The following is a 57,671-nucleotide window of genomic DNA, read 5'->3' as shown; positions in this document are numbered from 1 at the left end:
ATTTGTGAAAACCATGAATATGAAGCTAACAGCAGGCCGTGATTTTTATACCAATCCAAAACTTGATAGTAATAATGTGATCATCAATGAAGCATTTGCCAGGCAAATGGGAAAAGAGGGCCACTTAGGAGGGATAATAAGAGAAGGCAATAATAAAACACTTACGATAACCGGCATCATTAAAGATTTTTTGTACAACGATATGTATGTATCGGGCGCCCCGCTGTTGTTGTATAATCATCCTGAAGGTACAAGGGTTTTAAGTATCAGGTTAAAGGCGGGTGCAAACCTTAAAGATGCGTTAGCCAAAACAGGAGATATTTTAAAAGAAAACAATCCCGGCTATCCCTTTGAATACAAATTTGTTGATGAGGATTTTAACCAGCTGTTTATAACCGAAACCCTAACCGGTAAACTGGCGGGTGTTTTTGCATCGCTTGCCATAGTTATTTCCTGTTTAGGTTTATTTGGTCTTGCCGCTTATACCGCCGAGCGCAGGATAAAGGAAATAGGGATTCGCAAGGTGCTGGGTGCATCTGTAGTTGGTTTAACGGCTTTGTTATCAAAAGACTTTTTAAAGCTGGTAGGTATTTCATGCCTGATAGCGTTTCCGGTAGCCTGGTGGGCTATTGCCAAATGGCTGCAAAATTACCAGTACCGCATAACTATGCATTGGTGGGTATTTGCCATTGCAGGAGTATTGGCCATGCTGATAGCCTTGGCAACAGTAAGTTTCCAGGCCATAAAAGCAGCGTTAAGCAACCCGGTAAAAAGTTTGAGAAGCGAGTAGACAGTTGGCAGTTTTCAGTTGGCAGAAAGCATAAAGAGAGAAGAATAAAACAAAAGCTCTAATAACGGTGAAATGAGATGATAAAGAATTATTTGAAAATAGCCTGGCGTAATATTTTAAACAATAAGGTTTATAGCGCTATCAATATTCTGGGTTTGGCAGCTGGTATGGCTGTGGCCCTTATTATAGGCCTATGGGTGATCAACGAGTTTTCATACGATAAGTTTTTGCCCAATTATAAGCAGTTATACCAGGTGCAGCTACATTTTACTACTCAGCGCGAAGAGCATACCCAAGCGGCTTTAGCTATTCCTCTTGCTGATGTGCTGCGTAAGGAAGTGCCAGGCATTAAATATGTTGCCGAAACGGATTGGGTTGGCTGGCAATATCATGATCTGCTGGTGGGCACCAAAAAACTGTACCTTGGTGGAGGGGCAGCACATCCTGATTTTTTAAAGATATTTCAGTATCCATTTGTAAAGGGAAGTGCTAAGGATGCTTTTAAAGATCCTTATTCTATTATCCTGGATGAAGCAACTGCCAAAGCGTTGTTTGGTAATGCCGACCCCATCAATAAATTTATTCGTTTGGATAATAAGCAAAACCTGAAAGTTACCGGCGTTATAAAAGATATTCCTAAAAATGCTACCCGGCAGTTTAGTTTTTTGACGCCTTTTAGTTTTAAGGAGCAAACAGAGGGCTGGATGAAGAACGCCCGAACTACCTGGACAAATAACTCGTTCAACATGTACGTAGAGTTACAGCAAGGTGTAACCGCCGAACAAATAGCTCCTAAAATAAAGAATATAGTTTACCAGCGCAGTGTGCAAATGCGACCTGCAAAGCCGGAGGTGATATTGCATGCAATGAAAGACTGGCATCTATATTCCGACTTTAAGATGGGTAAACCGGTTGGTGGTTTTATTGATTATGTACGCATGTTCTGCATTATTGGCATATTGGTATTGCTGATTGCCTGTATTAATTTCATGAACCTTTCTACAGCACGGTCAGAAAAACGGGCGCGCGAGGTAGGTGTACGTAAAGCTATCGGCTCACAACGTAAAGATCTTATTATCCAGTTCCTGGCCGAATCTATACTGATCACCTTTATCGCATTTTTATTTTCGATAGTTTTTGTGCAACTGGCTTTGCCTTCATTTAATACCGTAATAGGTAGCTCAATAGCCATACCTTTTGCAAATCCTTTATTCTGGATCGGTATGTTATTGTATGTACTGTTAACCGGTTTATTAGCGGGTAGCAGGCCGGCGTTTTACCTGTCGTCATTTAATCCTGTACAGGTTTTAAAGGGCAGTGTCAAAATAGGTAAAGCGGCATCATTACCACGCAAGGTACTGGTTGTGCTTCAGTTTAGCTGCTCAATAACTTTAATAATCAGCACTGTAATTGTGTATCAGCAAATTCAGTACGCCAAAAACCGGCCAACCGGATATAGCGCCGAACGCCTGATGATGACAGATATGAGCGGCGACCTCGAGACCAATTATGGAGCCCTTAAAAACGAATTAATGAGTAGCGGCGTGATTGAAAGTGTAGCGTCAGCATCAAGCCCTGTTACTAATATTTACAGCCACATGTCGCTTGATAAATGGCCTGGTAAGGCCGCCGATGAAGAAGCTGTTAACGTGGGGGCCATTTCTGTATCTGATAACTATTTTAAAACCCTGGGTATGACCTTAAAAGAAGGTCATGATTTTTCTGCCAAATGGAGCGATGATACAACCAGCGTTATTCTTAACGAGGCTGCCGTAAAACGAATTGGCCTTAAAAATCCTATAAACCAGCTTGTGATGTGGAATGGCAGTAAAGGCCCTGTACGCATCATCGGTGTAGTAAAAGACGCCCTTATGGAATCGCCGTTTACACCGGTTGCGCCTGCAATTTTTAATCATGGGAGGGGCGGCAATAACATCATGTACAGGTTATCGCCAAATGTAAACACCCAGGATGCCATAAAAAAGATCAATAAAATATTTGACACTTATAATCCGGCCTATCCATTTATTTACCAGTTTGTTGATGATGAATACAACCACAAATTTAACCTTGAAGTATTGGTAGGTAAACTGGCGGGCGTGTTTGCCGGCTTAGCTATATTTATATCGTGCCTGGGGCTTTTTGGTTTGGCTGCCTATGTAGCCGAGCAGCGCACCAAAGAGATTGGTATCCGCAAGGTATTGGGTGCTTCTATAGCCCAGGTTTGGCTGCTATTATCAAAAGATTTTATTCTACTTGTCATCATCAGCTGTGTAATAGCATCGCCGGTAGCGCTATATTTTTTACAAGGCTGGTTGCAGAAATATGAATATCGCATTACCATCGGTCCTGGTGTATTTATGCTTTCGGGATTGGTGGCTATTATGATCACCCTCATAACTATTAGTTTCCAGGCCATAAAGGCTGCGTTGACTAACCCGGTTAAGAGTTTGAGGAGTGAATAAGGAAGAGAAATGAGAATCAAGAGTCAAGAAATAAGAGTCAAGAAATAAAAAATACTAACAGGAGCAAAGTAAAATACCAATAAACTAATTACTAATTAAACGTCAACTATGATAAAGAACTATATAAAAATTGCCTGGAGAAATTTAAAGCGTAACAAAGCTTACGCGGCCATCAGTGTTATTGGCCTGGCGCTGGGTATTGCCTGCGGTATTTTAATTTTTACGCTGATAACCTATCACCTCAGCTTTGATACTTTCCATAAAGATCAGGACAGGGTTTTTCGCTTGTATACCGAGTGGCATGATGATGGTGTCGGCAAATCAAACGGAGTGCCGCAACCCTTAGGAAAAACCTTCAGGAGTGATTTTACACTGGGCGAAAAAACGGCAAGGGTAATTAATTTTCATAACCCTTTAATTACCATAACCAAAGGCAACGAGGTTAAAAAGTTCCAGGAAGAGGACGGCGTGGCTTTTGCTGAAACCCCGTATTTTGATATATTGAATTTTCCTTTATTAAAAGGCGACAAAAAAACGGTATTGGTAGCCCCCGGCGAAGCGATAGTTACTGAAAAAATAGCACACAAATACTTTGGGAGTGATAATGCTATAGGTAAGGTGATCCGCCTGGATAATAAAGTAAACTTTACCATTACAGGCATTTTAAAGGACCTGCCCAACAATACCGACCGCAGGCAGCAGATCTATCTATCATATGGTAACATGAATGAGTACACCGATAAGCGCCGGGAAGAAAATTGGGGTGGTGTATATAGCGGCAGCGAGGCATTTACAAAGCTAAAAAAGGGCGTATCCAAAGCGCAGGCTGAGAAAGCTTTGGCGGAAATTGTAAAAAAACATTACACAGGCCGCGACTTGAAAGTGTGGTTCTTTAAACTTCAGCCCCTTAACGATATACACTTTAATGCCGAGCTTGATGGCTATGCGGATAAAAAGTATTTATGGGCATTATTTTTTATAGGCATATTTTTGATTATTACCGCATGCGTAAACTTTGTAAACCTGGCAACAGCACAAGCGCTTAACCGCTCAAAAGAAGTTGGCATCCGCAAGGTAATGGGGAGCTTACCTTACCAGCTTTTTTGGCAATTTATTGCCGAAACTGCTTTAATAACAGTAGTAGCTGTAGTGTTGGCTGTGGGGATATCCTATGTGGCTTTACCTGCAATAAATCATCTGTTCCAGTCAGAGATGCAGTTTAATCTCGCTGATCTATCTGTTTTTATCATTTTAATAGGTATCGCAGTGGTTTTCCTTTCCGGTTCATACCCGGGTTTGGTATTGGCCAGGTTTCAACCCATAATGGCGCTTAAAAGCAAGCTATCACAAGAACATATTGGGGGCTTTTCATTACGCCGCGTTTTGGTGGTAACACAGTTCGCTATTTCGCAGGTTTTAATTATTGGTACCATCATTATTGTATCGCAACTTCACTATTCGCAAACTGCCGATCTTGGTTTCAAGAAAGACGGAATTGTTTTATTACCTGTTCCATCAAACGATAAAGTGAAATTAAGCACCATGAAAAACAGGCTGAACGAAGTTCAGGGTGTAGAAAAGGTTTCTTATTGCTTTCGTCCGCCGGCATCACAATCAAATAATACTACAGGGGTTAACTATGATCATCGTGCAGAAGATGAACACTGGGGCATAAATATCAAAACAGCTGATGAAAATTACCTGTCGACATTTGGTTTAAAATTGGTTGCAGGTCGTAATTTTTTCCCTGCAGATACAACACGGGAGTTTGTGGTAAATGAAACCTTTGTTAAAAAACTAAATTTAAAACCACAGGATGTTATTGGTAAGGTACTGGCCATAAACGGTAAATCTACCAAGGCACCTATTGTAGGAGTGGTTAAAGATTTTTATAATTATTCTTTCCACACCGAAATTTCGCCGATATGCATTATGCCCAATTTTAATAACTACTCAACTGTGGCTATCAAAATAAATATGCGTAATGCCAAAGCCTCGCTGGCATCTTTCGAAAAAATCTGGAATCAAACCTTCCCCGAAGATTTTTACTCATACCAGTTTTTGGATGATAGCATTAAGAAGTTTTATGAAATGGATAATATTTTGCTTACGCTGATTGAAGCTTTTGCGGGTATTGCCATTGTTATAGGCTGTTTGGGTTTATATGGATTAGTATCATTTATGGCCGTGCGCAAAACAAAAGAGATTGGTGTACGCAAAGTACTTGGTGCCGAAATAAAGAATATCCTTTGGTTGTTTGGAAAGGAGTTTACCTTTTTGTTATTGATCGCTTTCGTTATAGCTGCGCCGCTTGCCTGGTGGGCCATGCATAATTATTTGAAAGATTTTCAATACCGCATAACCATTGGCCCGGTTATTTTCCTTGAATCTATATTGTTAACATTTATTATCGCTAGCATAACGGTTGGTTACCGGTCTGTAATGGCATCGCTGGCTAACCCGGTTAAGAGTTTGAGGAGCGAGTAGGAAGAAGGCGAAAGGCAAAAGGTTAAAGGCGAAAGGTAGGATAGAAAGCTTAAAGCAAAAGGCCCAAAGCCTAAAGCATTGATGAAGTGAAACGAAATGATTAAATGAGATGATAAAGAATTATCTGAAAATCGCATGGCGAAACATCGTTAACAGCAAGGTTTACAGCGCAATAAATATATTGGGGTTGGCAGCCGGGATGGCTGTGGCATTGCTGATAGCATTATGGGTTAGCAACGAATACTCATACGATAAGTTTTTGCCCGGTTACGAGCAGGCCTACCAGGTGCGCCGTAACTTTAACAGCAATGGCGAAACTTTAACGTTCAGCTCAACCTCACTTAAATTGGCCGATGCCTTAAAAACCAACTATCCCGAGGTTGAATATGTTGTACCAACAGATGGCATTGGCTCGCATGGGTTATTGGTAGGTGATAAAAAACTTTTCCTGGATGGCCCTCGGGTTGGCAGCGATTTTTTAAAGGTTTTTCCTTATCGTATGCTACAGGGAAATGCGGGTTCAGCATTAAAGGATGCTTATTCCATAGTGCTTACAAAAGCTACAGCAATTGCTTTATTTGGGGATATCAACGTAATAAACAAGGTAGTAAAAGTTGACAATGCTTTTAACTTAAAAGTAACAGGTGTGGTTGATGATGTTCCGTTAAACTCATCATTGCAATTTAAATACCTTATTCCTTTTAGCTTGCTTGAACAAACTAATCCGTATATGAAAGGTGCCCATGATAGCTTTGGGAACAATGGATTTAACATATTTGTAAAGCTAAAGCCTGGTATCACCTATGCCCAACTCGCCCCTAAAATTAAAAACATGGAGAAGGGCGAAGATAACATCAACGCCAAAAACTCCGAGGTGATCATGCAGCCATTAAAAGACTGGCATTTATATGCCGATTACAAAAATGGTATTGCGAGTGGCGGCTTTATTGAATATGTACGGATTTTCAGCATTATAGGCATTTTGGTGTTGTTAATAGCCTGCGTTAACTTTATCAACCTTACAACAGCCCGCTCAGAAAAACGTGCGCGTGAAGTAGGTATCCGCAAGGCTATTGGTTCTCAGCGGAGTAACCTGATATTTCAATTTCTTACCGAGTCGGCTTTAATTACATTTATAGCATTTTTGTGCTCATTGTTGTTTGTACAATTGGCATTAGCTCCGTTTAACGCCTTAACAGGTACTACCATCGGGATTCCTTTTAAAAGTACCTCGTTTTGGCTGATCATGATGGGATTTGTTTTGCTTACTGCACTCCTGGCAGGCAGCAGACCGGCATTTTACCTTTCATCATTTAACCCGGTACAAGTGTTGAAGGGAACTATAAAGGTAGGCCGGTCGGCAACATATTCCAGGAAGATTTTGGTGGTAATGCAGTTTAGTTGTTCTATAGCCTTAATCATCAGCACGGTGGTGATTTACAAGCAGATTCAATTTGCCAAAAACAGGGAATCGGGTTATAATATAAGTCGTTTGCTTACTACTTATTCAAATGCCGACCTTGGGAAAAATTACAATGCCCTTAAAAACGACCTGCTTCAAAGCGGCGTAGTACAAAGTATTACACAATCATCAAGCCCTGCAACTGATATTTGGCTGCATAATAATATCGACTATTGGCCCGGAAAATTGGGAGCTGAAACTGTTGAAATGGGTGCCATAACCGTATCTGACGACTATTTTAAAACCCTGGGCATGCAAATACAATCAGGACGGAATTATGGTAATGTAGCTTCTGATACTCAAAACGTGGTATTTAACCAGGCAGCCATAAAACGCCTGCGCTTAAAAGATCCTATTAGTAAAGTGATAAAGTATGGTGGAAGGCAGCTAAGGATCATTGGTGTTGTAAAAGACGCACTCATGCTCTCGCCATTTGCCAAAGCCGATCCAACTATGTTTTTATATAGTTCTGTTCCACAGGATAACCTTATTTATCGCTTATCGTCAAACATCAATCCTCACCAAGCGATTGATCAGCTTAATAGGATTTTTGCTAAATATAATCCCGCTTACCCTTACACCTACAGGTTTGTTGATGACGATTATAATCGAAAATTCGGGCAGGAAGTGTTAGTAGGTAAGCTATCGGGCATTTTCGCCTTGCTGGCTATATTCATATCATGCCTCGGCCTTTTCGGGTTAGCGGCTTACATTGCAGAGCAACGTACCAAAGAGATTGGCGTGCGCAAGGTATTGGGCGCTACTGTTAGTCAGCTCTGGTTTTTACTATCGAAAGACTTTGTATTACTGGTGATCATCAGCTGTATTATAGCCTCGCCCGTTGCTTTATACTTTTTGCAGGGCTGGCTACAAAAGTATGAATACAGGATAAGTGTTGGCCCCGGCGTGTTTATAATATCGGCTATAGTAGCAATCGTGATTACATTAATAACCATAAGCTTCCAGGCTATTAAAGCGGCTATAGCAAATCCGGTGAAAAGTTTAAGGAGTGAATAGTTTTCAATCTGGCTACAAGTACTTGATGATAGATACGAACAAATGGCTATGACAGCATATCGAATTGATTAATAAAAAATAAAATGATAAAGAACTATTTCAAAATAGCATGGAGAAATATCTGGAAGAACAAGGTTTTCTCGGCTATTAACATCATCGGCCTCTCCATAGGTATGGCCGCCTGCATAGTTATTATGCTTTTTGTTCTTTATGAAAAGAGTTTTGACAGTCTGCATACTAAAAACATTTACCGATTAAACGAGGTGCAGAAATTTCCGGGAATGACCGCTTCTCAGAAAGTCGCGTTATCTATGTTCCCGATGGGGCCGTCGATTAAAAATGAATTTCCTGAAGTGAAGAATTTTACACGTGTGCGCTGGCAGCAAAAGTTTCAGATCACTTACGGGCAAAAGAAAATGTTTTCGCCGCAGGTGTTTTTTGTTGATTCTACCTTCATGGATATGTTTGAATTTAAGCTGATAAAAGGAGATAGGAAAACAGCATTATTGAAACCGCACAGCGTTTTGCTGACACAGGAAACCGCACAAAAAATATTTGGTAAGGAAGACCCCATGGGCAAAACCATTACCCATTATGGCGATGATACTACAAGCTATGCTGTAACCGGAATATTGGCCAACATTCCAAAAAATTCCCAGCTTCAATTTGATGCATTGTTTTCATTTAATACCATCATGAAACCATGGATGTTTAATGCATGGGGAGGCAATTGGTTAAACACTTATTTTGAACTTGCGCCAGGCACTAATGTAAAAGCACTCGAAAAAAAGTTTCCAGCCTATCAAAAAAAGTACATGAACAAAGATGGCTGGAAATTTTATGAATTGTTTTTACTATCACTCAAAGATGTTCATGCTAACTCCGCGGATATAGGACTGGATTATATAAATTATCAAAAGTTTGATCAAAAGCTTACCAATCTGTTTGCTATGATAGCGCTAATTGTGCTGACTATCGCCTGTGTGAATTTTATTAATTTATCTACGGCACGGTCGGCAGAACGTGCTAAAGAAGTAGGGGTGCGAAAATCAATTGGAGCCCAGCGCTTTCAATTGGCAATTCAGTTTTTGGGCGAAACCGTGCTGCTTTCATTAATAGCGCTTGTTTTTGCTACTGTATTTGTTTCTCTCGTATTGCCTTATATTAACACCTTAAGCCAGCGCGATATTAGTTTACCGTTAACAAACAATTGGGGGCTTATAGTATCTATTTTTATAGCAACTGTTTCTATTGGTTTAATTTCTGGTATTTATCCTGCATTATTTCTTTCTTCTTTTCAGCCGGTTAAAGTATTAAAAGGCAGTGTGGAAACAGGCAAAAACAAAGGATCGCTTCGCAATATCCTTGTAGTGGGGCAGTTTACCAGTGCTATTGTATTAATGATAGCTACCATATTTGTTATTAAGCAATTACGCTTTATGCAAAAAAAGGACCCAGGTTTTAGCCGCGAACAGGTAGTTAATGTTCCGCTTAACTTGGTTACACCGGCAAAATACGCACTTATTAAAGATGAGTTATTAAACAATTCATTGATACAGGGTGTTACCGGGTCACAGGATCAATTGGGTAGCCATTTAGATCAGTCGGGGATAAGATTTAAGATGAACGACTCGCCGGTGCGGGACCTTACCTCAACTCAATTAATTGTAGACCATGACTATGTCAATTTCTACAAGATGAAAATGGTAGCGGGCAGTAACTTCTCTAAACAAAAGACAACTAACGGTAGGGAATATATTATTAATGAGGCCTTAGCAAAGGAGTTGTTAAAGGATCATAAAAACATGCCAGTTAGCTCGTTGCTTGGTCAACGTTTTGGGTACGATTCTTTAGGTAGAATAACAGGTATAGCCAAAGACTTTAATTTCAATTCGCTTCATTATAAAATTGAAACAATGTTTATGTTTAGTCAGCAGGAGTGGGGTTTTAGTACCATGTCTGTCAAAATAAATGGTGGCAGAACCCAGGAAGCACTTGCCTTTATTAAATCCACATGGACAAGTACGTTTCCAGATATCCCATTCGAATACCAATTTTTAGATGATCATTTTGCCGAAGTTTACCGGGTAGATAACCAGGTTAGTAACGTGGTAAGCATCCTGGCTGGCCTCATCATTATTATATCATGCCTGGGCTTATTTGGCCTGGCATCATACTCAGCCGAAAAACGAATTAAAGAGATTGGTGTGCGTAAAGTGTTAGGAGCATCTGTTCAAAACATTGTTTTACTGCTTTCCAGCCATTTTATTAAGCTGGTGTTTATAGCCAATATAATAGCCTGGCCGATAGCTTTTTTTGCAATGAATAAATGGCTCCAGGATTTTGCTTATCGCATTAATATCGATTGGTGGGTATTTGCTCTTGCTGGAGGCGTTTCTGTTATAATCGCTTTTGCAACAGTGAGTTTTCAATCTATTAAGGCAGCGATTGCCAATCCGGTAAAAAGCCTGAGGAGCGAATAGCGAGTTGCCGGCTGGCAGTTTTCAGTTAGCAGGTAGCAATGACTAATTACAGTGTAACAACCAAACCAATGAACTAATATCATGATAAAAAACTATTTCAAGATCGCTTTGCGTAACCTGTGGAAACACAAGGCGTTTTCTATTATCAATATAACAGGCTTATCCATAGGGATAACGGCCTGTTTTTTTATTTTTATGTATGTAGGTTTTGAGTTAAGTTATGATAATATGCATAGCAAGGCCGACAGGATATACCGGTTGGTAACCGATATTAAAACGCCTACAGAAACCATTAATACAGGTGTTACAGCCTGGCCTTTTGCACCCAATATCAAGAATGATTTCCCGGCTGTTGAATCGTTTGTACGCATAAGCGGCGGTAGCTTTTTGGTGCGAAAAGGAAACGTTAAATTCCAGGAAGAGCGCTCTGCTTTTGCCGATTCCACTTTTTTTAAGGTTTTTGATTTTAAGCTAGTAAAAGGCGATCCTAAAACAGCGCTATCTGAGATAGCTACTATCGTGTTTTCAGAGTCGGCCGCAAAAAAATATTTTGGTAATACGGATCCTATGGGGCAAACCGTATTGATCACAGGTGATGCGATCCCTGCCAAAGTAACCGGCATCATGAAGGATATACCCGAAAACTCGCAGATCAAAGCTGATATGCTGATCTCGATGGTGTCGCTTACACAAAAATTCAATAAGGGCCTCGATAATCAATGGGGCAATTTCGGCGCATCAAGCTACTTGCTCTTGAAACCGGGAACAAATCCAAAAACGCTTGAAGCCCAATTACCGGCTTTCCTGGAGCGCAGGAATGGTGCGGAAGAAAAGAAACAGCAGATGTTTTTTAAATTACTGTTAGAACCATTGAAAACGGTGTATCTGTATTCCAAACGAAATGGCCAGGAGTCGGGCAGTATAACCAATGTATATGTATTTGGTATTGTGGCCATTTTTATATTGCTTATAGCCTGTGTTAACTTTGTAAACCTTACTACAGCGCGTTCTGTTGAGCGTGCAAAGGAAGTGGGTATTCGTAAAGTAGTAGGTGCCGAACGGTCGCAGCTGGCCAGCCAGTTCATAGGCGAGTCTGTAGTATTATGCCTGATTGCCTTTTTACTTACCATTGTGTTGTCGGTATTGTTTCTGCCTTTATTTAACCAATTGGCTGGCAAAACTATAAGCGCTGGTATTTTTTCAAATTGGTATTATGTAACGCTATTATTTATCACATCAGTTGGTATTGGTTTAATTGCAGGATTGTATCCGGCCTTGGTATTATCGGCTTTTTTACCGGTTTCCGTATTAAAGGGCAGGTTTAGCAGTGGTACTAAAGGCAATGCATTACGTAAAACGTTGGTTATTGCACAGTTTACCATTTCAATTGCACTCATTATAGGTACTATCATCGTATATACGCAAATGAGTTTCATGCAAAACCGCGACCTTGGTTTTACCAAAGATCAGATGCTGATCCTGGATACCAATGGCGACCCGGCAGGTAATGCATTAAAGGAGGCTATTGCAACAATACCCAGTGTAAAATCAACAGCAAACTCATCAAGTGTGCCGGGTGGTGGTAATCCGGGTGCATATTCTGAGATTGAAAATAAAAAAGGTGATCTCCAGATAGCCAACCTCGACCTGTACTTTGTTGATTGGGATTATGTGAACCAGTTTAAAATTAAAATGGTAGCCGGCAGGGCATTTTCGAGAGGATTTGGAACCGATACAGCCCAGGCTATGTTATTGAACGAGGCCGCTGTTAAGCTATTTGGTTATAGTTCGCCGCAGCAGGCAGTTGGCAGGCGCTTTAAACAATGGGGACGCGAGGGTAAGATAGTAGGGGTGATGAAGGATTTCCACTTCCGCTCGTTGCAGGAGGTTATAAAACCTTTGAGCATGCGTATCGAATTGAAAAATCTGGGTCTTATTTCGGTGAAAATATCTTCGCAAAACACTCCTGCAACGCTGGCAGCTATAGAAAGTAAATGGAAAACCTTTATCCCCAACAGGCCATTTAGCTATTACTTTTTAGATGAATTTTTTGACAGGCAATACCGCGCCGAGCAGCGTTTTGGTAAATTGTTTTTAAACTTTGCTGTACTGGCCATATTTATATCATGCCTTGGGTTGTTAGGCCTGGCATCATACAGTACGCTACAGCGTACCCGTGAAATTGGTATCCGTAAGGTACTAGGGGCTACAGTGCCGGGTATTGTTAACCTGCTATCTAAGGACTTTCTTATACTCGTCGCCATATCCTTCCTGGTGGCATCGCCTTTAGCAGGAATTTTTATGAACTATTATTGGCTCAAAGGTTTTGCCTATCGCATTGACGAAAGTTGGTGGATATTTGCCATTGCCGGCATCCTGGCGCTCGTGATAGCATTGGGCACTATCAGTTTCCAGGCCATCAGAGCAGCCACGAGCAACCCAGTTAAAAGTTTGAGGAGCGAATAGGGGAAAGAGTTAAGAAGTTAGAGTCAAGAATCAAGATAGAAGTCGGGCTGCATTATGCTCCCGACTTCTGTGTTGTTTTACTAACTTACTTATCTTGTATCTTGATTCTAACTTCTTGATTCTATTCCCCGGTGTATCATAAACGTACGCACCCTGTTACGTAAGCGAACAGTCTTTACTTATCTGTTTTTGTATAATATGTTAATAATCAACGTATTGAAAGTTTGGTATATTATTGATACTTTAATATTAAAATGATCACTATTATTGCTTTAACTAAAATGCAAATCACTAATTCACCAATCTACTAATTCACTAACTAAACATGTTATCACTTCAGCATATTTCAAAATACTACCAGGTAAGCGGACTTAAAAATTATGTGCTTAATGACTTGAGCCTCGAGGTTGATGAAGGCGAATTTATTTCGATAATGGGCCCTTCAGGTTCGGGTAAATCATCCTTACTTAATGTTATCGGTATGCTTGATGAGCCTTCAGATGGTTTTCATTACTTTGCCGGCCATGCAGTGCATCAGCTTAAGGAGAAACAACGCTCGGCTTTGTACAAGCAGTATATCGGCTTTGTTTTTCAGGCCTACCATTTAATTGATGAACTTACTGTTTATGAAAACATCGAAACACCGCTAATTTACCAGGACTACAAAAGTGCCGAACGTAAAGCCATGGTTGCTGATATACTTGATCGTTTCAACATCGTAGGTAAAAAAGATCTTTTCCCGGCGCAATTATCGGGCGGGCAACAACAGCTGGTGGGTATAGCACGTGCATTAATTACCAAACCAAAGCTTTTACTTGCCGATGAGCCAACCGGTAACCTTAACTCTAAACAAGGCGAAGACATTATGGAGTTGTTTCGGAAGCTGAACAAGGAGGATAAAGTAACTATTATCCAGGTAACACACTCCGAAAAAAATGCCGAATACGGTACCCGTATCATTAACCTGCTCGACGGGAAAATAGAATCCTCAAAACAACTCTGATCATCATATAGTAATGCGATATTTTAAATTTATATTTTTTAGTTTGATAGCTCTGCAGGCAATAAAAGCACAGGCACAAACAGATTCTATTCTTTCCATCAGGCAATGTGTTGACATCGCCATAAAAAACAATCTTGATGTAAAGAAAAGCGAGCTGCAAATGGAACGGCTTAATATTGGTTATAAACAAGCCAAAGAGTATTTGCTTCCCTCCATTAGTGGCGACGTTAATCATGGCATTAATAACGGGCGTAACCTTAACCCGTATACATACAGCTATGTCACTCAATCCCTTACTTATGGCAACTACAGTTTAAATGGTAACCTTACCTTATTTAGCGGTTTCCAAAATTTAAATAACATTAAACAAACATCGCTTTCCTTCCAGGCGGGCAAAATGGATTTTCAGCAGGCTAAAGATCAGGTAACCATCAACGTAATCACCGCTTATCTGTTGGTGCTGGACAATGCAGAATTATTGAACCAGGTATCTAACCAGCTGGATGTATCAAAAAAACAGGTTGAACGCCTGAATATATTGGAAAAAGAGGGAGCTAACAAGTTACCATCAGATTTGTATGACCTTAAAGGTACATACGGCGATAATCAACTAAACCTTGTATCGGCAAAAAACGCTTTGGAAGTTTCAAAGCTTAACCTGATGCAAATGCTTAATATCCCTTACAACAAAAACCTTAAATTGGAGCCACTAACCGTTCAGGATGTATCAAGTAAAACTGATGCATCATCAGACATGGTGTATGATGCCGCCTTACAACAACTGGCATACATTAAGGCCGCAGAGTTAAGGAGCAAAAGTGCCGAAAAAGGTGTTAAGGTTGCTCAGGGAGCCTTGTTGCCTACGCTTACTTTGGGTGGTGGTATTTTCACCAATTACTCAAGCGCGGCCCAAAAAGCAACCTTTATTGATTCAACTACTGTAAATACAGGCGCATTTGTAAATGGTGCAGGTGGTACTAAACAAGCGGTATACAGCAGGCAAGCCAATTATAATAATCAAAACATAGGTTATTATGATCAGTTTAAAAACAATTATAATACACAGGTTAGTTTAAGTTTACATATCCCAATTTTAAATTACTTTCAAAACCGCAATAAAGTTGCGTTAGCTAAGATAAACCTGCAGGAAGCCAGGTATGTAGAAAACAACACCAAAATTGTTTTAAAGCAAAATGTTGAACAGGCGTATTTAAACATGACTTCGGCTTATGAAAGATATAGCGTACTTACCGACCAGGTAAAAGCTTACGGCGAATCATTCAGGATAGCCGAGATTCGCTTTAACGCAGGTGTTTTAACATCATACGATTTTGTACTTGCCAAAAATAACCTCGACAGGTCAAAAATCAACCTTATTAACGCCCGTTATGATTGCTACATCTATAATAAAATATTGGATTATTACCAGGGTAAATTAACACTTTAAAAAAGAACTGTTAAGCTGTAGTATTTACAAAAAAGTTCTACTTTTAACGCAGATTAATTTCATGATATCCGGTTTATAAAGCCTTGTATTTAAAAGCAAGCCTTATAAACCGGATATTCCTAATTTATCAGGTATCTAAATTGTTCATCTTTAGCATCATCTAACCCGTTTTAATATATTTTACCTTAATAAACATAATCCTTTGAAAATGAAAAAAACAATCTTACTTACATTAACTATTTGCCTGGTAACTATAGGCATGGCGTCGGCACAGGTAATACCAAGCTTCTCTTTTGGTGCAAAAGGGGGATTAAACTTCTCAAGCTTTCCATCAAATGGAAGATATGATAATAGTAACAAAGCCGGATATCTTGCAGGGGTATGGGCAAGGGTAGGAGGACTTGGCCTTAATTTTCAGCCAGAGTTATATCTCACATCAAAAAATATCGACGTTAAAGATGATTTGGGAAATGTTAACAAAGCTAAATTTACCAGTGTAGATCTTCCATTGTTAGTAGGTACCAAGATTGGAGCTTTTGGTTTTGGAGGCCGTTTTTATGGAGGACCTGTTTTGTCTTTCGCTGTAAATAAAGACCAGAATTATAGCGCTGCTGCTGGAAATGCCGTAAAATTAAATTATAAAGATGCAAACTACGGTATTCAAGTAGGTGCAGGTGTAGATATTAAAGACTTTTCTGTCGATTTGAGATACGAAGGAGGGTTAAATAAAATCGGTTACGGATCACCTGAGTACTCGCACACACGTGTAAGTGTTTTCAACCTTTCCTTGGCTTACAAAATATTTTCGTTATAAATTCCGCGTTAATCCCCAATACAATATAGGAAATGACCTGCCGGTATCGGTAGGTCATTTTTTTTGCCCGTTTTTTCTGAGTCTTGATTTTAAAGTTTTATATAGGTTTAAATCGTTTTTTTACATGGCAATATGTTTTTTTTGTATTATGTTTTTAAGCTAATTAGCCATAATAGTATTATACTTATTGTAAAACGTACACCTATATTTATGCAACCATTATAATACTTGAAAAACCTATAAATGTGTTTAATACCATGCCTATAAATTTAAATAATAAGAAAATTGTGCCGGGAAAATGGCTCTTGTTTGTTTTGGCAATATTCGTTTTCCAAATGGCTTTGGCACAAACAAAAGATACGGTATCCAATCCTATAAGATTAAATCAACTTGGTTTTTATCCTAATGCAATTAAAAAGGCGATTATTTTAAATAGGAGCGGAGTCGGGAAGTTTTCTATCGTAAATTTAAATAAGCACATCGTGTTCAGCGGTACGCTTAAGGCATCTGCAACACCTTCATTTGCAGGAAAAACAACTTACATAGCCGATTTTAGTAATTTTAAAAAGCCTGGAGCATACCGCCTCTATATTGATGGTGTTGTTTCTTATTCTTTTTGGATAAAAAATGATGTTCATGCAAAAGTAGCCAATGCTGTTATCAAGGCTTATTACTTTATGCGGGCCTCAACTCCATTGACTGAGAAATTTGCGGGCAAATGGAATAGGGCCGAAGGGCACCCGGATAATAGCGTGCTCATCCATCCTTCGGCGGCAAGCGAAAAAAGACCAGCAGGTACAAATATCTCATCGCCTCGAGGTTGGTATGATGCCGGTGATTATAATAAATACATTGTCAACAGCGGCATCTCAACAAGTACCTTGCTTTCTTTGTACGAGGATTTTCCAGCCCATATGAATTCGGTAAAGTTTAATATTCCCGAAAGTGGTAACGGACTGCCCGATGTACTGAACGAGGTTTTATGGAACTTACGATGGATGCTCACCATGCAAGACCCCAACGATGGCGGTGTTTACCATAAATTAACCAATGCCGCTTTTGATAAGTTTGAGATGCCCGATAAAGGTACCGAACCCCGCTATGTGGTGCAAAAAGGTACGGCAGCAACATTGGATTTTGCCGCGGTTATGGCCCAGGCGTCCAGGATAATGAGCCGTTTCCCTAAACAGGTGCCCGGTCTGGCCGATTCATGCCTTATAGCAGCCAAAAGTGCCTGGTTATGGGCTCAGAACAATCCCAATATAGCTTACCGGCAGGATGAAATAAATAAGAAGTATACCCCGGCTATAACTACAGGCGGCTATGGCGACAATAACTTTACGGATGAGTTTATCTGGGCGGCAGCCGAGTTATTTGTTACCACAAATGATGTTAGGTATTTGAAAAATATAAACCTGCGTCCTGACGATAAGGTGCCTGTACCTTCATGGGCGCAGGTAAAATTATTGGGGTATTATGCCCTTGTAAAAAATGCAAACGGTAAAACCATTAACGATTTCCCCGAAATAAAAAAAAGATTGCTAAATACTGCGGATGATTTAATTAATGGAGTTGATGATAATGCCTATCAAACATCGATGACATTATCTCCAAAACATTTTGGCTGGGGCAGCAATTCTGACGCGGCAAATGAAGGCGTTTTACTGTTGCAGGCTTACAAATTATCGCATGATAAAAAATACCTTAATAATGCTTTGGCGGACCTTGATTACATTTTAGGCCGGAATGCTACCGGTTATTCTTATGTAACCGGTTACGGTAGTAAAACACCGATGAATCCGCATCATCGGCCATCGGCAAGTGATGGGATAATTGATCCTGTACCCGGTTTATTGGTAGGTGGCCCCAATCCCGGTATGCAGGATGGCATAAAAGTACAGTCAAAGGTGCCGGATGAAGCCTACATTGACGACACCAGGGCTTATGCGGCCAATGAGGTCACCATTAACTGGAATGCCCCAATAGCTTACCTCGCAAATGCTATAGAAGCCCTGCAAAATGAATTAAGTGTACCAATTAAATCCGGATCAACTAAATAAATATACCTAAGACGCTGTGGTTTTAGAACACAAAAACAACCACGTCATTGCAAGGTACGAAGCAATCTCTACATAGGCAGATCGGCCTTGTAGAGCCCCTCTGTTCAGTTTAGTCATTGCTTCGTTTCTCGTGACGGTATTGTTTATTTGTTCATTTATTTTTAGACAGTCTCTAACGGCGCTAATTATTTTACACATTTTGCATTATAATTTGTGCCAAAATCTAATTCGTTAAATTCGAACCAATTCGTGAGATTCGTGTCTATTATGAAGAAGATCTTAAGCCCTTTTTTTTTGATCCTGTTTTGTCTAAGTTTTTCCTGCTCAAAAAGCAAGTCAAATATTCCTGTTGTTATAATTGAACCACCAGAAACCAAAGCAAAAGGAGCAGATATCAGCTGGGTAACCGAAATGGAAGCTAAAGGGGTAAAGTTTTACGATAAGAGCGGTAAGCAACAGGATCTTTTTGTGCTATTAAAAAGTTTAGGTTTTAACTCTATTAGACTGCGCGCCTGGGTTAACCCAACAAATGGCTATTGCAATACGGACGACTTAGTGGCGAAGGCAATTCGTGCCAAAGCTCAGGGTTTTCAAATCATGATCGATTTTCATTACAGCGATTGGTGGGCCGATCCCGGTAAGCAAACCAAACCCGCCGCCTGGACTGCCCTTGATTTTACAACACTGACTGCCACTTTGCATGATTATACCAAAAGTGTAATGAACACGCTAAAAGATAATGGCATAACCCCTGTATGGGTACAGGTTGGCAACGAAACTAACGATGGTATGCTATGGGAAGATGGCCGTGCATCTAAAAATATGGCCAATTTTGCCACGCTTATCAAAAATGGCTACGCGGCGGTAAAGGAGGTTAGCCCAACAACTCAGGTGATAGTGCATATCTCCAACGGCTATGATAATAATCTTTTTAGGTGGATGTTTGACGGGTTAAAAACCAACGGTGCCAAATGGGATATCATAGGCATGTCGCTTTATCCCTCAAAAAACAACTGGCAAACGTTAAATGCACAGTGCCTTACCAATATGAATGATATGGTTTCCCGGTATTCAACGCCGGTAATGGTAGTCGAAGTAGGGATGGAGGCCGATGCGCCAACCGAGGGCAAGGCTTTCCTTGCCGATATCATCAGCAAAGTAAAATCAGTAAATAACAATGGCGGCAAAGGTGTTTTTTATTGGGAACCAGAGTCATATAATAACTGGCAGGGCTATGGTTTAGGCGCTTTTGATAATTCGGGTAAACCAACCGCTGCGCTGGATGCGTTTGCGAATTAATTCCTTACTGCTGTTTATTCAATTAATTGGGATGCTTACGAAGGGGCGAAAGATTTACGAAGTTTTAGAAACTTCGTAAATCTGGACTCTACAATTTGTCGTAGGATGAAAATTTCCTCTATTTCAGCACATCAACCCATTGCCCTTTAATTAAACTATTGATCGAATTATTATACATAGCCTCGCAATATACAGCCGGTAAATAGTACCTGCCCGCATAGGCCGCATTTAGCATTACATAGTAGGTAACCTCACGACCCTCGGGCAAACTGAAATAAGTGTTTACTCTGTCGTCCCTGATATCGCGGTAATCTGATGGCGAAGATTTAAATGCCTCATCACTATTCAACATCCGGCTGTTCAATATTTCCCATCCCGATGGGAAGATCTGGCTGAGCGCCAAATTATCATATCGGCCACGCCTGCCTGGGTTTTTAATATTAACCTGTGCCACAAAATCGGTTCCCTGTTTTAATGAGGATGGATCTATTGGCTTACCACCAAGGGTAAAGTAGCCTACACGCATCTGTAGCACCTGTGGATCAATAAACGTTTTAACATCAAGACCAGATGATGGCTGTCCTTTTTGTATCAGCCTTACATACAGTCGGTTTGCACCCATGTTCCTGATGTTTACATTACCTCCATTTGTAGCTAAGGGGCTTTGCCAAATGTATGATTGTGAGTTGATATCAGACTTGGCAGCGTCCGACTGGAAATTAAATGTCAACTTACCTGCTGCCTTATTCTGCCCGCAATATTGGGCAATAGCTATCAGCGAATAAGCCGTTGTTTGGGTACTATACCAATCATCCTGTGAAAGTTTTGCGGCAACAGTTCTGAGCTGGCTGGCAGCCTTTGCCTGCTGGCCGAGCAGGGTAAGGGTCTCTAAGATCATAGCCTGATCCCTAAGGTCGGAACCATAGGTGCCAAACAAGGTATTATAGGGTTTTATTGTAGTTGGTAAACCCGCTATCATCCCAATACCTATCTCTGGCTGCCCGGCCAGCTTATAGGCCGCAGCTAACCGCCATTTGGCTTCGATACTGAGGTATCTAAATTCGCGTAGCCGGTTCATTGCGCCTAACTCTGGTGAACGGGCTAATGCCAACAAATACAGGCGGTAGGCCTGGTTCAGGTCATCGCCATAAAAACGCTTACTATCTGGTGCCCATGTTAAAGCTTTTTGCTTTTGATATTTTTTCCATTGCTCTATAAACCCTAAAGGCATGCTGTAACCCTTTGCCTGTGCCGCCAGCATAAAGTGACCGGCATAATTAGTTCCCCATTCATCGGCATCGCCACCATCCGGCCAGTAGCTTAAACCGCCACCGGGCACCTGGAAGCCGTTCAGCCTGGCAATTGTTGCTTTGATATTTCTTTCTGATGCTGCCTTTTGCCTTGGAGAAAGATCAAGCAACTGCCCCAAATACAATTGCGGGAACGCCGCCGATGTAGTTTGTTCCACACAACCATGCGGGTAATCAATCAGATAGTCTAACCGTTTATCTAAGTTTAGCGGTGGGATGGAGGCAACCTCTATGGTGTTTTTGTTGGTACCGTTTATGCCAATTGCCTGGTAAGCTGTGCTCCATGCCTCGCCCGGTTTAAGTTCTTTCTCTATAATGCGGGTTATCGGTGGGTTAGGGTTGCGTACATTCAGTTCTACATCATAAGCAGCTGTTTCTGAACCGCTTTTGGCGATGATCTTTACTTTGCCTACACCAACAAAATCTTTAACTACGAGGTCAAAAGTAGCCAGCTGATCGCCGGTTTTAGTAAATGTTAGCGTTTGCGTGTTATTACCGGAAAGGTTGCTAAACGCATTACTTTGTACAGATAAAGTAACCGTTTTTATATTAGGTTCCATGGCAAACACCGTAACAGGTAACTGCACTTTCTCTGATGGGCCAAGTACCCGCGGCAATGTGGCCAATATCATCAGCGGCTTTTTAACTGCCACAACTTTTTCGGCCACCCCATAGCTGCCATTGTGACCTGCTACAATCATTGCCTTTACCGAGCCTACGTATTGAGGCAGTTTAAAGGGCGTGGTTTGCTTTTCGCCCGCGCCGAGGTGAAAAGGTCCCATGAATTTAACAACAGGCTTAAATCGGTTTACAGATACATTCTTGTTGGTGCCAAGATTACCATCGCCACCGATGCTTAATATCCGTTCCAGGCCACTGCCCCAGGCTCCTATTACATAATCAAACAGATCCCAGGTTTTTACGCCCAAAGCTTCACGGGCATAGAAGGTATCATGCGGATCGGGGAGTTTGTAATTGGTAATATCCAGCAAACCTTCATCTACAATGGCAATTGTATAGGTCATTTCTTTGCCCGATGCTTCGGATACCGTTATGTCTGATTGTGTTTCAGGCCTGATCTTATCGGGCATACTGATCACTGGTTTCAGGATCGTTTCGGGATTGTTTACCGTAAGCGGTATTGCACCGTACATGCGGATAGGGAGGTCATTTATTGTCTGTGAATGCCTTTGCAACAAGGTTACGTTAACAAAAACATTAGGTGCCATTTCCGGGGCGACTGTAAAGCTATATTGAGTTTGCCCTTTTTTTGTGTCTATCCAGGTTGTTTTTAAAACCTTGCTGCCATTTTCAAAACTGATTAAAGCGCGCCCATCTGCAGCAGTAGGTATGGTTAAAGTCGCCTGTTCACCAACCTTATAGGCTATTTTATCCGAAGTAAATGATAACATTGCAGCCTCGGTTGGGTTACTTTGCTGCAATCTTTCTGACCAGTTTGGCCAATCTACATAAATGATCTTGCCGGTTGAGTGACCTGTTTGCTGGTCTTTTACTTTGATAAGATAACGTCCCCAATCAGCTTTAGGAATACGCAATGTCCATTTACCACGCCCGTTTACTAATTGAATGCTTTGGGTTTTGATGAGCTTGTTATACTTATCCTGGGTAAAATTGCTCATCTCATTCCCGGTTTGATCCCACCACCAGCGCCATTGTACTTTGTATAATTCCAACTCCACATCGCGGCTACCGCTAAAAGCATTACCATTTACATCAACATCGGCAATATCAATCTGATGATCTTTATCTGTAACCAACATGCCCGAAAGTTCGCTTCCTGATGGTGTTTTTATGCCCACATAGCCTTTGTAAACATTATATGGCATAGTAACCTGCTGAATGCTGAAATTACCACCTGGCTCAAATACCTTTACTAAAAAATTGGCCCTCAGTTGTCCCGGCGCCTGTTTTTCAACATTTACATTAGCATCGATATTGGCGTTGCCATCGGCACTTAGTTTACCATCAAAAACGGTTTGAGTTTGGGTATTGAAAGCCAGGGTGGGATCATCAAAAACATAATCTTTATAGTTTTTAAAGCTGGTTGTCTGCGGTGTTAAAAAAGCATCTACTTTGGCTTTAAGGTTTTGGGCGGCACCGCCAAACAGCCATTGCGCACTTAATTTGCCATTTGCATTATTGCCTTTGGTGAGTTCGTTTGCACCGCCAAATGTAAGGCTGATCTTGAGTCGGTTTGGCATAATGGTTTCTACCTTGATCTTTTTCTCAAACGACGCACCACCGACTTTTACTTTGGCTGTCCAGTTACCTGTGGGCGATGAAGTTTCGGTTGCGGTATGGAAACTATAAAAATTATCCAGTGATCTTGTTTGCGTAATGCGCCTGTATAGTTTTCCGTTTGGATCTGTCAGTTCAAATTCAACAGGGTGATCTGCTGGCAGGGTTTTCAGCTTGTCTTCCAGCATAAAAGTCATGAATATGCTATCGCCGGGACGCCAAACACCGCGTTCGCCATAAATAAAACCTTTCAACCCACTTTGAATCTGCTCTCCGCTCACATTAAAACGGGAGAGGGGCAGCGAGTTGCCATCATCAAGCTTCAAATAACCCCGCTGCCTGCCTTTTTTTGCAACCAGTAAATAAGGTTTTCGTTTCAGGTCAAAGCTGGCCAATCCGTCAGCGCCCGAAGTTGTTTTTAAGATCACCTGCTTTTGATAGTCGAGCAATTGTAATTCTACACCATCCATCGGTTTGGCACTCATAATATCAGTAACCGCAATTAACATGTTGTTATCATTGCCGCGTTTGGCAATCAACCCAATATTCGAAGCAATTATATTGCGGGTAGCCCAACGTGTTTTAGTGTAGTAGGATGGGGTGCACGCATTATCTCTATCCCGCCAGCTGTAGCCGTCGGGATAAAAATTGTCATATCTCGACCAAAAATCATCATCCTCATCGCTTACCTTATTGGCATTATCACTGTATTCTCCTCCTCCTTCGTAGCCCTCATCATCGCTACCTTTTTTAACAGTACCGCCTAAACTGCAGTTATAAAGTGAATAATCCTGCCTGAAACCGATGATCACCCTGTAAATAGCCCCCGGTTCAGTTCGGATCATCTGGTCGAGATCCAACATAAAACGGTTCTTTTTATTCAGGTTTAGTCCTTTATCTGTATCCAGGCGGATGGTTTTTTGAATAATAGGTTTACCCACCTGCCGCAACTCCTGGCCACCGTTAAAATCGTTATTCTGAAAGTACTGGGGTACGTTGCTCTCGTATATTTTAATGATACTTACATCAACAGCTTTTAAATTCACCGCCTCAAATGGCATCATCAATTTACCGGAATCTGGTAGAATAACACCTTTACCCGGGATAGTCACGTTGGGGAGACGATTCTCGAAAAACACATTGGCGCTGTAAGTTTTGGTAATTTTTTTGTGTGAGATGTTTTCTACCCCTTCATTTACAAATACACCATAATCGCCCTGCAAGCGTTCGGGTGCATATACCTTAACTGTACTGCCATCAATGGTATAAGCTGCGTCGTTTACATTAGTAATACCAATAAGGCCATTTAATTCCTGCCCAACCATGATAGCATCTGAAAATTGTACGAGCACATATTGGTCGTTATCCTGTACAGCCCGAATATTTAATACCTTAAAATCGCCGATAGCGGGTACATCAAAATGCTGATCGCCTTTTTTATCAACGTTTAGGGCATTACCATCCCAGTTAATGGTAACAGGCGTAACCGCACCCGACTGGCGTTTTAGCCCCGTTATCTTAAATGCGTGATTTCTTGTAGTAACATTATGAGTCCAGCTGATTTTAACCGGCCATAAATAATTCACTGTGATGATTTTTTCAACCAATGCGGGATCCTCTGTATCGGCCGTTTGAATATTGCCTTCCAGCTTCATTTCATCAATAGAAGTACTGGTAGCGGTTTGCAATCCGCTAAATGCTACATTAAAATCGGGCTTAACCACCTGGAAGCCAAACTTAAACCTGTTAAATTTAGAGGGTACATCAATAAGTTTACCCAATTTAAATTCGGCACTATAGCTTTTATCAGGATCGAGCTTTTTATCAGGACGAAATTCAATAGTGCGGGCATCAATCCAATAAGCCTTTCCTTTTACTGATGGAGAAAAATCAAAGAGGTCATTATCTGCCACTTCATTTTGCTGATGGGTTATCTGAACTGTGCTTGCAAGCCGGATTCTTACAGTGCTTTCCCTGGAGATAACACCGGTTGTATAAGATTCGATGTACCTGCTAAAGGCAGGGTCGACTATAGTTTTTTTGCGGCCATTTGCAATAAGATAGGCTATAATTAATAGTACTGCGAGCGCAGTACCAATTGTGATCAAGCTTTTACGCTTGCGGAACCTGGTGTACCCGTTATCCATGAAATAGGTTTATTTATTGCATGAATGTATAAAATTTATAGCAACAAATAATTAATTGAAAAATATATTTAATACAAATCCAGACGTAAGATAGATTGAGGACGTGCGATTCAGGAGTAAGGTACAACCTGTCATTCCCGGATGATCTTTACACGCAAAAAGAGCCGGAAAATGAAATCTCCCGGCTCGTATATTATAGTTTTATCTATTAATTTGTTGTTACAATATCATCACACCAGGTTTATTGAGCACAGGTAGTTTGATAAAATTCATTTCGACAATACTTTCGGGCAGAAAAATAAATTTCTTATCGAAAATATTGGTGCCGATATAGTAACTCAGCCAATACTCATTATTCAGTCCGAAGGTTTGCTCATCAATAGGCTCAATAAGCTTATAGCCTTTGCTATCAACAACTGGGATCATGTGCCTTAAAGTAGAGGTTTTTATTTGCTCTCCATTTTTTTCCCCGTAACCTTTTGATGTGATAAGTACATTCTCAATAGGCTCATTTTTTAAGTTGATGAGATATACGTACCAGATTTTACTCTCCACGCTTTCACGCTCCAGGGCTACTGCAATGGCAATGTCTTTAACGCTGTTATCGGGGAGGTCCTTTATCATTCTTTATTTCAGATAATTACTTTTTCTTAGCTGCTACTTTTTTCTTGGCAGGGGCTTTTTTAGCAGCGGGTTTTGCAGCCGCAGCTTTACCAAACCTTCCTTTTTTTGCATCCTTAGGCATGGCATCTGCCAGGGCTTTGCATTCTTCGTAGGTTAAGGTCAATGGATCTTTATCCTTAGGGATTTTAACGTTAAGTTTGCCAAACTCTATATACGGCCCCCAACGACCGTTTAGTATTTTTACTTCTTCATCTTCGTCAAAAGCCTTTATTAATTTTTCGGCGTCTTTTTTTCGCTTTGCATTAATCAGCTCTATAGCTTGCTCTTCTGTTACATCATGCGGATCAATTTCTTTTGGTAAAGATACAAACGCACTGTTGTGGCTAATGTACGGCCCGAAGCGACCGATAGCAACCTTCATTATTTTGCCTTCATATTCACCAACAACCTTAGGTAGTTTAAACAGTTCTAAAGCTTCTTCAATGCTGATGGTTTCTATGCTTTGCCCTGCTCTTAAACTGGCATAAAGTGGTTTTTCTTCTTTGTTCTCTTCAGTAGCACTTTCTCCAACCTGTACAAACGGGCCGTAACGGCCAATACGTACAGATATTTTTTTACCGCTCTCGGGGTGAACACCTAATTCGCGTTCGCCGGTGGCTTTATCGGCAGTTTCAATTGTGCTTTGAACGCCTTTGTGAAAAGGATCATAAAACTTGCGGATCATATCTGTCCACTCTTTTAGTCCCTGTGCAATTTCATCAAATTGCTTTTCAACACTTGCAGTAAAATTAAAGTCGACTATTTCTTTAAAATATTGTACCAGGAAATCATTTACTACAGCGCCAATATCGGTAGGGAACAATTTGCCACGCTCGGCTCCGGTGTTCTCAGATTTTTGCTCTTTAGTGATCAGATCACCTTTTAAAGTCATCACCCTGAAGTTGCGTAATTTGCCTTCGCGCTCTTCCTTTACAACATAACCGCGGTTTTGTATGGTAGAAATAGTAGGGGCGTAGGTAGACGGGCGACCGATACCAAGCTCCTCCAGTTTCTTTACCAAACTTGCCTCAGTATATCGTGCCGGTGGACGGGAGAAACGTTCAGTAGCCGACATCTCCTGTAAGGCTAAGCGCTGCCCTGTGGTTAAAGGCGGAAGCATTGCATTTTCTCCGTCTTGCTGTGACTCATCCTCATCATCCTGAGATTCGAGGTAAACCTTCAGGAATCCATCAAACTTCATTACCTCACCATTGGCCGTCAACTCATCTTTACGTGTTGATATACTGATTTTTGCAACAGTTTTCTCAAATTGCGCTTCACTCATTTGAGAAGCGATGGCACGTTTCCAGATCAGTTCATATAGGCGTTTTTCATTAGATTCGCCGGCAATGGTATGGTTATTAAAATAGGTGGGCCTTATAGCTTCGTGAGCCTCCTGGGCGCTTGCGTTCTTGGTTTTATATTTTCTTAGCTGATGGTATTTTTGGCCATAAGCTGATACTATTTCCTGTTGAGCTGCATCTAATGCGGTTTCGGATAAGTTTACCGAGTCTGTACGCATATAGGTAATATAACCAGATTCATATAACCTTTGTGCAACCTGCATGGTACGTGCTACAGAATAGCCCAGTTTCCTGCTTGCTTCCTGTTGCAGGGTTGAAGTAGTAAACGGCGCAGCCGGTGAACGTTTGGCTGGTTTGGTTTCCAGCGAGCGCACATCAAAATCAGCAGCTATACAATCCTGTAAAAATTTTTCAGCATCCTCCTGTTTAGAAAAACGCTCGGCAAGCTCTGCTTTAAAAGCTTCTTTACCTTTGCCAAATATGGCCACTATTTTAAAAGCAGCTTCTGATGTAAATTTATTTACCTCGCGCTCGCGGTCAACAATTAACCTTACAGCTACTGATTGCACGCGGCCTGCAGAAAGTGATGGCTTAACCTTTTTCCACAGAACAGGGGAGAGTTCGAAACCCACAAGCCTGTCCAAAACACGGCGCGCCTGTTGGGCATTCACCAGGTTGTAGTCAATTTTACGCGGGGTGTCAATTGCTTTTAATATTGCAGGTTTGGTGATCTCATGAAAAACAATACGCTTGGTCGATTCATCTTTTAGCCCTAAGGTTTCAAATAAATGCCATGATATAGCTTCTCCTTCGCGGTCCTCATCCGATGCAAGCCAAACCATCTCTGCTTCTTTAGCCAATTTCTTCAACTCGCTAACTACCTGTTTTTTATCAGCAGGTACCTCGTATTTTTGAGCGAAGTTATTACCTATATCTATCGCATCTTCAGACTTTACCAAATCGCGGATATGACCGTAGCTCGACTTCACTACAAAGTCTTTACCAAGGTATCCCTCGATGGTTTTGGCTTTCGCCGGAGACTCAACTATTAGTAAATTTTTGGCCATTTAAGCAGTTATTTTTTGCAAATAAAACATAAAGAAAGCGAAACGCCAATTTGTTTTTGCTAAAAATGTTGGAAAGTTAGAATGTTTTAAGGTTGAAATGTTGCTTTGGCGAGCATATACTGTAATAAAATCGGAAGGTTAAACACCGGATGCCGCAATCGATAACATTGCAGCACTCCAACCTTAAAACATTCCAACAAATAAAGGATTACATTAAAAAACCACCGCCCAATAAATCATTACCTTCATAAAAAACGGCAGACTGACCGGGAGCTATACCAGAAACGTTATGGTGAAAATCAACCTTCATATGCTCGCCCATTTGCACAATGCTGCTTTGGGTACCGGCATCTTTATACCTGATTTTGGTGATGGCTTCAATAGGCTCGGTAATACTGGCATATTTAACCAGGTTAAGGTTTTTAACCCAGGCTTGTTTGCGTTCAAGCTCATCTGCAGTACCTAAAACAACTGTGTTTGTTTGAGGATCAATGCTGGTAACAAACATAGGGTGCCCTAAAGCAATGCCCAAACCTTTGCGCTGCCCTATGGTGTAGAAGGGGTAACCCTGGTGCTTGCCTACTACGGTGCCATCAGTGAGTACAAAGTTACCACCGGCAACACGTTCTTCCAGATCTTCAACTTTGTGCCTCAGGAACGATCTGTAGTCGTTATCAGGTACAAAACATATCTCATAGCTTTCGCTTTTTCCCGCCAATTCTATTTGTCCCATATCCATAGCCATTTGCCTGATCTCGGGTTTAGAAAAACTACCCAACGGAAATTTTGTACGTGCCAGGTTTTTCTGAGATACACCCCAAAGCACATATGACTGATCTTTGTTTTCGTCTTTACCTTTTGATATTACATAACGGCCGCTGTCCTGCAGGCGAATGTTGGCGTAATGGCCTGTGGCAATAAATTCACAATCCAGCTTATCAGCACGTTTTAACAACGCCTCCCATTTTATATGGGTATTACATAATACGCATGGGTTAGGAGTACGGCCCGCCAAATATTCATCAACAAAGTTATCGATGACAAAATCACCAAACTCACTACGAATATCCAGTATATAATGTGGGAAGCCATAACCTACGGCCAGGGCACGCGCATCGTTGATACTATCCAGGCTGCAGCATCCGGTTTCTTTAGAGCTGCCACCCGATGAAGCATAGTCCCAGGTTTTCATAGTGAGGCCAATTACTTCATAGCCCTGTTCATGCAGCATTACTGCCGCTACGGAACTATCCACACCACCACTCATTGCCACCAGAATTCTGCCATGCTTACTCATAATGGGTGCAAAGATACGGTATTGTGATTTATATTGATAATGGCTTGGGTCAGGAGAGGGTAAGAATTTATTAAAGAGGTTTGTAAGCCTAAAGATTTGATGACGTGAACGGTTATTTCATCATTATCAAATTTGCAAACTCGTTATAAACGCAGTTAATTTATAGTTAATTATATCTATATATCAATGTTTTATGATAAAAACATGAAGTTTTAATTGAAGTAAATTACAATATTAGCTCATTTACTTTTTTGTTTATAAAAGTATAGCCTGTTGTACAACGGGCTATACTTTTATAAACTGGATGCGTTAAGAAATCTATACGAATTAGAATCTTTAATGCAAATGACTAACTTTTTTTATTTAGCCATTGCTTAATGCGAGAGTTGATAAGTATGCCCGCCACCATAAAGGCGACTAACAGGTATACGGTCAGAATGTGGTTTGGCATTTTTAATTGGTTTATAATATTCACTAATGTAACAGCGGTGATACAATAATTCCAAATGTTTTGGAAAATATATATCTGACGTGTTTGGAATAAAAGTCAAATCCTGGTATATTTTTTATTCATAGGGCGATAATATTTTCTTATTCAGGGAAAGTAAAATTTCAATTAAAAAAAGCTTTTTAATCAATGAATAAGAAAAACGCGTTTAATGGATTTTTTATAGCTTAAAATACTTGTTTTAACGTGGTGTTACGGTAACACTATTTCAATGTTAAAACATATTTTTTGCTAATTTTTTAATGAATAAATGTAGGACTAACTATTCTAAAACTTTTATTACTATTTATTAAAATAAACGTAAAAATGATGTTGCCTATTGTAACATTGAGATTACAATATAAATTTGCTTTACCCTAATTAATTTAATAGAATGATAAGCCAGTTAACATTAGAACAGAAATTGCAAGGAGTGATCTTGATGATTATTTGCTTTATTGCTGTAGCGAATTACTTAATTAAGTAACTAAGCTCATCAGGAAACAAATAAGGTGCTTTTTTGGAAGCACCTTTTTTTATGCAATAAACTTTCGGTTGGGGCTTTGATAGGAGGCAGAATGTACTAGATTTCTGCGGTCTTTATAATGTTTATGATTGCAAACCCCTTTTTTGTTCTAATATCAAAACATGATACATTTCGTATTCCGGCTATTGGTGTGTCTTTATTATCATCTGAAAATCCAACTTCGATTAGCTTCTTTTTATCTGATTTTGAAAAGCCCTTTATTTGTTTTGTCTCTAAGTTCTCTATCCATAGGTCCATTGCCTGGTTAGTATCTTCAGCCTCTATTTGAGAAATATAGGTACCGCCTAAATAATCCATTATAAATGTATATAGATAAGGCATATCAGTATTATTAAGAATTTCTTATCTGCCCATCGCCTTTAACAATCCATTTGTAGCTGGTAAGCTCTTCCAGGCCCATAGGGCCACGTGCATGAAGTTTTTGCGTGCTGATGCCAATTTCGGCACCCAAGCCAAACTGTGCTCCGTCTGTGAACGCGGTAGATACATTGGCGTAAACTGCAGCAGCATCAACGTCATTTAAAAAGGTTGCGATGTTTTCAGCATCCTCAGATATTATAGCCTCGCTATGTTTGGAGCTGTTTATTGCAATGTATTCTAATGCTTGCTTAAAATTATCAACCGTTTTAACCGCCATCTTCATCGATAGAAATTCGGTGCCAAAATGTTCTGGCCTGGCCTTATGAAGCAGGGTTTCCGGATAATCTTTTCTTAACGCCTCGTAAGCGCGTTCATCGGCAAAAAGTTCAACTTCTTTTTCTTTAAGGATGTGGCTTAACTGCGGTAAATCATTTAATCTGCCTGCATGAATAATTAAGCAATCTAATGCATTACATACGCTAACCCGGCGTGTTTTGGCATTGGCAATAATCTCTGCACCCTTAACCAGGTCGCCAGACTCATCAAAATAGGTGTGCACAATGCCCGCACCTGTTTCAATAACTGGTACTTTACTATTATCCCTCACAAAATTTATCAGCGACTGGCTGCCGCGTGGTATCAACACATCCACAAAACCAATAGCGTTTAATAATGCGGCGGTTGCTTCACGCTCTGCCGGCAGCAAGGTAACTACGTTAGGATCTATACGGTGTTTAGCAAGTACTTTATGAATAACGGTAACAATTGCCCTGTTTGAATGATCTGCATCACTGCCGCCCTTTAAAATACTGATGTTGCCGGTTTTAAAGCACAGCGCGAACACATCGAACGTAACATTAGGCCTTGCTTCATAAATTACGCCTACCACACCCAGCGGTACCCGAATTTTAGTAATGGACAAACCATTGGGCATGTGTGTTTCAGAAAGCTGCTTTCCTAAAGGACTATCCAGGTTGGCCACATTGATCATATCACCGGCAATAGCCTCAATACGGGCTGCTGTAAGTTTCAACCTGTCGTATTTTGGATCTTCCGGATCCATCAGGTCAAGGTCTTTTTGATTTTCGGCTAATATCAAATGAGTTTGAGCGATGGCTTCAGCAGCCACATCATGTAAAATCTGGTTGATGAGGGCAGGAGCAAGCGTAGCTTTCCTGCCTGCTATTAGCGCGTTTTCGAAATATTGGTTATAATTCATGTGTTAACCCTGTAAATAAAGATAATCATAATGCACCAAAGGCTTCTGATTTTTTTGGCCGATTTGCTCGCGTGTTTTGTCCGCGCCGTACTCTGCAATGCCAAGGCCAATCAGTTTATGGTTTTCATCAACCAGTTTAATAATATCACCTTTTTTAAAATCGGTTATTACTTCTGTAATTCCTATAGGTAACAAGCTGGTAGCTTTATTTGATAAGAGGGCCTTTTTAGCACCCTCATTTACCAGTACCACACCTGTGGCCGATTTTTCTGAATGGGCAATCCATTTCTTTTTGCCGGAGGCTGTTTTATTGGGGATAAAGCGCGTATGAATCACTTTGTTCTCCAGCACATCGGTAAGGATATTGTCCCTTTTACCGTTGGCTATGTGCACAGCTATACCCAACTGAGCCGTTTTTTGCGACATGGTTGACTTGGTAATCATTCCCCCGCGACCAAATTGCGATTTACCGGAAGAAACAAATTCGGCAAAATTAACCACAGAGCCTGCAACCTCCTCAATCACCGCGGATCCGGGCGCTTTTGGATCGCCATTATAAATACCATCCACATTGGTTAAAACAATTAGCGCCTGTGCGTTCAGCATAGAAGCAATTAGTCCGGCAAGTTCATCATTATCTGTAAACATCAGCTCGGTTACTGATACCACGTCATTTTCGTTAACAACGGGAATCACCTGGTGTTGTAACAACAGGTCGAGGCAGTTTTTCATGTTAAGATAATGCATCCTGTCCCTAAAATCTTCCTTGGTAACCAATACTTGTGAACAAAGGATTCCAAAACGCTCAAAAAGCTGAGAATAAGTATTGATGAGCTTTACCTGGCCTATAGAAGCTAAAAGCTGCCTCGCGGCAATAGCATCATATTTTTCGGATATGGTGATCAGGCTTCTGCCTGATGCAACGGCTCCCGATGAAACCAGGATCACTTCTTTACCTTGTTTTTTTATCGCGGCTATCTGACCAACCAAATGCTCTATGCGTTGCAGGTCGGGCAGGCCATTTTCCTGGGTAAAAACATTGGAGCCGATTTTTATAATGATGCGTTGGTAATTAAAAGACATTGCAGTACTACAGGTTGAACCGCCAATATTACAAAATTGAGGTGAAACAGGGCCGGATTATTTTAAAATATATCCACTAAAATGGTAGATTTAATAGAATTGATAATCAAATTCGGCGTTAAAAGACGAAAAAAAGAATAAAAGTCTTGGTACAAAAGAAATAATTTATATTTTTGTCGACTAATTCCATAGACTATGTATCATATTTACTTGATTAATGACTCCAATTTGTTTAAAATGCAGCTCTCCACTATGAGTTGTTGTTGATAGTATCATCCTACATCTATTTAACATCAAATTAATCAACACATATTTTAAATTTTCGCTATTCCCTTTTCATGAAAATATTTATTAATTCATTAAAGTTCATTGTACTTTTCCTGGTTCTTGTCCCGGCCGTCGGCCACGCACAACTTAATGGCTCCTATATAATAAGTGGTATTGTAAAAGATGATCATGGCGAGCCATTAGTAGGTACAACTGTAAGCATAAAAGGAACTACAAACAAAACTTTTTCTGATAGTACCGGTAAATTTTCTTTAACTACCAGTGCTAAATTACCCTATACTTTAATTTTTACCGCAATAGGTTTTCAGCCGCAGGAGTTCTATATTAAAAATGCCAACAGTTCCGTAAATATCCAATTAGTCAGCCAATCGTTATTGATCAACGAGGTGGTGGTTACAGCCTCCCGCAAGGAAGAAAAACTACTACGCTCGCCGGTGGCTATCGAAAAATTGAGTATCAATGCCCTGAAACAATCTCCCGGCCCAAGTTTTTATGACGCATTGGAGAACGTGAAGGGAGTACAAATGACCACCACCAGTATCACGCTGAAGGTGCCTAACACACGTGGCTTCAACAGTCCGAACAACTTTAGATTCATGCAGCTGGTTGATGGTGTTGATATGCAATCGGCAACCTTAGGCGTACCGCTTGGTAATGCCATTGGCCCAACCGAGCTGGATATCGCCAGCATTGAAATTACGCCGGGTGCAGCCGCTGCCCTTTATGGCACTAACGCTATAAATGGTTTATCCAATTTATTAACCAAAGATCCTTTCAAATACCAGGGATTAAGCGTTTATCACCGCGAGGGTTTAAACCATGTTGGTAACGATCGTTTAGGGGCAAGTGCACTTAACGAAACTGCTATACGCTTTGCCAAAGCTTTTAACGATAAGTTTGCTTTTAAACTGAACGCCAGTTATCTGCAAGGCCAGGATTGGCAATCAGATACCCGCAAGGATCAGAATCCAACCAATTTAAAATCTGCAAATCCTGCTTATCCTGAATTAACCGGAACAAACAATGCAGCTTACGATGGCTGGAACAAATATGGTGATGATGCGCTTGCAGGCAGTAATACTGTTGTTGTAAAAGGTATTACCGTAGATGGCGTAGCAAGACCAGGCCTTACCGTGGCCCGTACAGGGTATAATGAAGTTGACCTGGTTAACCCTAAGGTATCCAATTTAAAACTGGATGGTACATTGGCTTATAAATTAACACCCAGCACCATATTATCATACACTTATCGCTATGGCAAGATGGATGGTGTGTTTCAGCGCGGTAACAAAATTTCGTTACAGGGAGCCACCGTGCAAAACCATAAAGTTGAGCTAAAAGGGAAGGAATTTTTAGTACGTGCTTATGAATCAATTGAGAATACAGGAAATTCATTCAACGTAAAACCTTTGGCAGATAACCTTGACCTGAATCATGCAAGCAACTCAGCGTGGGGTACAACTTATGGAAATGCCCTTAAAGCTTACAATGGCGGCGTTTTAACATCAGCAAACCTTGCTGCCGCTGAACAAGCTGCACGTGCAGCTGCCGATAAAGGCAGGGTAGAGCCTGGTACACCTGAATTTGATGCTTTAAGAAAAACAATTATTGGTATTAATAATTGGGACATATATAATGCAAAGCTATTGCCAAATGCTCCTCTTACCGGTGGTGCCGCATTGGTACAAAAAAGCCATATGTATAATGCAGAGGCGCAATGGGATTTAACAAGTCAGGTGAAAGTTGTGGACCTGTTGGTTGGCGGCGATGTGCGTGTATATTCAATTACCCCTGATGGTAACAACTTTGTTGACTTTAGTCGCCCGATTGCTGATAGAAACACGCCATTGGCTGATGGAAGCTTCGGTAAAGATGTGATCTACAAAAAATATGGCGCCTTTACCCAGGTAACTAAAACTTTTTTCGATGAAAAATTAAAATTATTTGGCTCGGTAAGGTGGGATTACAACCCTTATTTTAAACCTAAATTTACACCTCGTTTAGCTGCGGTTTATAGCGTGAATGAGAACCATAATTTCAGGTTTACCTTCCAGAACGGTTACCGGTTCCCATCATTGTTCGAGGCATTGTCTTATGTAAACAACGGTCGTGTTAAACGTGTGGGTAGCTTACCTTTTATTAATGAAGGATTAGGCTATTTGGGTAACAGCTATACACAATCATCTGTAGTTGCCTTTAACGCCGCTGTGAATGCTGCCGGAGGTAGCGATCAGGTTGCGTTAGCCAACAGGAATCTGTTGAAAGTAGCCGACCTGCCGCCATCAAGACCAGAGCAGATCACTTCGTATGAAGTAGGCTACAAAGGTATTGTGTTAGATAATAAAGTATTTATTGATATTGATGCTTACACAAACCGTTATAATGGGTTTCTTGGACAAGTACAGGTATTTGTGCCAAATGGTACACAAGTAGGTACTGATGCAGGCGTATTATCCATGCTTGATATCAACCGCGACCCAACTACTGCTACAGCAAATAACGCTGCAAGCCAGGGCCAGAGCAGGTATCGCGTTTATACCAATGCTAAAAATATTTATAATAACTATGGCTCTTCGGCCGGCATCAGCTACAATTTCTATAAAAGATATACAGTATCTGGTAACGTGAGCTTTAATAAATTGAAAGCACAATCCAAATCGGATATTTTTGTTACTGGCTTTAACACGCCGGAATGGTCTGGTAACGTATCATTTGGTAACCGCGAAGTAGCGAAAAATGTAGGCTTTAACATTGTTTACAAATGGCAAAATTCATTCCTGTGGGAAAGCCCGCTGGTAACCGGTAGTGTTCCTTCAATAGGTACATTTGATGCCCAGGTTACTTACCGCGTGCCGCAATACTATGCTACATTTAAAGCAGGAGCAAGCGATATATTTAACAAACGTTATTACCAGTATGCAGGTGGCCCAACTATTGGCGGCTTGTATTATATATCGGTTACTCTGGATGGATTGCTTGCAGGTAATAAATAGCAGCTTTTTAATACGTTTTATATAGTTTTTTTAGAAGCGGATGAGGGAAACCTTATCCGCTTTTTGTTTAAGGCACGTTATTATGGGGCATAAAATCATGATGGATGCTGAAGGGGAATTGCCGTTAAGAAAGGTTTATCGTTCTGAGTTGATAAAATTCGGAGAACTCTAAGGGTGGAAATACCAAGCTGCGAAAGACTTACGAAGTTTTAAAAACTTCGTAAGTCTGTTATTCAACAACTTGCCGTAGGTAGAAACGAAGTATCTATTCGCAGAGGGTACATAGCGAATAACAGGTGCTTCAAATCGTTCAGGATAACAAAAAGCCAACCGATTATCAGACAGGTTGGCATAAATTTATAATTAAAAAGTGTCTTTATTTACTTCGCCGTTACTTCATGCAATCCACATTCTTTTTTGGATTGATCTTCCCACCACCAGCGACCGGCTCGGAAATCCTCACCTTCGGCTATGGCACGGGTACATGGCATACAGCCAATACTCGGGAAGCCTTTGTCATGCAAAGAATTATAAGGGATGTTGTATTTTTTGATGTAGGCCTTCACGTCATCTAAAGTCCAATGAAAAATAGGGTGATACTTGGCTAATTGGTTTTGCTCATCCCATTCCACATCTTCCATATCATGGCGATTTACAGATTGATCGGCACGAATACCGGTGATCCATAGTTTATTGCCTTTTAAAGCCCGCTTCAGAGGTTCTATCTTACGGATGCCACAGCATTCTTTACGATTCTCTACCGATTCGTAAAAACTGTTTGGCCCCTTGGTACTTACCATTTGCTCCAACAACTCCTGGTTAGGGTAGTAGGCATGAATAGGTTGTTTATACCTGTCCATAGTACTGCTCCAAACAGAATAGGTTTCGCGGAAAAGCCTGCCGGTTTCTAAAGTAAAAACCTTGATAGGCAATTTGTTGGCGAAGATCATATGGCTAATTGCCTGGTCTTCCCAGCCAAAGCTTGTCGAAAACACAATTTCGCCAGGGAAAAGTTCAGCCAGTCGGGTAAGGGCCTCAACAGGATCTAAACCTGCTGTAGATGCTTGTATGTGTTTAACTACCTCGTTCATATTATATCACCTTTAAAATAAAGGAAACAATTGATTTAACACTCACCAATATTACAATGATACCTACTGATACCATGATGGTTTTGGTGGATATCTTGTTAGAAATTTTTGCTGCTATAGGCGATGCCAAAGCACTACCTAATATTAAACCGGCAACAGCCTGCCAATGATCGCTGCTTACCATGGCGATAAAGGTAATAGAACCCATCATCGCTATAAAAAACCTTGAAAGCTTTACCGTACCTAATGAAAATATAGGACTGCGACCACCCGCTATTAGTGTTGATAATACGATAGATCCCCAGCCACCGCCACCAACAGCATCAATAAAGCCACCGCCTAAACCTAATAGCGAAATCCGCTTTACTTTATCTACCGACTTTTTGCGCTTTACTTTAAACGCTTTTGATAATATTACACAACCCAATATTAAAGTATATACGGAAACCACAGGCTTGGTGTACATGCTGTAATGCTCCAGCGACGATAGCAAATAAGCACCCGTTACGGCTCCAATAATACCAGGTATCACCAGTAATTTAAACAGTTTCCAGTTGATATTGCCCATGCGGTAGTGCATCCAACCGGCAATACCGCAACTCATGATCTCTGAAAGGTGAACACCCATACTGGCCGAAGCGGGAGGGATGCCCATTGACAGGGAGAAGGTAGTAGAAGTAACACCATATGACATACCTATGGCCCCATCAATCATGGCAAATAAAAAGCCAGCTCCTAAAAAGTAATAGAATTGCGGGTTTACCCCCTCTACAAATGTTTTAAATGCTGGTTCTCTGAAATATAGGGCAGTTATAACTATGGCTATGGAAAGAATAATAGTTGACCATATCAGCCAGATAAAATTCTTAATTACCGCCGATTTGGGTTCAACCAGTACCGACGTTACACTGTTAAGCTTTTTAACCTTGTCGGCAAAATCGCCGCTGAGCGTATTTCTTAAAGCGCTCATTTGTTGCAGGGTGGCGTCTAACTCGTCGGGCAGGCTCTCGTTCAGTACTTCTTTTAAACGCTTGGCTACGGTTGGCGATTTCCCGTTGGTAGATATGGCCAGTTTAAGATCACCCTTTTGCACTATTGATCCTAAATAGAAATCACAAAGTTCGGGCTTGTCGGCTACATTGATGAGCAATTTGCGGTCATGAGCCGATTGGCGGATGTAATTATTCAGGTCGCTATCATTAGTAGCAGCAATAACTACCTCCGCGGTATTCAGATCGTCATCAGTAAATGATTTCTGGATAATGTTTAAGCCTTCATAAACAGATGCAAGGCTATGTATCTCTGGCAAAAACTCCCTGGAGATTATGGTTATCTTGGCGTAATTACTATTGTTTAAAATAGCAGTTAGCTTTTCAAGGCCCACGTTGCCGCCGCCTACCAATACTGTATGCAGGTTATTCAGCTTCAAAAATACGGGGAACAATTGGTTGCCGCCGATATCTTCGTGCTCAATCTTGGTTAAACTTTTATCCTTGGGCAACAACGTCATAAATCTCTTTGATCAACTGAAATTTTGGGTGCAACGAAACTACCTCGCCCAACACAATTATTGCTGGCGAACCAATCTTATTTTCCTTAACAGCATCAACAATGGTATCCACTGTAGCTATAGCAACTTTTTCATCAACTGTGGTGCCGCTTTGTATAACTGCCACAGGTAATTTGCTTTTACCTTCACTCTTAAATATCTCGGCAATTTCGGCCAATTTGTTAATTCCCATCAGCACAACAACAGTTGCTTTGCTGCGGGCGGCATCATACATATCGGGTGATATTTTACCGTTTGATATGGTGCCGGTAACTACCCAGAAACTTTCGCTTAAACCGCGGTGCGTAACAGGGATATTCTGCAACTCGGCAACCGCTATTGAGCTTGATATACCCGGAATAACAGATGCCGGAATATTAAACGATGCCGCGAAATCCAGTTCCTCGAAACCACGACCAAATACAAATGGGTCGCCGCCTTTAAGCCTTACCACATGACCGTAATTAATGGCATAATCAACCATTAATTTATTTACAACTTCTTGTGAGTAAGTGTGATCGCCAGAGCGTTTACCAACATATACCCGTGTAGCTGTCTCTGGGGCGTAGTCAAGTAACTCTTCATTCACTAATGCGTCGTACAAAACAACATCTGCCGTTTTTAACGCTTTTATAGCTTTAACTGTAATCAGATCGGCATCACCAGGACCCGCACCCACTAAAGTTATTTTGGGTTCTTTTGTTTTATCAGTCATTATTGTACCAATGCCTCTCTTTGAGCTTTACTTTTCCCTAAAAATTCAGTAGCCTGTGCTAAATATGCAGCTGCGAATTCGGCCGATGGCTCATTCTGGTTAATCTGCAATACCACGTCATTAAAACTTCCCTGCATAGCAAACTCGCCCGTTGCAACATACTGTGCATCAAACTCTCTGATAATGCCAATCTGTGTGCTGCTGTTTATGCCTTTATCAAGCAACAACGCTTTTGCCGAACTGATGAATACATTGTAAGAATGATAAATAGCATCAGACCATGCGCCTTCTTTAAAAGAGCCGTTAGCCCAACCCATTTTTTCTTCCGATTCAAACAAAAGGGTAGCAACTAAATCTATCACCACACCGGCACACTCGCCAACACCAATTGCGCTAACATAAGTTTCCTGGTGTCCCCAATCCACAAATTCGTCATCGGTAAGGGTGGTTAAATCGGCAAGAGGTTTTAACATCCGGTAAAAATAATCTTTACCCTGCCTGTCATAATAGGCATGGAAAGTTTCACCTTCGGGAGAAAACTCTTTATAATCATTTAGCACCATCCTTAAAACATCAGTAGCTCTTTTTGATGGCACCTTGATTACCCTTTCGGCAGCCCGGCCAACGCCATCGCCAACAGTACCACCACCTAACATCACCTGTACAGAAGGTAATACCCTTGTGCCGGCCTTAAGTGAACTACCATGGAAACCAATATGTGCCAAGCCATGCTGTCCGCATGAATTCATACATCCGCTTATTTTTATCTTAATGTCGCGGTTATAAATAAAGTCTTCGTATTCATTATAGATCAGGTCTTCCAGCACGCGGGCCATGGTCATACTATTGCTGATACCAAGGTTACATGTATCTGTACCGGGGCAGGTAGTTACATCGGCCACTGTATCAAAACCAGGCGTGGCAAGATCCAGCTTGGCCAAACCTTCATATAAAACAGGCAGTGCCTCTTTACGTACAAATTTTAATAACAAGCCCTGATTTTGGGTGATGCGAATTTCGTTGGCTACCAATGGCTCCAAAACTTTAACCAACTCGCGGGCGGTATCTGAAGAGATATCGCCAACAGGAACTTTAATATATACACCGTAAAAACCTTGTTGCTTTTGCTCAAATACGTTTGTAGCTAACCATTGCTCGTAACGAAATGGATTACTTACCTCAACCTGCTCATAGTTTGTTTCTGCAGGAAGCAGAGGCAAAGCGACAGCATCACGATTAATAGGGTAGCTTTTTACCTTAATAGCAGTTCTTTCAATTTTAGCCAGGCGTAAAACCTCATCCAATCCTAATTTTTGAATAAGATATTTCATGCGGGCTTTATTCCGGTTATTACGTTCGCCATAGCGATCAAATACACGGATAATGGCTTCTATATATGGGATCAACTGATCCTCTGGTAAAAACTCCTCAACTATACTGGCCAATATGGGCTGTGCTCCTAAGCCACCACCCAATAATATTTTGAACCCGCGCTCGCCATTGCCGTTTACTTTAGGTATTGCGCCGATATCATGAACATAGGAAAATGCAGTATCCGCATCACTTGATGAAAAGGAGATCTTGAACTTACGACCCATCTCCTGGCAAATTGGATTCCGCAAAAAATAATCAAAAGTAGCGTGAGCATAAGGCGAAACATCAAACGGTTCCAGCGGATCAATACCCGCAGTAGGAGAGGCGGTCACGTTTCTTACCGTATTTCCGCATGCTTCGCGCAGGGTAATATCATCCTGCTCCAATCTGGCCCAAAGTTCGGGAGTACGATCAAGACTTACGTAATGAATCTGAATATCCTGGCGGGTGGTAAGGTGCAGGTTACGGCTTCCGTATTCGTCAGATATATCGGCAATCTTTAGTAACTGCTTAAACGTTACTTTACCAAATGGCAGTTTTATACGTACCATCTGTACACCTGGCTGTCGTTGGCCATAAACACCACGTGCTAAACGGAGGCTCCTGAATTTTTCGTCATGAATTTTACCTTCCCGAAAAGCCCTTATCTTTTTTTCCAGATCTATAATGTCCTGTTCAACTATCGGGTTCTCCAGTTCTGTTCTGAAGCTCTGCATATCTTAATTATTTTAATCAATTATATAAAAAAGCCTCTTTGGCTTTGGCTAAAGAGGCATGTGTGGTTAATACAAATTATAGCCTTACCTCGCCAACTGCCAAATAGCAACGCAGGGGCATTTTATAACTTGTATGAATTGGGCACATGTTATTCATTTACCAAATATATACATAGTATAGGGAAATGGTAGAATTTAATTGAAAAAAGAATGGATTTGACAGTTTTATGAGATTAAACGTTGATGAGCGTTTGCTCGCGCGATATGATATCAGCTATGCTGGTTTCGCTTAATATCTTTAGGGTTGCGTCTCTTACATCAACAAAAACATCCCTGATACCACAGGTTGTTTCCTGGTGACATTCATCGCATTTATGGTAAAAATTTAAGCTGGCGCAGGGCACCATGGCAATAGGGCCGTCGGTTATACGCATAATACTAACCAAAAATATTTCTTTGGGGTCGCGATTAAGACTGTAGCCACCGCCAGCACCTTTTTTACTATACAGGAAACCCGCGTTGCGAAGATCGAGTAGTATTTGCTCAAGGAACTTTTTAGGGATACGTTCAGCCTCGGCGATTCGTGAAATTTGCATTGGTGGCTGATCCATGTTTTTGCCCAGGATTACCAATGCTTTAATAGCGTACTTAGTTTTTTTGGAAAGCATTTTCTAAAATAAAACTTACAAAGTTAAACAATATTAAATAAAAATATCGAGTAATACTATAGAGTACCACTATACTATATTATTTACCTTTTTAATGATTTAAAATTAACAAATTTTGAAAGCCAACAGCATCATTGTTCTTTCGCATTAAAAACGGAGGCGCTTAAGTTTAGTTTGTTTTTAAATTATGATAAAATGAATTATTGTAATGAAAACGGCGGCAGTTTAACAAAACGCTACTTTTTATCTGAATGGCCGAGGCTTTTTTCCGGATTAACCTTATCTCTTACCAATTGCTTTAATTCCTTTATTTCTGGGAAACGACCTTCTTTTTTTCTGTCAAACAAAACAACATCGTCAATACTTATGGTATACCTGCCGCTTACTTCGCTGGGTACAAGCGTAATACCATACACATCATCAGTAAAAGTAGTAAGTAGTTCCTGAGCCATATAGGCAGCTCGCATCATCCAGTTACATTTTGGGCAATATTCAATTATGATGGTTGGTTTCATTTTAGCAATGATTTATTTTCAACTATAAATCTCTCCTCATTGTGTTTACTTAAAACAGTAATATCATCACCTACTGTAACAGTGCCTGTGCCTTTATGGATCAAATTTTGCCCGAAAAGTATTTTATTATTCTTAAACCTATATTTGGCCAATGTTTTTAATGGTTCTTTAGCTTTTATACCGGTTTGCTGGTCTATGGTGGTCATGATACAGCGGGCACACAACTTGGCGCCATAAAAACTGATACCGGCAATGTCCATTTGGTTCATTTGATCTTCTTCAAAAGCCCCTCCGCCAATAAAAACGATGTTTGGACGAAACCTGTTCATAGGCAAAGCCTCATGAAGGCGTGAATTCAGTTCGTCCAACGAAGCCTGGCCTATAAGCAAAAAAGGGTAGGCATCAGCAAAAGAGGTAATCATGCCTGGCAGGGCATAACGCTGGTCAACCTCGCGTTCTGCATCATCGGGCATAAAAACCAGCCTGCATTTTAACCCTAAAACCCTGGTAAACCATTCATCAAACTCAACCCCAACATATACCCCTGTGCAGGTATCATCCCAGATGACAACGTTGTGTTTAGTTTGCTCCTGGTATCGAAAAGGTATTTTAACAGATCCATTTAAATGGTGACTAACCAATAAACCATCGTCTTCTATCTGCACCTTTATTAATGCCATCTGTGTATGCTCACGCTGCGTAATAAAGCGGTTTTGTTCATCAACCAGCATCCAGCGCCTGTCATACTTAAAGCCGCGCGAGGTAACCTCGGCGCTATTAACCGGAATACCGCCTAAGGATTTAATTGGGTAGATGAATAGTTGACTTACTTTGAGCATGGTGGCAAAATGGTGATCAAAGCAAAAGTAAGAAAAATGGAAACAGATTGCTTGCAGGCATTATAAAAGTAACAATCAAACCATAATGGTTTAAAATCTGCGCAACAATCGATTGTAGTTTTATTTTCAAATGATTGCTTTAGTTAATTTTAATTGATAATATTGTTTTATCCAATTGCGAAACCATTTCTTAATTTACTTATAACCAATTAGTGAAATTATGCCATTAAACAATGTAAGCGGCAAAGCTAAAGCCGATAATACCTATGATGCTATTGTTATCGGCTCGGGAATCAGCGGTGGCTGGGCGGCTAAGGAATTAACCGGAAGAGGGCTAAAAACCATAATGCTTGAGCGCGGAAGAAATTTTGAACACATTAAAGATTATAAAACCGCTGCAAAAGATCCCTGGGATTTTGAACACCGTGGAACTGTAACACAGGAGCAGCGTAAAGCAAGGCCTGTAATTTCACGTAACTGGGGCGCGCAGGAAGCTATAATGGACTATTGGGTAAATGAGCAGGAGGCACCATATCACGAAGTTAAACCTTTTAACTGGTGGCGATCATATCAAATGGGTGGTCGCTCTATTTTATGGGGCAGGCAAAGCTACCGCTGGAGTGATTTTGACTTTGAAGCAAATGCAAAGGATGGCTGGGCAATAGATTGGCCTATCAGATATAAAGACCTGGCACCATGGTATGATCATGTAGAGAAGTTTGCCGGTATCAGCGGATCATTGGAGGGGATACCACAATTACCTGATGGACACTACTTACCGCCCATGGACCTGAACTGGGTAGAAAAAGATGTTGCCGAGCGTATTAAAAAGAATTATGGGGGTAAAAGGCATATGATTATTGGCAGGGTGGCTAACCTTACGGCAGCGATACCAGGCCGCACCAAATGCGAGTTTAGGAACAGGTGCTGGGAGGGATGCCCGTTTGGGGGCTATTTTAGTACTCAATCATCAACCTTACCAGCTGCTTTGTCTACAGGAAATTTAACAGTTAGGCCTTATTCAATAGTTACTAAAATTATTTATGATAAGGATACCCAAAAAGCTACGGGTGTAGAGGTGCTTGATGCCGAGACCAATCAAACTTATGAGTTTCATGCTAAAATTGTATTCGTCAATGCTTCGGCGTTAAACAGCGCATGGGTACTCATGAACTCTGCTACTGATATCTGGCCAGATGGTTTAGGTAGCAGTAGTGGCGAATTAGGGCATAATATTATGGATCACCACTACAACCTGGGTGCTTCCGGCTCGGTAGAGGGTTTCGAAGACAAATATTACTATGGCAGACGGGCCAATGGTATTTATGTGGTACGTTTTGCCAACTTATTTGGCGATAAGCGCGATTACCTTCGTGGCTTTGGTTACCAGGGCGCAGCGAGCAGAACAGGCTGGAGCCGTGAAATTGCAGAGATGAATATTGGTGCGCAATACAAAGATGCCATAACCGAACCGGGAGACTGGCAAATAGGCATCGGTGGCTTTGGCGAACTACTGCCTTATCACGATAACAAGATCACGTTAGATAAAACCCGTAAAGACAAATGGGGCTTGCCTATTTTAGCTATGGATGCGGTGATAAGGGAGAATGAGATGAAGATGCGCATCGATATTGTTAAAGAAGCCAAAGCAATGCTTGAAAGTGCCGGGGTTAAAAACGTTCAAACACATGACAGGGGACATAACATAGGCGATGGCATCCATGAAATGGGTACAGCGCGCATGGGCCGCGACCCTAAAACTTCGGTTTTAAACGAACATAACCAAGTTTGGGATGCCAAAAATGTTTTTGTTACCGATGGTGCAGCGATGACATCTTCCGCATGTCAAAATCCATCACTAACTTATATGGCATTAACCGCGCGTGCTGCAAATTTTGCAGCAGATGAGTTGAAGAAGGGGAATTTGTAGATGGTTGATTAGATGAGTGGAAAATAAAAAACGCTAAGTAATAACAACTCATTTGGGCGACCAACATGTTAAAAATAACCTAACTATAAATATGAAAAAACTAACTATTATTTGCCTCCTAATAGGCGCTTCTATTGTTAATGCAGCGGCCAAAACCAAAGTATTAATCTTCTGCAAAACTGCCGGCTTTCACCATAATTCAATAGCGGTAGGGGTACCTGCCATTATGAAATTAGGAGCCGAGAATGGTTTTGACGTGGATAGCACAACCAATGCAGAAAAGTTCACAACCGAAAATTTAAAACAGTACGCAGCTGTAATATTTTTAAGCACTACCGGCGATGTATTAAATGATACCCAACAGGTTGCGTTTGAGCAATACATTAAAGCAGGTGGAGGCTTTGTAGGTGTACATGCTGCAACTGATACCGAATATGATTGGCCCTGGTATGGAAAATTGGTTGGCGCCTATTTTAAAAGTCACCCCAAACAGCAGGAAGCCGTGTTGCATGTAGTTGATCATAATTTTATTGCTACCAAACATTTACCGCAGGATTGGAAACGCTGGGATGAGTGGTACAACTACAAATGGATAGGTGATGACCTGCATGTACTGATCAAAATTGATGAAAAAAGCTATACCGGTGGCGAGAATGGCGACAATCACCCCATGAGCTGGTACCATAGTTTTGATGGCGGCAGGGCTTTTTATACAGAGTTGGGCCATACAGATGAATCATACGCTGACCCATTGTATTTGAAACATTTATTGGGCGGCATTCAATATGCGATAGGGAAGAAATAGGTCCCTGAATCAAAATTTGTGCATGTTCAGAATTTAATAACTTGTTAATTATTAAATTCTGAACATGCTGTTGTTATAATGATGTTAGCGCAGTAACCCCTGCCAATAAGGTAAGGCAAATAGCAAAAACCACAAAATAACTAAACGAGATCCCTATCATTTTTGTCACTGTTCTTAACGGACTCCGGCCATAAACAACCCTTAGTGATCGATACATGTACCATAGTATCGTTAATAGGGCAGCTATATCCATTATCACGATAACATCAATAAAGCGGTGGGGAATAAGCAATTGAATCACCATTATTAAGGTAATAAAAAGAAACAGGAAGCAATGAAAGTGAAATGAATATATCAGGTATTCTACGTAAAATTTTTTATTTTTAATAAAGGCGATCTTTAATATCAGTGCAAATAAAGGCAAAAATAAAAACATCATCTTGGGTAGATTATGTTTCATTCCTTCGTTTATTATTTCATTAGCCGATTTGCCATCGTGCGCCCATTGAAATTGTTTCTTCTCTAAATATTGTTCTATAAAATTATCCCGCTTATTAGCCGGCAGCTTTTGCTGAACCGCAAGATACTGCTGATAAGTTTTAATGGTGTCTTTTTTATGGGCGACAGCATTGGCATTTTTAATACTGTCCGCTTTAAAGTCAACTTTGTTATTGATAACTCTCTTTTGGGCAGGACTAAGTATCACGCTATTGTTGATGCCATTTTTGAGGGTAGTTTTTAGGCTATCGGTCGACTGCTCTGTATTAGCTTCACTATCAGTTATTTTTACAATCTCCGGCGTATTGCTTTTAAACAGCAACACAAAATAAACCAGGCTTATAAAAATGTACATTTTTACGGGGTGCAGGTATTGTACCCTATGCCCGGCCATATACTCTGTTGTAAGTTTACCCGGGTTAAAAAGCAGCGGCTTTAACGTATGAAAAAACTGATGATCAAAGTGAAAATAATCGCTGATCGCGTGGGTCATCATGTGCCCAAAACTCTCTTTTATCTGTAGGTTTTCCTGTCCGCAATTATAACAGAACTTACCCTCTAAGGTTGTTCCGCAGTTTAGGCAATCATTTTCCTCGCGGTAATGTTTTTTCATTCGTAAATGGGTAATGCTATGCGTTAAATGCTATGCGTTAGTGAATAAGATTGACTTATTGGCCAATTGATTTAAGCATGTTGTATCGCACGCTCTAATGCTATATTATGTTTATACCTGAAAACGAAGGGAAATATAATCGCGATCACCAGCGCATAGGCAGCAAAAGTTAGCCAGATGCCATGCCAGTCTTTACTTCCATCGGCATGAATAAAAAACTTATCAATAATAAAGCCGCTGGCAATACTTCCAAAAAAAGCACCGAAACCGTTTACCATCATCATAAACAAGCCCTGCGCACTGCCGCGTATTTCGGGAGTGGTTTGTGTTTCCACAAATAACGATCCTGAAATATTAAAGAAATCAAAGGCCATACCGTAAACAATGCAGGATAGGATGATCATCCATAAACCGCTGGCCGGATTGCCAAACGCAAATAAACCAAAACGTAAAACCCAGGCCAGCATACTGAACAGCATTACATTTTTGATACCAAACTTGCGTAAAAAGAAAGGTATAGCTAAAATGAAAAGCGTTTCGGATACCTGCGAAATGGAAATGATCGCGCTGGAATGTTCTACGGCAAATAAACCTTTATAGGCAGGTGTTTTTGCAAAGTCTAAAATATATGTAGTGCCGTAAGCGTTGGTCAGCTGCAAGGCTGCACCTAAAAGTAACGAGAACCCAAAAAAGATGGCAAACTTTGGTGTTTTGAATAGTTCGAACGCATTTAAACCAAGCGCATCCCTCAATGTTTTCTTACCTGCTTTACCTAATAATGGAGGGCATTTAGGTAGCGAGAACGAAAATATACCTAATGCCAATGCCACGCCGGATGCAATGTAAAATTGATTGGCACTGGTCTCGCTTTTGGTAACATCTACCACCAACAACGCTGCAATAAATCCAACTGTTCCCCATACGCGAATAGGAGGGTAAACTTTAACCACATCCTTACCTTCGCCTTTTAAAGCCGAATAAGCAACCGTTATAGATAAAGATAAGGTTGGCATATAGAATATCATATTGAGCAATATAACCCAAAAAAATACTGTGGGGCTTGTTACCATTGGCACGCAAAACAAAACTATAGCCCCTAAAATATGTAATGTACCATACAGCTTTTCGGCATTGATCCATTTATCTGATATGATACCCGCAAGGGCAGGCATAAATATGGATGAAATGCCCATGGTTGAAAAAATTGCCCCGAACTGCGCACCAGACCATCCTTTGTTTTGAAACCAATAAGCGCCTACAGTAAGCAACCATGCCCCCCACACAAAGAATTGCATAAAATTCATCAGTATTAAGCGGAACTTAATATTCATACAGTACTGGGTTTAAATAATTTTTTTTGTGTTAAATTAAAAGCGAAAAGTAGTGAAATAAATGTAAATCAGAAAGCTAAGAGGGACAGTATTTAGCGAATTGAGCCTAAATGTTACGCCTTGCTGATGAGTTTACAAGGGAGGTGTTTTATTATTCGATTTTCAATATATATGATTTGAGAATTTCGACTGCGGAACATGTATTTGATAATCCCCCCGCCAAAATTCTCAAAGCCGAAATCAGGATGCTTTACGCTTATTTAACTCGTCGCGGATTTTAGCTGCTTTTTCGTACGACTCTTCTGCAAGAGCCTCCTGTAGTTTTGTTTTTAGTTCATCAATGCTTAGGGATGCAAAGCCGCTACCAACAGATGTACCCGCTGATTTATCGTCCTGGCTTTCATTGATATTTTCAAGGTAAACGAAATCGTTGCCCTCGATCACAATACCTGCCGTTGATAGTATAAATTCATAGGTAAAAATTGGGCAATCAAACCTTACAGCTACTGCAATAGCATCCGATGTACGGGCATCAATCTCAACCGAACGTTTACCATCACTACAGATTAGCTTGGAATAAAAGATACCATCAACCAGGTTATAAATAATAATTTCCTGCACCTCTATCTGGTAGGCTTGCGCAAAACTTTTAAAAAGGTCGTGCGTTAGCGGGCGGCTCGGGGTCATTTTTTCTATTTCTATAGCAATAGCCTGAGCCTCAAAACTGCCAATAATAATAGGTAGTCTGCGCCTGCCACTCACCTCACCTAAAACTAAAGCATAAGCGCCGGATTGAGTTTGACTGTATGATAATCCTACTATATCCAGCTTAATTTTTTTCATGTTGTTACCCATCGCACCTTTTATTTTATGCTGAAGCCTTATATTCTTTAACCGCCGCTATTAATTGGGGCACCACTTCAAATGCATCACCAACTATACCGTAATCTGCCACCTTAAAAAAGGGAGCTTCGGGATCCTTATTGATAACCACTATAACCTTTGAAGAACTGATGCCTGCCAGATGCTGAATAGCCCCTGAAATTCCTATCGCAATATACAAATTTGGACTGACAGCTATGCCTGTTTGTCCAACATGTTCACTATGGGGTCTCCAGCCAGCGTCTGATACCGGTTTTGAGCATGCTGTAGCGGCTCCCAACAGGTTGGCCAGCTCTTCAATCATACCCCAGTTTTCAGGGCCCTTAAGCCCACGGCCTGCAGAAACAACTATCTCAGCATCAGGCAATGAAACTTTATCAGTTGAGCGTACGATCTCTTTGATTAACGCTTTAAAATCAGATTCTTTTGTTTCAACACTAAAGTCTTCCACCTGCGCAGATCCACCTGTTTCAACAACTTTATAAGAATTAGGTACCAATGCAATAACCTTATTTGCAGAGGTTAATTCAACTATGGCAAATGCTTTGCCAGAAAACGCAGTCTTTTTTACGGTAAATTTACCGTTTTTTTGCTCGGGTAAGGCTACCGCGCCATCGGCAAGTCCTGCCTCCAGCTTTACACCTAAACGGGGAGCCAAACCACGGCCAGAGAAGGTGTTAGATAACACCACTATATCAGCATTCTGCTGTTTGGCAGCATCGGCTATCACAGAGGCGTAGGCCTGGTTTACAAAATTTTTAAGTTTTTCACCAGTAACATTTAATACTTTTTCGGCACCGTATTTACCTAATAAAGCTAATTCACCTGTGCCTACATCTCCAATGGAAATTGCCACGAGGTTGGTATTATTTTGATCGGCAATTGCACGGGCGTAACTCACTGCTTCAAAAATTGACTTTTTGAACTTTCCGCCGGCGTTTTCCGCATATATTAAAACTGACATATGATCATGTGTTTTGTAAAGGTCGATTTGGGTAAAATTAAATAACGCGCGCTTCGGTATGTAATAGTTCAACAAGTTTGGCTGTGTCATCGGCAGCAACCAGTTTTACCTGCCCACGAATAGACAGTGTTTCATAACTAACGATCTCTGAAAATGTTTTTACCTCTAAAGGCTCAACAACGATTAATGGTTTGGTACGCGCCGACATAATACCACGCATATTAGGGATCTTAGGTTCTGCAACACCTTCAGCCGCGCCCGCTACAAAGGGGAAAGGAATAGTAAGGATCTCTTTACCGCCCTCAATCTCACGTTCAACAGTAGCGCTGCTTTCGCTTACATCCAGTTTTTTAATAATAGATACTGATGGCAGATCTAATAACTCGCCCAGCATACCTGCAACCTTTGATCCGTTATAGTCGATTGATTCACGACCGGTCAGGATTAAATCGAAAGGATTAGCTTTTACATATTGAGCTATTTGATAAGCTACATACCAGGCATCGTGAGGTTTGGCATTTATACGTACAGCATCGGTAGCCCCAATTGCCAAAGCCTTGCGGATAGTGGCCTCTGTGCTCACTTCACCAACATTAATAACAGTTACTGTACCTTTACCGCCATCGGTTAACTCAATAGCACGCGCAAGTGCTATCTCATCGTAAGGATTTAATATAAATTGAACACCATTTGTATTAAATTGGGTGTTGTTATCAGTAAAGGTTATTTTTGTGGTGGTATCAGGAACATTACTTACACATACCAGGATTTTCATATCAATAGGTTTTTGCAAATTTAGTTAAAAAAGATAGAGTTTAAAATGGAGTTGAGCAGATTGGATAAGCTACTGGAATTTATAAAGAATGAACCCAACGACGAGTTTTTAAAATACGCACTTGCTACAGAATATCTGCGTCTTAATCAGGTAGATAAGGCATTGAGTTATTACGAAGACCTTATTAATAATCATCCCGGTTATGTGGGTACTTACTACCACTTAGGGAAGCTTTACGAAGCACTTAATCGTAAACAGGATGCCATTACAACCTATGAAAACGGCATGAAAGTAACCAAAGCGAAGCGTGATAATCATGCTTTTTCGGAATTGCAGGCTGTTTACAGATCAGCTATGGGCATTGAAGAAGATGACGACGACTATTAAGCTTTTTGATTTTGAAAAAACGTCATTTGCTATTCCTCAGGGATGTTTTAATATACACTTTTACCGCTTTTGGAGGGCCGCAGGCTCATATTGCGGTATTGCTGCGTGAGTTTGTTCATAAGCGGCGCTATATTACCGAAGAAGAATTGATGGAGCTGAATGCCCTCTCGCAGGTATTGCCGGGGCCTTCATCAACGCAAACACTGGTTGGCATTGCCTGGAAAGTGGGGGGGCTACAACTGGCGTTAATCACTTTCCTGATATGGATTTTGCCGTCGGCCGCTATTATGGCAATGGCAGCCATAAGTTATAAAATGTTTGCCAACCAGGGTAAGTTTAATCATGTGATAAGCTTTGTACAACCCATGGCTGTGGGTATTGTTGCTTACGCTACTTATAGTTTTGCTCACAAGTTTTTAAAAACAAGGGTAAGCATGATGTTGGCTATAGGATCACTCATTGCGACACTTATTTTGCAAAACGCATATGCATTCCCTTTATTGATTTTACTGGGAGGAATTATATCATCGGCTATGGAGACTCAGCCACAGGAAAATGAACTGAGGGTAAAGTTATATTCAAATGTAAACCCAAACAAAGTGGCATACTTTATAGGGATCCTACTATTCTTTGCTGCTTTGGGCGCCATAATTAATCAAACATCTCCTTTCAGTTTGCCTATTCGTTTGTTTGAGAATTTTTACCGTAACGGGATATTAATATTTGGTGGCGGGCAGGTAATGGTGCCACTGATGTATACTGAATTTGTGGAGGTGAAGCATTACCTGAGCAGTTCGGAGTTTCTTTCTGGATATGCTTTGCAACAGGCTTTGCCTGGCCCCACATTTTCATTCACTTCCTTTTTGGGTGGTATCACTTTAGGTAACAAAGGCTACGGTATTGGCGGTCAGATCATTGGTAGTATTGTAGCCGTTATAGGTGTTAATACTCCAGGCTTGATTCTTATTTTGTTTATTGTGCCATTTTGGGAAGACTTAAAGAAGATAACCCGTATCAAAAACTCTTTAAATGGTATCAATGCTGTTGCAGTAGGTTTTATGGCTACAGCGTTAATATTATTAGTACGCCCGTTTGGCGGTAACTGGCTGGCCTATGTCTTGATGCTTGCTACGTTTTTGCTACTCCATTTTACCAGGATAAAAACACCGCTGATAATCTTAATTGGCGTAGTGTTGGGATTTATTATTTGATTTATTTTATTTCAGGTTATAAATACCTTCGGGAGTTAAGTTTGGTGTACCCGCAAGGAAGTACCATGTTAAGAGTGTAGCAGGAGTGTTAACCACAATCTATTAGCCCGAATGCGGAGTTACAACAATTATATATAACAACAAACCCCGGTTTCTTTTCGAAATCGGGGTTTGTTGTTATATCGCAATGGTGTGCTAACATCGGCACATCAGAAATCTATGATTTACATATTAAAATGGCGGCTCGTCATCAATATCGTCCATTCTTGAAGGACGGATAATAAAGTTGCTTTGTTTTTCAAAATCCTGTGACGGCGCCAAGCCGGCGAAAGCACTTCCGGCAGCAGGAGGGAAGCCATCCATTCCTTCTTCAAGGTTGGCGAACTTCACATATTTACCAACGAATTTAAGCCTGACCGTACCCGTTTCACCGTTACGGTGCTTAGCAATAATTACCTCACCAACACCTTGTGTAGGGTTACCGTCTTCATCTTCAGTTAAACCGTAATATTCAGGGCGGTAAAGGAATAATACCATATCCGCATCTTGCTCGATCGATCCAGATTCACGCAAATCCGACAGCATCGGCCTTTTGGAGTTACCCGGCCTTTGCTCCACCGCACGACTTAACTGCGACAGCGCAATCACCGGAACATTCAATTCCTTTGCAACCGATTTTAAGGCACGTGAAATACTACCAATTTCCTGTTCACGGTTACCGCCGCCTTTACCATCTGCAGCCTTACCATGCATCAACTGCAAGTAATCGATGATGATTAGCTGTATATCGTGCTGTGCTTTTAAACGGCGGCATTTAGCCCTAAATTCAAATATGTTAAGGGCCGGAGTATCGTCAATAATGAAGACAGATTTTTCAAGTCGGCCAATTTTGGAGTGGATCTGTTGCCATTCCCATTCCTCCAGCGTTCCCTTACGGATCTTTTCCTGCTCAATTTCGGCCTCGCCGGCAATCAGACGATTCACCAACTGTACCGACGACATCTCCAGCGAAAATACTACGGTAGGCTTATCAAAATCAACCGCGGCGTTACGTGCACAACTTAATACGAAAGCCGTTTTACCCATCGCTGGACGGGCAGCTATAATCACCAAATCAGATTTTTGCCAGCCCGAGGTCATACGATCTAAACCGGTAAAACCTGATGGCACACCTGTTAATCCGTCTTTTTTATCTTTTAAAGATTCAATATCTTTCAACGCTTCCTGTACCAGATCGTCCATTTTGCGGGCGTCACGGCGTAAGTTGCTCTGAGCTATTTCAAAAAGGTTTTTTTCTGCTTTGTCTAACAGGTCCAGCACATCGCTGGTATCTTCATAAGCGCTATTGATTGTTTCGGTCGAGATCCTAATCAGTTCGCGCTGAATATATTTTTGGATGATGATACGGGAGTGAAACTCAATATTAGCTGCCGATGCAACACGACTGGTAAGTTCTGTTATATAATAAGCCCCGCCAATCATCTCCAGTTCGCCAAGTTTACGTAACTCTGCGGTTACGGTAAGGATATCGACCGGTTGAGACTTTTCAAAAAGTACTTTTATGGCCGTAAATATTTTTTGATGGTTGTCGCGGTAAAAAACTTCGGGCTTTAAAACGTCAATCACTGATGAAAGGGCATCTTTTTCCAGCATCAATGCCCCTAATACTGCCTCCTCAAGATCCGTTGCCTGCGGTGGAAGTTTACCCATTCCACTATATGGAGTTGGGTTAGTTATCCGGCTACGTCGTTCGTTTGTATTAGGCTTGTTATACTGATTCTCGTTCTCAAAACTCATAAGGCAACAAAAATATACAAAAAAAATTCAGACCGGAAACTATTCAACTAACATAGTGTATCGAAGTTTTAAATCAATCATTCTCAGCTTGATAATTTAAGGCGGGAAATTGACACCGAATTGTTAGTAAAGTGTTGATAAGAACTAACATCATTTGGTTATCAATGCGTTAAAGCCATGTTGATAACGTTTCAATTTGTTAACTATTACAATTGAACCAAAATGGCAATTGAGTTCAATAACTGCAAAATCAATTAATATAGCTACTTTTGCAAAATAATTCAATAGTAAAAATGACATTTAATTCAAGACCTCAAAGAGAGAGTAACCAAATGGTTTTTGGTATCAGGGCCATTATGGAAGCCATTACTTCCGGAAAAGAAATTGAGGCTTTATATATACAACGTGGTGTGGCAGGTGGTTTATCGTTTGAACTAAAGGCTTTGTTAACCGAATATAATATAACTGCCCAACAAGTCCCCGTTGAAAAACTTAATCGCTTAACCGCTAAAAATCACCAGGGCGCAGTTGCTTTTATTTCGCCTATTATTTATCAAAAGATAGAGAATATTATTCCTGAGGTATTTGAAAAGGGTGAGGTGCCATTGATATTAGTTTTGGATTCGATAACCGATGTGCGTAATATGGGAGCCATAGCCCGTACAGCGGAGTGTGCCGGTGTACACGCTATTGTGATACCGGCAAAAGGATCAGCACAAATAAATCCCGACGCTATAAAGACATCAGCAGGGGCATTGTACAAGATACCCGTTTGCCGCCATGATAATTTCATGCAAACCGTTAAATTTCTACAGGAATCGGGGTTGCAGCTGGTTTGCTGTACCGAAAAAACGAAGGACGATATTTATGTACCGGACTATACCGCCCCCACAGCTATCATTATGGGCTCTGAAGAGGATGGAATCCGTAACGAGATTATACGAATTTCAGATCACCTTGCTAAAATCCCGATGTTTGGCGAGATTGAATCACTTAACGTATCTGTATCAACAGGTGTGATTTTGTATGAGGCGATAAGACAACGTAATGCGGTGAATGGTTGATTGGGTTTGATTAGGTGAGTAGTTTCTTTCCGAAAATAACAACTCACCTAATCAACCACTCACCAATTAAATGTACTTTGCTCCAAACTTACTCTTCACATCAGCTACAACCTGTTTAACGCTTTGCTCCTGATCCCTTGGGCAAATAAGCAGGGTGTTGTTTGATTCCACCACGATAAAGTCATGCAGGCCCCGAAGAATCACCAGCTTCTCACCAGGCACATTGACCATACAGTTAGATGAATCGTACATGATCACCTTATCTGAGGGGATAACGGCATTGCCTACATAATCCTTTTCGGCCAGGTCATAAATAGATGCCCAGGTGCCCAGGTCGCTCCAGCCAAACTCCGATGGCAGTACATATACGTTGCCGGCTTTTTCCATCACCCCGTAATCTATCGAGATATTGATACAATGCTGGTAAGCTTTATGGATATAGGCTTTTTCTTTATCGGTATTATAGTAAGGCTTGGCATCGGTAAATATCTCATGCATCTCGGGTAAATGCGTATCAAATGCTTTTACAATTGCTTTTGCCGACCATACAAAGATGCCCGCGTTCCACAAAAAGTCGCCGCTTTGGATAAAGGTTTTGGCTATCTCCAGTGTAGGTTTCTCGGTAAAGGTTTTAACCTTATGAAAATCTTCGCTGATGGTATTTTCGGTATACTGTATATATCCATAACCGGTATCCGGCCTGGTGGGCTTGATGCCCAGGGTTACCAGGCAATTATGCTCGGTTGCTGTTCGCAGTGATTTTTCAATGGAGCTTACAAAGGCATCCTCATCCAGGATCTGCTGATCTGAAGGGGCCACCACGATAGCCGCGTCAGGATTCATGCTTTCTATCTTGAAACAGCCATACGCTACACAGGGGGCTGTGTTACGCATTACCGGCTCGGTGAGTATCTGCTGGTCTTCCATATCCGGAAGCTGGGCTTTTACCAGTTTGGTATAGTTTTCATTGGTTACAATGTAAATATTTTCTTTGGGGCACACTTTCAGGAAGCGTTCGTAGGTGTTTTGTATTAAAGTTTTACCGGTTCCCAGGATATCTATAAACTGTTTGGGGTGTGAAGTACGACTTATCGGCCAAAAACGGCTGCCTATTCCGCCTGCCATAATGA

The 57,671-nt window shown here is 40.9% G+C and carries 38 protein-coding genes (1 of these 38 running past the window's edge); 17 read left to right on the top strand and 21 right to left on the bottom strand.

The window, feature by feature from the left end; all coding sequences use genetic code 11:
* The 11 genes from AC1DYB_RS29610 to AC1DYB_RS29560 all read left to right on the top strand — a co-directional run.
* A protein-coding gene (locus tag AC1DYB_RS29610; RefSeq protein WP_477440432.1) for an ABC transporter permease crosses the window boundary here: on the top strand, positions 1-790 show its end. 1,571 nt of this gene lie to the left of the window's left edge; the window shows 790 of its 2,361 coding nt (coding positions 1,572-2,361); its start codon lies off the left edge, out of view; its stop codon occupies positions 788-790.
* 77 nt (positions 791-867) lie between these two features.
* Positions 868-3,255, top strand: a complete 2,388-nt coding sequence (locus tag AC1DYB_RS29605; protein WP_477440430.1) for an ABC transporter permease — start codon at positions 868-870, stop codon at positions 3,253-3,255.
* A gap of 108 nt (positions 3,256-3,363) precedes the next feature.
* Positions 3,364-5,742 carry an ABC transporter permease gene (locus AC1DYB_RS29600; RefSeq protein ID WP_477440428.1) on the top strand — a complete coding sequence of 793 codons (2,379 nt, stop codon included), beginning with the start codon at positions 3,364-3,366 and terminating at the stop codon, positions 5,740-5,742.
* A gap of 109 nt (positions 5,743-5,851) precedes the next feature.
* The gene (locus AC1DYB_RS29595; protein WP_477440426.1) at positions 5,852-8,221 is read left to right on the top strand and encodes an ABC transporter permease; all 2,370 of its coding nucleotides are present in this window, start codon (positions 5,852-5,854) and stop codon (positions 8,219-8,221) included.
* 83 nt (positions 8,222-8,304) lie between these two features.
* Entirely contained in the window at positions 8,305-10,704 is a 2,400-nt protein-coding gene (locus AC1DYB_RS29590; protein ID WP_477440424.1) for an ABC transporter permease, read from the top strand.
* Between the two features lie 81 nt (positions 10,705-10,785).
* Complete coding sequence (locus AC1DYB_RS29585; RefSeq protein WP_477440422.1) at positions 10,786-13,170, top strand: ABC transporter permease; 2,385 nt, start codon at positions 10,786-10,788, stop codon at positions 13,168-13,170.
* Between the two features lie 325 nt (positions 13,171-13,495).
* Positions 13,496-14,173 (top strand): ABC transporter ATP-binding protein, encoded by a 678-nt coding sequence (locus tag AC1DYB_RS29580; protein WP_295713207.1) that lies wholly within the window; start codon positions 13,496-13,498, stop codon positions 14,171-14,173.
* A gap of 13 nt (positions 14,174-14,186) precedes the next feature.
* Entirely contained in the window at positions 14,187-15,620 is a 1,434-nt protein-coding gene (locus AC1DYB_RS29575; RefSeq protein ID WP_477440420.1) for a TolC family protein, read from the top strand.
* Positions 15,621-15,828: 208 nt separating this feature from the next.
* Complete coding sequence (locus tag AC1DYB_RS29570) at positions 15,829-16,434, top strand: porin family protein (protein ID WP_477440418.1); 606 nt, start codon at positions 15,829-15,831, stop codon at positions 16,432-16,434.
* 257 nt (positions 16,435-16,691) lie between these two features.
* The gene (locus AC1DYB_RS29565) at positions 16,692-18,494 is read left to right on the top strand and encodes a glycoside hydrolase family 9 protein (protein WP_477440416.1); all 1,803 of its coding nucleotides are present in this window, start codon (positions 16,692-16,694) and stop codon (positions 18,492-18,494) included.
* A 267-nt stretch (positions 18,495-18,761) separates the two neighbouring features.
* Positions 18,762-19,793 carry a glycoside hydrolase family 53 protein gene (locus tag AC1DYB_RS29560; protein ID WP_477440414.1) on the top strand — a complete coding sequence of 344 codons (1,032 nt, stop codon included), beginning with the start codon at positions 18,762-18,764 and terminating at the stop codon, positions 19,791-19,793.
* Positions 19,794-19,911: 118 nt separating this feature from the next.
* On the opposite strand, the gene AC1DYB_RS29555 is transcribed toward AC1DYB_RS29560, so the two are convergent.
* The 7 genes from AC1DYB_RS29555 to proB all read right to left on the bottom strand — a co-directional run bounded on the left by AC1DYB_RS29555 (position 19,912) and on the right by proB (position 33,536).
* On the bottom strand, positions 19,912-25,509 hold the full coding sequence (locus AC1DYB_RS29555; protein ID WP_477440412.1) for an alpha-2-macroglobulin family protein: 5,598 nt from the start codon (positions 25,507-25,509) through the stop codon (positions 19,912-19,914).
* 219 nt (positions 25,510-25,728) lie between these two features.
* Positions 25,729-26,133, bottom strand: a complete 405-nt coding sequence (locus AC1DYB_RS29550; protein WP_295713190.1) for a hypothetical protein — start codon at positions 26,131-26,133, stop codon at positions 25,729-25,731.
* A 16-nt stretch (positions 26,134-26,149) separates the two neighbouring features.
* Positions 26,150-28,543: a type I DNA topoisomerase gene (gene topA / locus AC1DYB_RS29545; RefSeq protein WP_477398627.1), complete on the bottom strand. Its 2,394-nt coding sequence runs from the start codon at positions 28,541-28,543 to the stop codon at positions 26,150-26,152.
* A 208-nt stretch (positions 28,544-28,751) separates the two neighbouring features.
* Positions 28,752-29,840 (bottom strand): tRNA 2-thiouridine(34) synthase MnmA, encoded by a 1,089-nt coding sequence (gene mnmA, locus AC1DYB_RS29540; RefSeq protein ID WP_477440410.1) that lies wholly within the window; start codon positions 29,838-29,840, stop codon positions 28,752-28,754.
* Positions 29,841-30,910: 1,070 nt separating this feature from the next.
* On the bottom strand, positions 30,911-31,195 hold the full coding sequence (locus AC1DYB_RS29535; protein ID WP_477440408.1) for a hypothetical protein: 285 nt from the start codon (positions 31,193-31,195) through the stop codon (positions 30,911-30,913).
* A 10-nt stretch (positions 31,196-31,205) separates the two neighbouring features.
* Positions 31,206-32,453 carry a glutamate-5-semialdehyde dehydrogenase gene (locus AC1DYB_RS29530; RefSeq protein ID WP_477440406.1) on the bottom strand — a complete coding sequence of 416 codons (1,248 nt, stop codon included), beginning with the start codon at positions 32,451-32,453 and terminating at the stop codon, positions 31,206-31,208.
* A 3-nt stretch (positions 32,454-32,456) separates the two neighbouring features.
* The gene (gene proB, locus AC1DYB_RS29525; protein ID WP_477440404.1) at positions 32,457-33,536 is read right to left on the bottom strand and encodes a glutamate 5-kinase; all 1,080 of its coding nucleotides are present in this window, start codon (positions 33,534-33,536) and stop codon (positions 32,457-32,459) included.
* 338 nt (positions 33,537-33,874) lie between these two features.
* On the opposite strand from proB, the gene AC1DYB_RS29520 reads away from it, so the two are divergent.
* Positions 33,875-36,817 carry a TonB-dependent receptor gene (locus AC1DYB_RS29520; RefSeq protein ID WP_477440402.1) on the top strand — a complete coding sequence of 981 codons (2,943 nt, stop codon included), beginning with the start codon at positions 33,875-33,877 and terminating at the stop codon, positions 36,815-36,817.
* Between the two features lie 380 nt (positions 36,818-37,197).
* On the opposite strand, the gene AC1DYB_RS29515 is transcribed toward AC1DYB_RS29520, so the two are convergent.
* The 7 genes from AC1DYB_RS29515 to AC1DYB_RS29485 all read right to left on the bottom strand — a co-directional run bounded on the left by AC1DYB_RS29515 (position 37,198) and on the right by AC1DYB_RS29485 (position 44,284).
* Positions 37,198-37,908, bottom strand: coding sequence for a phosphoadenylyl-sulfate reductase (locus tag AC1DYB_RS29515; RefSeq protein WP_477440400.1), 711 nt, complete (start codon positions 37,906-37,908; stop codon positions 37,198-37,200).
* 1 nt (position 37,909) lies between these two features.
* Positions 37,910-39,418 carry a TSUP family transporter gene (locus tag AC1DYB_RS29510; RefSeq protein WP_477440398.1) on the bottom strand — a complete coding sequence of 503 codons (1,509 nt, stop codon included), beginning with the start codon at positions 39,416-39,418 and terminating at the stop codon, positions 37,910-37,912.
* Positions 39,396-40,172 carry a uroporphyrinogen-III C-methyltransferase gene (gene cobA / locus AC1DYB_RS29505; RefSeq protein ID WP_477440395.1) on the bottom strand — a complete coding sequence of 259 codons (777 nt, stop codon included), beginning with the start codon at positions 40,170-40,172 and terminating at the stop codon, positions 39,396-39,398. Before cobA ends, AC1DYB_RS29510 begins: the two co-directional genes overlap by 23 nt.
* Positions 40,172-42,262, bottom strand: a complete 2,091-nt coding sequence (locus tag AC1DYB_RS29500) for a nitrite reductase (protein WP_477440393.1) — start codon at positions 42,260-42,262, stop codon at positions 40,172-40,174. Before AC1DYB_RS29500 ends, cobA begins: the two co-directional genes overlap by 1 nt.
* Positions 42,263-42,495: 233 nt before the next feature.
* A complete protein-coding gene (locus AC1DYB_RS29495; protein ID WP_295713166.1) occupies positions 42,496-42,930 on the bottom strand; it encodes an RrF2 family transcriptional regulator in 435 nt (144 codons plus the stop codon).
* A gap of 236 nt (positions 42,931-43,166) precedes the next feature.
* Complete coding sequence (locus AC1DYB_RS29490) at positions 43,167-43,445, bottom strand: Rdx family protein (protein ID WP_477440391.1); 279 nt, start codon at positions 43,443-43,445, stop codon at positions 43,167-43,169.
* Positions 43,442-44,284 (bottom strand): MOSC domain-containing protein, encoded by an 843-nt coding sequence (locus tag AC1DYB_RS29485; protein ID WP_477440389.1) that lies wholly within the window; start codon positions 44,282-44,284, stop codon positions 43,442-43,444. Before AC1DYB_RS29485 ends, AC1DYB_RS29490 begins: the two co-directional genes overlap by 4 nt.
* Before the next feature lie 220 nt (positions 44,285-44,504).
* Here AC1DYB_RS29485 and AC1DYB_RS29480 point away from each other — a divergent pair, with 220 nt between their 5' ends.
* Positions 44,505-46,214, top strand: coding sequence for a GMC oxidoreductase (locus AC1DYB_RS29480; RefSeq protein WP_477440387.1), 1,710 nt, complete (start codon positions 44,505-44,507; stop codon positions 46,212-46,214).
* A gap of 91 nt (positions 46,215-46,305) precedes the next feature.
* Entirely contained in the window at positions 46,306-47,019 is a 714-nt protein-coding gene (locus AC1DYB_RS29475; RefSeq protein ID WP_477440385.1) for a ThuA domain-containing protein, read from the top strand.
* Between the two features lie 73 nt (positions 47,020-47,092).
* Here AC1DYB_RS29475 and AC1DYB_RS29470 read toward each other — a convergent pair whose 3' ends face one another.
* The 5 genes from AC1DYB_RS29470 to AC1DYB_RS29450 all read right to left on the bottom strand — a co-directional run bounded on the left by AC1DYB_RS29470 (position 47,093) and on the right by AC1DYB_RS29450 (position 52,082).
* Positions 47,093-48,130: a DUF3667 domain-containing protein gene (locus tag AC1DYB_RS29470; RefSeq protein WP_477440383.1), complete on the bottom strand. Its 1,038-nt coding sequence runs from the start codon at positions 48,128-48,130 to the stop codon at positions 47,093-47,095.
* A gap of 71 nt (positions 48,131-48,201) precedes the next feature.
* Positions 48,202-49,461, bottom strand: coding sequence for a nucleoside permease (locus AC1DYB_RS29465; protein WP_295713154.1), 1,260 nt, complete (start codon positions 49,459-49,461; stop codon positions 48,202-48,204).
* Positions 49,462-49,701: 240 nt separating this feature from the next.
* Positions 49,702-50,304 (bottom strand): bifunctional nuclease family protein, encoded by a 603-nt coding sequence (locus tag AC1DYB_RS29460; protein ID WP_295713152.1) that lies wholly within the window; start codon positions 50,302-50,304, stop codon positions 49,702-49,704.
* A gap of 25 nt (positions 50,305-50,329) precedes the next feature.
* Positions 50,330-51,307: an electron transfer flavoprotein subunit alpha/FixB family protein gene (locus tag AC1DYB_RS29455; protein WP_477440381.1), complete on the bottom strand. Its 978-nt coding sequence runs from the start codon at positions 51,305-51,307 to the stop codon at positions 50,330-50,332.
* A gap of 37 nt (positions 51,308-51,344) precedes the next feature.
* Positions 51,345-52,082, bottom strand: a complete 738-nt coding sequence (locus AC1DYB_RS29450; RefSeq protein ID WP_477398601.1) for an electron transfer flavoprotein subunit beta/FixA family protein — start codon at positions 52,080-52,082, stop codon at positions 51,345-51,347.
* 45 nt (positions 52,083-52,127) lie between these two features.
* On the opposite strand from AC1DYB_RS29450, the gene AC1DYB_RS29445 reads away from it, so the two are divergent.
* The gene (locus tag AC1DYB_RS29445) at positions 52,128-52,469 is read left to right on the top strand and encodes a tetratricopeptide repeat protein (RefSeq protein WP_295713145.1); all 342 of its coding nucleotides are present in this window, start codon (positions 52,128-52,130) and stop codon (positions 52,467-52,469) included.
* 11 nt (positions 52,470-52,480) lie between these two features.
* On the top strand, positions 52,481-53,680 hold the full coding sequence (gene chrA, locus AC1DYB_RS29440; protein ID WP_477398597.1) for a chromate efflux transporter: 1,200 nt from the start codon (positions 52,481-52,483) through the stop codon (positions 53,678-53,680).
* 231 nt (positions 53,681-53,911) lie between these two features.
* Here the strand turns inward: chrA and dnaB are convergent, their stop codons facing one another.
* A complete protein-coding gene (gene dnaB / locus AC1DYB_RS29435; RefSeq protein ID WP_295713142.1) occupies positions 53,912-55,477 on the bottom strand; it encodes a replicative DNA helicase in 1,566 nt (521 codons plus the stop codon).
* A gap of 293 nt (positions 55,478-55,770) precedes the next feature.
* Here dnaB and rlmB point away from each other — a divergent pair, with 293 nt between their 5' ends.
* Entirely contained in the window at positions 55,771-56,541 is a 771-nt protein-coding gene (rlmB, locus tag AC1DYB_RS29430; RefSeq protein ID WP_295713141.1) for a 23S rRNA (guanosine(2251)-2'-O)-methyltransferase RlmB, read from the top strand.
* Between the two features lie 66 nt (positions 56,542-56,607).
* On the opposite strand, the gene AC1DYB_RS29425 is transcribed toward rlmB, so the two are convergent.
* Positions 56,608-57,669 carry a mannose-1-phosphate guanylyltransferase gene (locus AC1DYB_RS29425; RefSeq protein WP_477440378.1) on the bottom strand — a complete coding sequence of 354 codons (1,062 nt, stop codon included), beginning with the start codon at positions 57,667-57,669 and terminating at the stop codon, positions 56,608-56,610.
* Positions 57,670-57,671 lie beyond the last annotated feature (2 nt).

The sequence above is a fragment of the Mucilaginibacter sp. P2_A4 genome (assembly GCF_056405015.1).
The sequence above is the reverse complement of the archived record's forward strand: the minus strand, read 5'-3'. Positions and strand labels throughout refer to the sequence as shown.

Coding starts and splice junctions, on each gene's coding strand:
- AC1DYB_RS29580 (WP_295713207.1), top strand. CDS start 13,496: ATGTTATCACTTCAGCATATTTCAAAATACTACCAGGTAAGCGGACTT.
- AC1DYB_RS29520 (WP_477440402.1), top strand. CDS start 33,875: ATGAAAATATTTATTAATTCATTAAAGTTCATTGTACTTTTCCTGGTT.
- cobA (WP_477440395.1), bottom strand. CDS start 40,172: ATGACTGATAAAACAAAAGAACCCAAAATAACTTTAGTGGGTGCGGGT.
- mnmA (WP_477440410.1), bottom strand. CDS start 29,840: ATGAGTAAGCATGGCAGAATTCTGGTGGCAATGAGTGGTGGTGTGGAT.
- AC1DYB_RS29535 (WP_477440408.1), bottom strand. CDS start 31,195: ATGCCTTATCTATATACATTTATAATGGATTATTTAGGCGGTACCTAT.
- AC1DYB_RS29585 (WP_477440422.1), top strand. CDS start 10,786: ATGATAAAAAACTATTTCAAGATCGCTTTGCGTAACCTGTGGAAACAC.
- AC1DYB_RS29555 (WP_477440412.1), bottom strand. CDS start 25,509: ATGGATAACGGGTACACCAGGTTCCGCAAGCGTAAAAGCTTGATCACA.
- AC1DYB_RS29550 (WP_295713190.1), bottom strand. CDS start 26,133: ATGATAAAGGACCTCCCCGATAACAGCGTTAAAGACATTGCCATTGCA.
- AC1DYB_RS29510 (WP_477440398.1), bottom strand. CDS start 39,418: ATGACGTTGTTGCCCAAGGATAAAAGTTTAACCAAGATTGAGCACGAA.
- topA (WP_477398627.1), bottom strand. CDS start 28,543: ATGGCCAAAAATTTACTAATAGTTGAGTCTCCGGCGAAAGCCAAAACC.
- AC1DYB_RS29460 (WP_295713152.1), bottom strand. CDS start 50,304: ATGAAAAAAATTAAGCTGGATATAGTAGGATTATCATACAGTCAAACT.
- AC1DYB_RS29470 (WP_477440383.1), bottom strand. CDS start 48,130: ATGAAAAAACATTACCGCGAGGAAAATGATTGCCTAAACTGCGGAACA.
- AC1DYB_RS29455 (WP_477440381.1), bottom strand. CDS start 51,307: ATGTCAGTTTTAATATATGCGGAAAACGCCGGCGGAAAGTTCAAAAAG.
- AC1DYB_RS29480 (WP_477440387.1), top strand. CDS start 44,505: ATGCCATTAAACAATGTAAGCGGCAAAGCTAAAGCCGATAATACCTAT.
- AC1DYB_RS29445 (WP_295713145.1), top strand. CDS start 52,128: ATGGAGTTGAGCAGATTGGATAAGCTACTGGAATTTATAAAGAATGAA.
- AC1DYB_RS29530 (WP_477440406.1), bottom strand. CDS start 32,453: ATGAATTATAACCAATATTTCGAAAACGCGCTAATAGCAGGCAGGAAA.
- AC1DYB_RS29515 (WP_477440400.1), bottom strand. CDS start 37,908: ATGAACGAGGTAGTTAAACACATACAAGCATCTACAGCAGGTTTAGAT.
- AC1DYB_RS29590 (WP_477440424.1), top strand. CDS start 8,305: ATGATAAAGAACTATTTCAAAATAGCATGGAGAAATATCTGGAAGAAC.
- AC1DYB_RS29465 (WP_295713154.1), bottom strand. CDS start 49,461: ATGAATATTAAGTTCCGCTTAATACTGATGAATTTTATGCAATTCTTT.
- AC1DYB_RS29475 (WP_477440385.1), top strand. CDS start 46,306: ATGAAAAAACTAACTATTATTTGCCTCCTAATAGGCGCTTCTATTGTT.
- AC1DYB_RS29570 (WP_477440418.1), top strand. CDS start 15,829: ATGAAAAAAACAATCTTACTTACATTAACTATTTGCCTGGTAACTATA.
- rlmB (WP_295713141.1), top strand. CDS start 55,771: ATGACATTTAATTCAAGACCTCAAAGAGAGAGTAACCAAATGGTTTTT.
- AC1DYB_RS29595 (WP_477440426.1), top strand. CDS start 5,852: ATGATAAAGAATTATCTGAAAATCGCATGGCGAAACATCGTTAACAGC.
- AC1DYB_RS29490 (WP_477440391.1), bottom strand. CDS start 43,445: ATGAAACCAACCATCATAATTGAATATTGCCCAAAATGTAACTGGATG.
- AC1DYB_RS29560 (WP_477440414.1), top strand. CDS start 18,762: ATGAAGAAGATCTTAAGCCCTTTTTTTTTGATCCTGTTTTGTCTAAGT.
- AC1DYB_RS29500 (WP_477440393.1), bottom strand. CDS start 42,262: ATGCAGAGCTTCAGAACAGAACTGGAGAACCCGATAGTTGAACAGGAC.
- AC1DYB_RS29605 (WP_477440430.1), top strand. CDS start 868: ATGATAAAGAATTATTTGAAAATAGCCTGGCGTAATATTTTAAACAAT.
- AC1DYB_RS29495 (WP_295713166.1), bottom strand. CDS start 42,930: ATGCTTTCCAAAAAAACTAAGTACGCTATTAAAGCATTGGTAATCCTG.
- AC1DYB_RS29575 (WP_477440420.1), top strand. CDS start 14,187: ATGCGATATTTTAAATTTATATTTTTTAGTTTGATAGCTCTGCAGGCA.
- proB (WP_477440404.1), bottom strand. CDS start 33,536: ATGTCTTTTAATTACCAACGCATCATTATAAAAATCGGCTCCAATGTT.
- dnaB (WP_295713142.1), bottom strand. CDS start 55,477: ATGAGTTTTGAGAACGAGAATCAGTATAACAAGCCTAATACAAACGAA.
- AC1DYB_RS29600 (WP_477440428.1), top strand. CDS start 3,364: ATGATAAAGAACTATATAAAAATTGCCTGGAGAAATTTAAAGCGTAAC.
- AC1DYB_RS29485 (WP_477440389.1), bottom strand. CDS start 44,284: ATGCTCAAAGTAAGTCAACTATTCATCTACCCAATTAAATCCTTAGGC.
- AC1DYB_RS29450 (WP_477398601.1), bottom strand. CDS start 52,082: ATGAAAATCCTGGTATGTGTAAGTAATGTTCCTGATACCACCACAAAA.
- AC1DYB_RS29565 (WP_477440416.1), top strand. CDS start 16,692: ATGCCTATAAATTTAAATAATAAGAAAATTGTGCCGGGAAAATGGCTC.